Here is a 57671-nt window from a genome sequence, read left to right on the forward strand (position 1 = left end):
GGGCGGCATAGCAAAAGCACACGGAGTGACCACGGCGCAAATAGCCCTGGCATGGGTGCGGCATCAACCCGGCGTCACCAGCACCATTATTGGCGCCAAAACACCCGATCAGCTAAAGGCCAATATCGACTCTACGGAAATAGTGTTGACACCTGACGACCTGGCCAAAATAGAGGAAGTCAGTCCGCTGGCATCCCAGTATCCCGGCTGGATGGTGGAGCGGCAAGGTGAGTATAGGAAGTAGAAGGCCGGTTAGTGAGGGCGCTTTTGGTTAAAAACAGGAAGGCTATCAATATTGGCAGCCTTCTATGTTTTTAATGGGCGCTTGGGGCGGGGCAAATTGCCAGTGCAGGTGCGTTAAATTGTTATGGAAAAGCTTGTATATGTCTTTTCTGTGGGCAACGATGAGAAAGCGAAAAGTGTTTTCGTTGATCTTCTCGAATCAAATCCGATACTCACCAATTCTGATCCTGTAGTAGCTTTTAAAGCCCGTCAGCTTCTTTATGTTTGCCAAATCTTGTATCGAGTCTGACTTCTCGAGTTCGAGAATAAGCTTTTCTATTTTGGCATAGAGTGACTTGTTCTTGATTTTGTCAAGCGATTTCGCAAATGACTTATCAAATTCAATAGTCACTGAGCCCTCAATTTGGCTAAAATTGAATTACGGTCAACTGTTTCGCCTGTCTTGGCAGCGTCCATAGCTGAGCCAATAGCAAAGTCCTCAAACTGCTCGTCGGCAAGGTTTATTACATTTCCGCCTAGTTTTTTGGCAAGGTCTGACAAGAGCTTGTTGCTTTTTTTGTCTGCTTTAATAATGATCGCTCCCATTTCGATATCTTTCATTAAAGATATGGATAATTGCTTAAGGTTGGGCTTTTTGCGTTATCAGCACCAGACCAAACCATCGATTTGCCATTATTTTGCGGATGCATCAATCTTGCTGTTTCACTCAAAACCTTACACCAGCGCAACCATTTCTGCAAAATCCGTTAAACGAGGCATATAGCACATTATGCGTCGACTGGCACCCAATTTATTTGATGTTAACAACCGGGTATATGCCCATCTCCTGTTTTGGGTGGCGTACTATTTCTACCGGGTGTATATCTATATTGAGTATTATGAGTACTCCCCCATTACGCAATTTGTAGAGCTCCCGGTAAAAGTAGCCGTTGTTTACGTGCATATGTACGTCCTCATGCCTAAACTGCTCAGCCACAGAAAGTACTTTTACTATGGCATCAGCCTGATCTGCCTTGTTTTCGTGGCTACGGTACTGCAATCGGAGGTGATCAGGGGGATGATAGCTTCGGGCATTTATCGTTTCAACCCCGACTTGCTCTATGCTCCCCGCAAGTTCAGCGCTACAGCAAGTCATATCACGATGATCCTCTTCGTGACCTCGGCCATCAAAATACTGAAAGACCAATACCTGCAGCAGCAAAAGCTGCAACAGGTAGAGCAGCAGCGCCTTCGCAATGAGCTCACCTTCCTGAAGACGCAAATCAACCCGCACTTCTTTTTCAATACCCTCAACAACCTCTATTCGCTGGTATTGAACAAGTCGGACAAGGCAGCCGATGCCATTCTAAAGCTCTCCTCGCTGATGGAATATGTGATTTACGAGTCAGACAAGAAGAAGGTAAGCCTGCAATCGGAAGTGGAGCACCTGCAAGACTACGTGGAGTTGGAAAAGCTCAGGTTTGGTACCGAGTTAAAGCTGGAGATGGTGCTGCCTGACGACGTTGATGGATATGATATTCCGCCAATGTTGCTCATTCCCCTTGTAGAAAACTGCTTTAAGCACGGAAAACCTGATAAGAATGGCCTCTTTACGATCAAAATAGAGGCGACTATAAAAGGAAAGCACCTGTGTTTTAGCACTTACAACACCAAAGTGTCCCACCCTATCGAAAGGGGAAAACCCACCTCACACTATGGGGTAGGCTTGCAAAATGTGATGCGCCGCATTGAGCTGATTTATGGAAAAAGAGCCAATTTCAAGCTCAAAGAGCTTCCGGAGAGCTTTTCACTGACCGTGCAACTGCCGCTGGAAGACCAAAGAAAGGAGGTGCCCGTTGAAGCTTAACTGCCTGATAGTAGACGATGAGCCGCTGGCCATTGAGGTTATCCACAACTACGTGGAACGACTCGACAACCTGCAACTTGTGGCCAAGTGCAGGCATGTGGCTGAGGCCAATACCTGGCTGCGAAGTGCGGCAGTGGATGTAGTCTTTCTCGACATCAAAATGCCTGAAGTTACCGGACTTGAGTTTGCCAGGACGCTGGGGAAAACGCCAATGATTATTTTCACCACTGCTTCCCGGGACCTGGCCGTGCAGAGTTATGACACCCATGCCATAGACTACCTGATCAAGCCCATTAGCTTCGAAAAGTTCCTGAAGGCAGTGAACAAAGCGTTTGACAGAAAGAAGGAGCTCGACCTGATGGCCGACTCAACGCAACAAAAAACGCTGCTTGTCAAAGCCGAAAACAAAACCTTCAGGATTGACGCTGGCGAGATCCATTTTGTGGAAAGCATCCGTGACCACGTGATTTTCCATTTGGCAGATGGTGCCTCTGTTGTGTCTTACACCTCCATCAATGCCGTCGAAAATGACTTGCCTGAGCTGGACTTCGTGCGAATCCACCGCTCCTACCTGGTGGCCATCAGGCACATAAAAGCCTTTAGCAATTCTCAAATCGAACTACCCAACACTACCCTGCCCATTGGCCGCACCTACAAAGAAGAGGTGCTGCAGCGGCTAACCCTTCAAAACATTCATTTGTAGGGTGAAACCTGTCGTTCTCCGGCGAAAATCCTCTCTTTAAAGGTGTGCTTAAGCAAATAATCCCCCGTCACGTTCATTGAGTATGGTCAACTCAGAACAACATGAACTGGATTTTTTCATTTTTGGCCGCAGCCCTCATATGTAGCAGCGCAGCAGGCCGCCAACTAAGTATTTACTCAACAGGCTTCGGTGATAACGCAGAACAGATCATTGAACAAGCCAGGTTTTATGCCGATGAGCTAAACATTGCGTCCGGGCAGCCTCTCATCGTTATGGTGATGCTTTCTCACAACTTGCCGCACAATATCAGCGGCATGATGGTGCACGGCGAAAATGAGGTGCTTGAAATGCGAAACGTAATGATCAAGCTCAATGCTGCACTGCCCACTGACGACTTGAACCGGGCGCTCGCCCACGAAATGGTGCATGTGGCGCAATATGCCAGGGGAGATTTGATGCGGATAAACAACACCATGTTTCGCTGGCAGGGGCAGCTGATATTTGATTCGGCAAGCATTCCCTACCGGCAGCGAAAATGGGAAAAGGAGGCTTTTTCGAAAGAAGAAGAGCTGAAAAAGGGTTACAAAAAACTAATCTCCCACTAATAGAAGCCCATTAACCGGAGATGATGAATTTTTTTGGTTGTTAGATGTGATGTAGCATAGGTATATTCAGCTTTTAGTTGTTAATATACCATGTCACAATCACTGAAACCTATCCTGGCGCTATTACTGCTCGCACTTCCTTACATGCTCACCGCTCAAAAGGAGGCTTACCTGAAAACAAAAGACATCCTCTATTACGGCGCCATTCACGACCTGGAAAAGCCCGACCCCAACAAAGTCACATTCGAGTTTAACAACGGCAATAAGAAAGATTTTACGCCGGACGAAGCGCTTGAGTTTGGCCTGCCCGACGGTAGAAAGTGGGTATCGAAAGAATATGAGGGTAAAAAACAGTTTTTCGAAGAACTTGAAAATGGGAAGGTGGCTTTGCTGCTTCAGGAGCAGGGCAAAAGCAAGTCCTATCTGCTGGAAAAAGGCGAAGAAATAATCGCTCTGGGTGAAGACAATGGAGATGAAAATTACTTTAAAGACGTGCTTGCAGCGCAACTGGAAGACTGCTACCTGACGGAAAAGACGATTGGGCTGGCAAAATACAAATCGGCCAACCTAAAGTATTTCATTTCACAGTATAACGACTGTGTGCACAAGCCATTCCCTAAGTTCAGAATAGGCCCTGTAGTAGGCGTGAGGATTTACCAAAACATAATTGAAAGCAAGTTTTTTCCGCAAGTGCCAGAGGAAATGGTCACGATGTCTTTAGGCGCAATCGTAGAAATTCCGATTTCATATAGCCCACAAATACTGCTCGTCACACAACCCATGGTAGCATATCATTCGTTTACAGCCACCAACAACAACTATAGCCCCGAAGATGCTACTACGTCCTACAACACGCATTACTTAAAGCATACTGATCTGGATATACCGATTATGCTAAAGTACAGATTTGCGAACTACAAATTCTCTCCTTATATCCAAGCCGGACCAGCATTACAGCTAGGCATCTCAACAAAGGCCTATTCGCTGTCCGATAAGGTAAAACTCCAAAATGGTCAGTTTGAACTAATTGCTGAGGACGTTTATGTCGACTCCGGCGCCTTGGCCAACAAATATCTCGGTGTATCTGGCGGAGCAGGTGTTGAAATCCCGATCAATTCTTATATAACCTCCGTCGTTGGTGTCAACTACTCTATCTACACCGCTGACGTAGACACCGGAAGCAATAGAAAAACCTACCCTGAGTTCTTTGTAGCGGTGACTTTTTGAGTAATACCTAATTTTCTTAGGTATTTACTTGACAATACATAAGACTTCTATATATATTTGCCTTATGTATTCGAAAGAACTATTAAAAGGAACTCTTCAAACCATCGTTTTGAAGTTGCTGGCAGAGAATGGCAGGATGTACGGTTACGAAATCACTCAAAAAGTGAAAGAGCAAACTGAGGGTAAAATACAGCTCACTGAAGGAGCCCTGTATCCCTCTTTGCACAAACTCGAAGCCGAAGGGCTGCTGGTGACTGAAACCGTCAACATTGGCAAACGTATCAGGAAGTACTACTCTTTGACGCCAAAAGGCAACATACAAACTGCCAGTAAACTAGAGGAGTTTGCCAGCTTTATCAGCACGATGCAATTTTTATTGAACCCCAAAACCTCTTAAGTCATGAGAGAACTCACAGAAGCACAAATCAAAACCGTAGAACAGGCAATCGCTGCTCAGTGTGGCAACACAATCCTTGGCAATGAGCTGCTTGATCACACCTGCTGCGCCATAGAAGCATACATGGAGGGAGGGCACTCATTTGAACTTGCTCTCAATATCTCTCTGAGCACATTTGGCAAAAACGAAATGAAAAAAGTCAGCAAACAGGTGAAGAGAACCCGCCGTTACTACCAGTTGAAGAAGCAGCCTCTGGGCTGGATCACGCCTATGATGGCTATAGGTCTGCTTTTTATCGTGGTAAATGTAGGTGCCAAAGACAGGCCCGACAGAAAGCCAACAGACAAGGATTTCAGGGTCAGCTCCAAATTTGGCAAAAGAAATGATCCCTTCGACAAAGAAGTTAAAATGCACCAGGGAATTGACATTGTGACTCCGCTAGGCACTCCCATCGTGGCCACCGCTGACGGCTTGGTAGAGAAAGTAGTCGATGATCCAGATGGATACGGCATCATGGTCACACTTAAGCATGACGACGAATACCAGACAATCTACGCCCAGCTGTCTGAAGCCAAAGTAAAAGTGGGCGATAACGTAAAGAAAGGTCAGTTGATCGCTTTGTCGGGCAATTCAGGCAGGTCCACAGCCCCTCACCTCCACTACGAGGTAATACACAACGGAAAAAGAGTAGACCCATCGCAATACTTCGGCGAAGAAAAATAACAGGCACACTTCTCAATAACTAATCCGGTCTCCCATGATTGATACCATGCCTTCCAAAGCGGGTAAAAAGAAGAAGTCTGCCCTAAAAGACTGGGGAGAGTCTATCCTGTTTGCCGTCGTAGTGGCCACGCTTTTCCGCTGGCTGCTGTTCGAACAATTCATCATTCCCACGCCCTCAATGGAAGGAAGCATGCTGGTGGGTGATGTGATTGTGGTGAGCAAGCTGCACTACGGCACCCGCACCCTGGCCACGCCTATCCAGTTTCCGCTCACTCATCAAAAGTTCTGGGGCACCGAAATCCCTTCCTATGTCAACTGGATACAGCTGCCCATGTACCGGCTGCCCGGCTTTAGGGGCGTAAAACGGATGGAGCCGGTGGTCTTCAACTATCCGTACGAAGACCAGCACCCCACCGACCTGAAGTCGCACTGGGTAAAGCGGTGCGTAGGGCTGCCTGGCGACTCGCTGAAAATAGTCGACGGCCTGCTTGTGGTAAACGACTCTGTGATGCCATTGCCAGCTCACCTCCAGTCGAGCTATTTTATTGTTGGCAAGCAGCCACTGAAAGACCGTTTCTTTGAAGCCAACAACATAAGTGAGCATCAGGAAGTGAATGGTGGGTACTACGTGCAGACCGAACCTGCCACTGCCGAAAAAATCAAACAGCTGCCGTTCATTAGCAAAGTAGAGCATGTGGTAATGAACTACAGCTTCAGCGATTCGGCCAGCTTTCCTAAGGCAGCACCGCACGGCTGGACAACGGATAATTTTGGCCCGGTATGGGTGCCGGCAAAGGGAGACACTATTGAAATCAATGACCAAAGCCTGCCGGTGTACGGCGCTGTGATCGTACGCTTCGAAGGCTGGAAAAATGCAGAAATCACAGACGGAAAGCTCTATATTAACGGCTACGAAACGAGTACTTACACTTTCCAGCAAAATTACTACTTCATGATGGGCGACAACCGACACAACTCGGAGGACTCCCGCACGTGGGGCTTTGTTCCCGAAGACCACATCGTTGGTAAGCCAGTCATGGTGTTATTTTCCTCAGAGGAAGGGCCCTGGTATACATTGCCTGCCCGAATCCGCTGGGGCCGATTATTTAACCTGATCAAAGAATGAAAAACAAACTGCTTGCCCTGCTCCTGCTTGCCAGCCTTGGTGCGGTGGCACAAACTAAGACAATGGCTATCACTATCGACGACCTGCCAGCACAAATGGGAGGCCACGATTCCGTGACGTTGATAGAATTGAATGCAAGGCTGCTTGCTCACCTCACTGAGAGAAAGGTGCCAGCCATTGGGTTCGTTAACGAGCAGAAGCTGTACCGTGGCAGTAAAATAATTGACTATCGCTACGACATGCTGACTGCCTGGATCGGCAGTGGACTCGAGCTGGGCAACCACACCTACAGCCATATTGACTACAATCAGCTGACGCCAGAGCAATTTTTCGAAATCATTGAAAAAGGGGAACCCATCACTAAAAAATTGATGGCAGATGCCGGAAAGCCCTACCGATACTTCAGGCACCCCTACTTGCATAGGGGAAACACCGAGGAAAAGGTAAAAGCTTTGGAAGAGTACCTCCAAGCCCACGGGTACACCGAAGCGCCTGTCACCATCGACAACTCAGAATGGATTTTCGCAAGTGCCTTCGATAAGGCCTTCAAAGCATCGGACAAGGCGATGATGGACAAAATAGGCGCTACCTACATCAGCTACATGGCCGAAAAAGTAAACTACTATGAGCAGCAAAGCCTGAAACTTTTCGGCAGGCCCATTGCACACACTTTGCTCATTCACGAAAACCTGCTGAATTCGTATTATTTGGGAGCGCTGCTCGACGCCTATCAGGGCATTGGCTACAGTTTTGTTAGCCTTGCTGAGGCCCTGAAAGACGACGCCTACACGACGCCTGATCATTTTGTAGGAAACGCCGGCATCTCCTGGATGGACAGATGGGCCGTTACACAAGGAAAAAAGGGCGATTTCTTTAAGGGTGAGCCTCGCTGCCCCCAGTTTGTACTCGACTATTCCGGACTCTCAGAATAAAAAAATGAAAACCATATTTCTTCTCTTCTTACTCTCCTACTCGGTAGCGGCCTACGCCCAAATCGACGACGAAACGATTATCAGGAGGAATATCGCCGACTTTTCTGACGCCATAGTCCACAGGGACACAGAGGCCATTGCCAATGCCTACACTCCAGACGCATCGATCTTCCCAAATGGGTTTGACATCATCAAAGGAACCAAAGACATTAAGTCGTATTGGACACCAAGGCCAGGCACTACTACTACCTTCCACAAGATATATCCGGTGGAAATCGTCGTCAATGGCAGCACCGCCTATGATCATGGCTACTACGAAGTAAGCGGCATCAATGATGGCAACCCTTTTCAGGGCGTGAGGGGAAAGTATGTGATTGTTTGGAAAAAGCTGGATGGACAATGGAAGATCTACCTGGACATTTGGAACCGGGCTGTTTCAAAATGATTTTTCCGGCATCGCCTGCTGCCTTCTTCCTTCGCCTGCCCGGCTTATATATTTTCATCAGCCTCTCCAACTTTTTTGGACTATTGGTGAATTAGCCTACCTTTCGGCGACATTAACCACATTAGAAAAAAGTCCCCTTTTGATGAAAATTGCCATCCTGTCTCGCAATGCAAAACTCTATTCTACCCAACGACTGGTCGAAGCTGCCCTACAGCATGGGCACGAGGTAGATGTGATCGACCATCTGAAATGTATCATCATCACCGAGCAGAAAAAACCAGCCATTTATTATAATGGAAAATACCTGGAAAACTACGATGCCGTCATTCCAAGGATTGGTGCATCCGTGACCTTCTACGGGTCGGCTGTAGTCAGGCAATTCGAAATGAAAAAGGTGTTTTCCACAGTAGAATCTCAGGCCCTTATCCGTTCCAGAGACAAGCTGCGCAGCCTTCAGATACTCTCAAGAGACGGGCTTGGCTTGCCTAAAACGGTATTCACCAACTACAGCATGGATGTGGATGAAATCATTTCAGAGGTGGGCGGTGCGCCTGTCATCATCAAGCTTTTGGAGGGAACTCAGGGGCTTGGCGTGGTGCTGGCTGAAACAAAAAAGGCTGCTGCATCAGTTATCCAGGCTTTTCACAACCTGAAAGCCCGGATCATTGTGCAGGAGTTCATCAAGGAGTCAAAAGGGGCCGACATCAGGGCCTTTGTTGTTGATGGCAAGGTGGTGGGTGCCATGAAAAGGCAGGGGAAAGAAGGCGAGTTTCGTTCCAATCTACACAGGGGCGGTAGCTCCGACATCATCAAACTGAGCAAGGTAGAAACTGCTGCAGCCATCAAAGCGGCCAAAGCGCTTGGACTTCAGGTAGCTGGTGTCGACATGCTGCAGTCGTCCAGAGGGCCATTAATTATAGAGGTGAATTCATCGCCTGGCCTCAAAGGCATTGAGTCTGCCACCGGCGTTGACGTCGCCAGCAAAATCATCCAGTACATTGAAAAAAATGCCCCTTTGAGTAAAATTCAAAAGGACAAAATCAACGCCTAACGACGACGGTCAGGGTTGTCTGATTTGGCGCTCAGCTCATTCAGCATAGAATTGATGATGGAGAGGATAAGACTGAAGGCAAGTGCCCACCAGAAGTTATCTATGTAGAAACCATCAATAAAGTAGTCGGCAATCATAATGATCAGTGCGTTGATCACCAAAAGAAACAATCCCAGCGTTAAGAAAGTAATGGGAATGGTAAACAACACCAGAATTGGCTTTAGCGTTACGTTGAGCAGCGAAAGAAACACCGCCACCAGAAAGGCAACCCAAAATCCTTCGACAGTAACCCCTGGTAATAAGTAAGACGTAAGGATTACCGAAATAGCTGAGAGAAGAAGCTTGATCAGGAAATTCATAGGCTTATTAGTCCGTCTTTTATTTGTTTAATTCTTTCGTTAAAAGTAATCAAAGTATGGTCAAATCCCTCAATGGAAGCCGCTTTCAGATAATTCTCGATCACTTCCGGATGATCCGCTGACCGCCCTTTCATCACATCAATATAGCGAAGATGGGTCCATAGCACGGTCTTGAGCTGCGTCTTTTCCTTGTTGAGCATCACATATTCTACCAGCACATTCTGCTTGTCGTGCCAAATAATTCTGGAGATCAGTGTCACCCACTCCCCCATCATCGCTGCCCTTACATAGGCGATCTGGTGATTGTACACCACCCACGACTGCTTGTACTTGATGAAAATTTCAGATGGTTCGATGTCATAAAGCTTCGGCACCTGATCCTCTCTCGCATTGAAGAAATAATCGAAGTACTTGGCATTGTTCAAATGCTGCAGCGGGTCGCAGTCCTGAAAGCGAATCACTGCCTTCATTTCTGTCTCCTTTGGGTATTTCCTATTGGGGTCGTACTTAAACATAGGCTACAGGCCGTAACGTTCTTTCAATATATTCATATGGTGCTGCAAATGGCCGGCAGTAATGAATACAATCGCAGCCACACTAATTGACTTTCCATTGGAAACGCCCGTTCTCGAAATCGCCTCCCTTGTGAATGAAGCATAGAGCAGAATGTTGCTCTTCCTCAAATGGCTGAACTGCAACAGCAGGCTTTCAGCGCTGACCCCGGCAAGGTCACTTTCTTCAACATAGGCGTTCTCATCAAACCCCGGAAGCTCGTTTTTATCGCCTCTGGCAAACGTGGCCGCTCTGAAAGCAAACACCCTTTCAGCGTCGATAATATGGCCGAGCACCTCTTTTACCGACCATTTACCTTCGGCATACCGATAGTCCCACTGGTCTTTTTCGATTCTCTCAAGCATGAAAGAAAATGTGTGAAGCTGATCCTCGAGAATATGCAGCAAATTGCCTGATGGAAGTGCGTCGACATATTTGTGATAGAAAGCGGGATACTCATCGTAAGCCGGCCTCTGATCCAACACCTGCGAAACTAAATACTGACTCATAGTGAAACTATTTAAACCATTCTGAATACTTGATATAATTACCTGCCGTCCGTGTGAATACCTGACGAAGCTCCTCGCTTACAGGTTTTACTTTCCTGGCAGGAACTCCGGCGTAAATAAAGCCGCTTTCAACTCTAGTTCCCTCAAGAACAACTGCCCCTGCAGCTATCAAAGCCTCCGACTCTACCACAACTCCATCCATTACTATGGCACCCATGCCCACCAGCACATTGTCGTGTATAGTGCAACCGTGCACAATCGCATTGTGCCCAATCGAAACATTGCTGCCAATGGTGGTCGCAAACTTCTGGTAAGTACAGTGAATCACTGCGCCGTCCTGGATATTCGTATTGTCACCTATTTTAATGACATTCACATCCCCCCGAACAACCGCATTGAACCACACCGTACAATTGTTGCCCATTTCTACTTCACCGACAATGGTTGCGTTTTCTGCAAACCAACAGTTAACTCCGAAGCTGGGGTATTTGCCTTTTACGGCTTTGATTAATGCCATAGGAATGACTTTGCTGAACTTTTTCTTCTCAAAAAATATATAATACCGCAAACATAATTGCGCCCGGGTAGTTTACCAACCAAGCGCCATGCTATTATAGGCGATAAGCAATAAGAAATTGCTCTGTGGGTGTCAGCAAAGCAAGCGCAACTGAGTTTTAGGTAGGTTTAATTATTTGATGTATGAAAATAAGAAGGAGGCTTGTTGTCTCCTTTTTATTTTACTGCCATTCTGTCATTTTCATGCCCAATTGTTAACTTTGCACACTTATTGAATGAGGTGCTGCTTTTGCGCTCCCAGTTTGTGTTTAAAGCATATGGATCAAATAATTAACGACATAGACATCATCTCTCCGGAGGAAGCCGCCTGCGAGACTGTCAAAATATCAAAGGAGTCGAATAACCCCACAGCAAGAAAAATGTACATCGAGTCGTACGGCTGCCAGATGAATTTTTCAGACAGTGAAATAGTGACTTCTATTCTAAAAAAAGATGGCTTTGACACTACCTCTTCTTACGAGGATGCTGACCTTATTTTACTAAACACCTGCTCTATCAGAGAAAAAGCGGAGCAAACTGTCAGACACCGCCTTGGTCAGTTTCAAACCGTAAAAAAACGCAAGCCGGAAGTGCTCATTGGAGTGTTGGGCTGTATGGCTGAGCGACTAAAGTCAAAGTTGCTGGAGGAAGAAAAGATCGTGGACCTGGTTGTGGGCCCGGATGCTTACAGAGACCTCCCACTGCTGGTTGGGCAAGCCGAAGAAGGCGAAAAAGGCGTCAACACGTTCCTTTCAAGAGAAGAAACCTACGCCGATATCAGTCCGGTAAGGCTCAATTCCAACGGTGTAACAGCCTTTATCTCTATCATGAGGGGCTGCGACAACATGTGCTCCTTCTGTGTTGTGCCCTTCACCCGTGGCAGAGAGCGCAGCCGTGACCCCTACTCTATAGTGGCCGAAGCCACCCAACTGTTCAGCGATGGCTACAGGGAGGTGACGCTGCTGGGCCAAAACGTAGACTCCTATAAATGGTCCCACCTGGAAAATAACAAGGCAAGACTGGAGAAAGAGGGAATAGAGGACGTCGTCAACTTTGCCCACCTGCTCGAAATGGTGGCAAGGGTACATCCTGACTTGAGGATCAGGTTTTCTACCTCGCACCCAAAAGACATTACCGACGAGGTGTTGCATACAATGAAAAAGTATGACAACATCTGCAAATACATTCACTTGCCAGTTCAAAGCGGGAGCTCAGCCGTACTCGACAGGATGAACCGCACCTACGACCGTGAGTGGTATATCAACCGGGTAGGTGCCATTCGCCGGATACTCGGCGAAGATTGTGGCATTTCGTCCGACATGATTGCGGGCTTTTGCAACGAAACCGAGGAAGAGCACCAGGATACGCTGTCGCTGATGGACTACGTGACCTACGACTTTGCCTACATGTTTTACTATTCGGAGCGGCCTGGCACGTTGGCAGCAAAAAAGTATGTAGACGACATACCGCTGGAGGTGAAGAAACGCAGGCTGCAGGAGATCATCGATAAACAAAGGCTTCATGCACTGGAAAGAAATCAGCGAGAGTTGAATAAAGTACATACAGTACTGATTGAAGGAGCTTCCAAAAAGTCTGAATTACATCTTCAGGGCCGCAATTCAGCCAACAAAGTAATCGTTTTCCCGAAGGAGCATTTCAAAAAAGGACAGTATGTAGAGGTGCTGGTAAAAGAATGCACAGGCGGAACGCTCCTTGGAGAGGCCGTGAAGTAATCACACTTTTATTTTTGTTCACAGACGTTGATGGCAGTGAGAGACGAGGAAATTCAGAGTATAAAACAGAGGTTTGGTATCGTTGGCAGCAGTCCGGCGCTCAATCATGCTATTCAGGTAGCCTCGCAGGTGGCACCTACCGACATGAGTGTGCTCATCACCGGCGAAAGTGGTAGTGGTAAGGAATCCTTTTCCAAAATCATTCATTCGCTCAGTCACCGCAAGCATGGCCAGTTCATTGCCATCAACTGCGGCGCTATTCCGGAGGGCACTATTGACTCTGAGCTTTTCGGTCACGAGAAGGGCTCATTTACGGGTGCTCACGAAGCCCGAAAAGGATATTTTGAAGTAACCAACGGCGGAACAATATTTCTCGATGAGATCGGCGAAATGCCCATGAGCACGCAAGCCCGGCTCCTTCGGGTGCTGGAATATGGTGAGTTCATCAAGGTGGGCTCTTCCAAGGTGCAAAAAGGCGACGTAAGAGTAATAGCAGCCACCAACGTCAACCTGCTGGAAGCCGTAGAAAACAAAAAATTCAGGGAAGACCTGTACTACAGACTGAACACCGTCCCGATCTATGTGCCGGCGCTTAGGGAGCGGGGGGAAGACGTCGACCTGCTCTTCAGAAAGTTTGCAGCCGACTTCTCCGAAAAGTACAGGGTCACTCCTATCAAGCTAACTCCGGAGGCCAAAATCGTTCTACTCAAATTCAGATTTCCCGGCAACATCAGGCAGCTCAAAAACCTGGTAGAGCAAATGTCGGTGTTGGAAATGGAGCGGGAAGTGACTGCGGAAAGGCTGGCCACCTATCTGCCCCAAAATGAGTCAAGACTACCAGCGTTGCTGAGGTCGCAGGTAAATGGCGAGAGCTCATTCTCCGAAAGAGACATCCTTTACAAAGTCCTTTTCGACATGAAAAAGGACGTGTCTGAACTCAAAAAGCTTGTATTCAGGCTGCTGGATGATAGCGAAGGAAGCAAAAACGAAATTTTAAGAGATCATCAGAACCTCTTCGAAGACATGGATCAGGAGGTTGAGGACATAACTGACGAGCCCTCTTCTACTCCCTACCTTATTCAACCATCCCAATCCTCGTCTGGCCATTCGGGCAAGTATGACCCCAACCGGATCGAAGACATTACCCACGAGGCGGAAGATCTTGAGAAAGAATCACTTTCATTAGAAAAGAAAGAAAAGGAAATGATCATTCGGGCGTTGTTAAAAAACAACAATAAGAGAAAATATGCAGCACAGGACCTTGGCATTTCGGAAAGAACGCTCTACCGCAAGATCAAACAGTATGAGATTGAAGAATAGCCACCTGCTCTGTTTGCTGCTATTGCTTGGTGGTTTGTCAGGCTGTGGTGTCTATTCATTCACCGGTGCCAACATTTCACCTGATGTAAAAACGGCATCCATTCAAACCTTCTACAACAACTCACCGCTCGGCCCATCCAACATGAGTGTGCTCTTTACTGAAAAGCTAAAGGACTACTTCACTAAGAACACAAGCCTCACCCTGGTACAGGATGAAGGAGACTTGCAGTTTGAGGGCACCATCGAAAACTACACCCTGACACCGGTAGCACCCCAGGCCAACAACACATCCGGACTGAGCTATTCCGCCCTGACCAGGATCACTATTTCAGTGAAGGTTTCCTATACCAATACCAAAGACGAAACCTTCAACTACCAAAGCAGAAACTTCTCCTTCTACCGGGATTTTGATCAAAATAGCACCAACCTTTCATCCGAAGAGCAGTCATTCGTCGAAGAGATATTTGATCAGATCGTTCTCGATATATTTAATAGTTCTGTGGCTAATTGGTAATTTTTCATAACTTTCAATTGCCATAAACCTATTTACTGTGAACAAAAAAGAGGTACTGCAAATTATTCGCAATCCTAAAGCCATCACTATCGGTCAATTGAAGGACATTGAGGAGATGGCTGCAGACTACCCCTATTTTCAGGGAGCCCACACCCTCGTTGCCATTGGCAACAAGAGTCAATCGTCCCCCGACGCTCAAAAAAGCGTTGTGAAAGCAGCGCTGTACGCCACCGACAGGATGTACCTGAAAGAGCTTCTGGCGGGGAACATCAGCCAACCAGATACTGCCATCATCGAATCACCGCCAGTAGAGCCTGCAAATGAGGAAAAGCCCCCTGCTGAGCAACCTGAGGTGGTTAAAGAGCCGGTAGCAGAAACACCGCAGGCTCCTCCAGTGACAGTTGTAACGCCAGCACAAAAAGAAGAGGCTGAGGTACCTCCTTTTGAGCCGGATCCTGCACCATCCGACACCGACTACAGTTCGCATGAGCACCTAAGCGACTCGGAGCACGACGATCTTCTGAAGCAAGTGTTTGCCAACCTGGAGGCATTGAAAAAGACCAAGTCTCACTACCTTGAAGTGGAACGAAAGCTTGAAGATGCGGAATTTGAAGAGGCCCAGGCCAAAGCTGTAAAAAAGGCCACCAGTAACCAGGAGAAACCTAAACCCAGTCAAAAAAAAACGGTTAAAACTTCCGCCAGGGACACTTCGGCTACCAAAAAAAAAATAGCTAAAACTACCCCTTCAGGGCAGGCAAAGCAAAAATCTGCCGGAGCTACTAAGGACAAAGCAGCAGGCTCCTCAGCGTCCAAACCGGCAACGGGCAATACTGTTGCTAACCCCATAAAAAAAAACGATCAAGCAAGCATCATTGACGCCTTTATAAAGACCAACCCTTCGATCAAACCACAGACGCAGGAAAGTCAAAAAGTAGCTACAAAAGACCTTTCGGAGCCTTCACAAAAGTTGAAAGACGAACTGGTAACGGAGAATCTGGCCCTCATTCTCACCAGGCAGGGGAAAAATGAAAGAGCCGTTGAGGTTTATGAGAAATTAATTTTGAAAATTCCTGAGAAAAAGGCGTACTTTGCGGCTCGTATTGCAGATTTACAAAAATAACCCTTCATGTTAGCAGTAATAATAGGTTTAACAATACTCGCAGCTTTATTGCTTGTATTAGTAGTATTGGCACAAAATTCTAAAGGTGGTGGCCTTTCCAGCCAGTTTGGTGGAGCAGGCGCCAGCCAGGTAATGGGTGTGAAAAAAACAGGCGACATTCTTGAAAAAGCAACATGGGGCTTGGCTATCGCCATCATGGTTTTAAGTCTGTCAACCAATTTCTTTCTTGACACAGCCGCCAGAGACTCTGGAATAAATAGCCCCAACATTAACAGAGCGCAGGAGAAAACAATCATACCTGGCATGCCAACGGATGGTGGCGCTGAAGAAGAGGCTCTTCCGTTGAACCTGGACACTGACACTACTCAGCAGTAAAAAATACCGAAAAGTATAGAAGCCCAGTCGACTTGCGTTGGCTGGGCTTTCTTTTTTTAAGAGATACTGATATTTCGCACAAGTAGTCTTTTGGCTATTGGAAGTAGTGTTTCCGGCAACGGAAAAAACCGCTTGCTGACGATGGCGTAAGTGGCAGGATTGGGCAAGTCGGCAAACTTCTTCACCAGCTTGAGCTTGATCTGTTCGAAGGTGTTTGATAGCGTTCTTTCTTCTCTCTTCAGAAAATGAGTATTGATTCCCCTGAACTTCTCATTCGACTGCTCAAAGAAAGTGAGCTGATACTGATATATATTCACGTCGCTGCTCACATCCTGGCTTAAAAACAAGTAGCCTTCGTTGGTGTAAATGGGTGTAACGCCGACTGGCACAAACTCCAGGTTATTTTCCACAAACTCATAAATTTCCTTCCCTACCTCCAGGGCATTCTGAAACTTCGGCATCGCAAACTCCACAATACTCTCTATTTCAAGCATCAGATCGTCGTCCTCTACCAGCTTTTTGTAGGTAAGCTTCAGCTTGCTAAAATCGGCTTTGGAGATGGACTTAGGGAAGTTTTCATACAGCAACGACTTGTTGCTCTTTATGGTCATCAGGTTTTGGTAGTGAAAAACCATGTCTGACATAAACGGATAGAGCTTTTTGTCGTCGAAATTTGCTTTAACGTTCTTAAGGTAGGCCAAAAGCACATACTTCTTGTACTCAAAATCAATCAATCCATCGGTTAACCAATCCACTTTCAATTGTTCCATATTCGTTGATTTTTTTATCACACATCAAAATATAAAAAGCTTGAAGCAACGAGTCAAGTGGTTGCAGAAATGAAGTCAACTTTTCCGCCTCCTGGCTGACATTGCCTGTCGAGATTATGCCACGCAATGAAAATTTGTCAGGCATACTGTCATCTTTGCAAGCCAACACTGACAGTTGAGAGCCAAAATGGTTCAAATTGGCATGACTTGGCAGGCAAATCGTGAGTGGCACAAGATGTGCAAGCGGTGGTACATAGAATTTAAATAACCACTAAAATTCAAAACCAATATGTCAAAAGTAAATTTCAAACCATTAGCAGACAGAGTGCTGGTGGAGCCAGCACCTGCAGAAGAAAAAACAGCTTCTGGTATCATCATTCCCGACACTGCTAAAGAAAAGCCACAAAAAGGTCAGATCGTGGCTATTGGCACTGGCAAGAAAGATGAGCCTATCAACGTAAAAGTTGGTGATCAGGTACTATATGGCAAATACTCTGGCACTGAGATCGCCATTGATGGCAAAGACTACCTTATCATGAGAGAGTCTGACATTTTTGGCGTAATCTAATTAGACAACAAAACATTATCTGTAAAGAGTAAAAACACAGAAAACTATGGCAAAGGAAATTTTCTTTAATACCGACGCAAGAAACAAACTGAAGAAGGGCGTTGACACACTTGCAAATGCAGTGAAGGTAACGCTTGGACCTAAAGGTCGGAACGTCATTCTTGACAAGAAATTTGGTGCTCCTACCGTAACAAAAGACGGTGTGTCAGTTGCCAAAGAAATCGAATTGAAAGACCCTATCGAAAACATGGGAGCTCAGCTGGTGAAGGAAGTTGCTTCCAAAACTGCTGACGCTGCTGGTGACGGTACTACTACTGCGACTGTTCTAACACAGGCGATATTCACAGTAGGTATCAAAAACGTAGCCGCTGGTGCTAACCCAATGGACCTTAAGCGTGGCATCGACAAAGCAGTTGCTTCTGTTGTTGAGCACCTTAGAGGCCAGTCAAAAACCATCAATAACTCTAGCGAAATCGCTCAGGTAGCTGGTATCTCTGCTAATGGTGATGCTGAAATCGGTAAAATGATTGCCGATGCAATGGACAAAGTGGGTAAAGACGGTGTGATCACCGTTGAAGAAGCTAAAGGAACGGAAACTGAGGTAAGAACTGTAGAAGGTATGCAGTTTGACCGTGGTTACCTTTCTCCATACTTCGTGACTAACACGGAGAAAATGGAGGCTGACCTTGAGAACCCTTACATCCTGATCTACGACAAGAAGATCAGCAGCATGAAGGAATTGCTTCCTGTACTTGAAGCAACTGCTCAAACAGGCAAGCCACTTGTTATCATCTCTGAAGATGTAGACGGCGAAGCGCTTGCTACGCTTGTGGTAAACAAAATCCGTGGCGCACTAAAAGTAGCTGCTGTGAAGGCTCCTGGCTTCGGCGACCGCAGAAAAGCAATGTTGGAAGACATCGCTATCCTGACAGGTGGTACTGTAATCTCAGAAGAAAGAGGTTACAAGCTGGAAAACGCTACACTTGACTCACTTGGAAGAGCGGAGAAAATCAACATCGACAAAGACAATACTACTATTGTTAATGGTGCTGGTACTGCTGCTGACATCAAAGGTCGTGTGAACCAAATCAAAGCGCAGATCGAAGCAACAACTTCTGACTACGATCGTGAGAAACTTCAGGAAAGACTTGCTAAGCTTTCTGGTGGCGTAGCTATACTTTACATCGGTGCTGCCACTGAAGTGGAAATGAAAGAGAAGAAAGACAGAGTAGATGATGCCCTTCACGCTACAAGAGCCGCCGTTCAGGAAGGCGTAGTAGCTGGTGGTGGTGTTGCACTTATCCGTGCCATCGAATCTCTTGACAAACTGAAAACTGACAACGAAGACCAGGCGATTGGTGTGAACATCATCCGTGTAGCTTTGGAGTCTCCTTTGAGAACCATCGTTGAAAACGCTGGCGGTGAAGGTTCAGTGATCGTTCAGAAAATCAGAGAAGGCAAAAATGACTTCGGTTACAATGCTGCCACTGACACTTTCGAAAACATGTTCAAGGCTGGTGTGATTGACCCTACTAAGGTAACTCGCCTTGCGCTTGAAAATGCTGCCTCTATCGCTGCACTTCTGCTTACTACCGAAGCTGTAGTAGCTGAGAACCCAGAAGATGAGAAGTCTATGCCTCCAATGCCAGGTGGCGGAGGAATGGGCGGAATGATGTAATCATTCATCAACATTCATATATTTGCAAAGGCGCTGAAATTCAGCGCCTTTCTTTTTTTCCGCTGACCAAAACGTCAACGACATAGGTTTTCACAACTTATCTGGTATAATTTGTGTCATTTTTCAACGTTACCTAACGTCAACCTACTTTTTTACCATGAGATACCTGCTACTTTTTAACCTTTTATGTGTTACAACTATCACCCTTGCTCAATCGAACACCATTTCAGGTTACGTACGGGATCGTGAAACAGGTGAAAGCCTTATCGGTGCCAATGTGTTTGATAAAAGCACTTTGAAAGGCACCACTACGAATCATTTTGGTTATTACACGCTGCCCCTATCCTACTCAGAGGTTCACCTGGTTTTTTCATATGTCGGCTATTTACCCATAGATACACTCATCAATCTTAATGGCAATGTGGAGCTTTCCATCCGGCTGATACCACAAAGCATGCTCGATGAGATAGTGGTGACGGCCGAAGAAGACCTCGTCGATATGCCACAAATGAGTAGAATCGGCATTCCCGTAGACCAGATCAAATCGCTCCCTGCCCTGGCTGGCGAGGTCGACATTTTCAAAGCTTTGCAGCTTATGCCAGGCATTCAATCAGGTTCAGAAGGTAGCAGTGGTTTGTATGTGCGTGGTGGCGGGCCTGATCAAAACCTCATCCTTCTTGATGGCGTGCCGGTTTACAATGCCTCTCACCTGTTCGGCTTCTTCTCTGTTTTTAATGCGGACGCTATCAATAATGTGGAGGTTATCAAGGGCGGCTTCCCTGCCCGCTATGGAGGCAGGTTGTCTTCAGTAATTGACATCTCCATGAAAGAGGGCAACAACCAAAAATTGAAAGGCACCGGTTCTATCGGCCTTATTTCGTCAAAGCTTACACTGGAAGGCCCGCTGAAAAAGGAAAAATCGTCGTTTATCGTTTCGGCCCGCCGAACTTATATCGACATTCTGGCGAGGCCCCTGATCAAGGCGACTACGGACGGGGGAGAAACGGCTGGTTATTTTTTTTATGATCTCAACGCCAAGGTCAATTACACCTTCTCCGACCGGGACAGGATTTACCTCAGCACCTACACAGGCGACGACAAGGCCTATGCCAGAAGCAAAGATTTTTATATATCAGATAATACCAGATACGACTACAAAGATGAGTTTGGCCTCAAATGGGGCAATATCACTTCCGCCTTCAGGTGGAACCACGTTTTCACTCCCAAGATCTTCAGCAACGTAACAGCTACCTATAGCAAGTATCAGTTCGACATTTTTCAGGAATATTACAACAAAACAACCACCCCTACCGAAACAACCGAGGACAGCGGTGCCACCCGGTGTTTCTCAGGTATTCACGACCTGGCACTTAAAACAGACTTTGAGTTTACCCCCCATATCGACCATCAGCTAAGAGCAGGGGCCAGCGCCATCCATCACACCTTCAATCCCGGTATTCTGGCCTACACTGCCTCGAACGATGCGGACACCACCCTTGGCTCCAGCAAAACCAGAGGACTGGAACTTGCCACCTATTTTGAAGATGACTGGACTATTTCGAAAGCGATCAGAGTCAATGCTGGAGTTCACTTTTCAGCCTTCAATGTCAATAATATTTGGTACCAAAAAGTGCAACCCAGGATCAACGCCCGTTACCTGTTCGACAGCGGGCTGGCCATCAAAGCTTCTTATGCCACCATGGCGCAGTTCATTCACTTGCTCACCAACAGCAGCATAGGCCTCCCTACCGACTTATGGGTACCTGCCACCAAAAACATCAAGCCTCAATACTCTTCTCAGGTGGCCATTGGTGTAGCCAAGAACATCACCAAAACCTACGAAGTGAGCATTGAGGCTTATTACAAGGACATGACCAACCTGATCGAGTACAGCGAAGGCGCCAGCTACCTCGACCCTCAGAAAGACTGGCAAGACAAAGTATCAACAGGCAACGGAGTGAGTTATGGCACAGAGCTGCTCATCCAGAAAAAGACAGGGAGGTTCTCCGGGTGGATAGGTTACACGCTTTCAAGAACTGAGAGAACCTTCCCCGATTTGAATTTCGGTAAAACCTATCCTTATAAATACGACAGACGCCATGATGTGAGCCTTGTGGGCATCTATAAACTTCGGGACGATTTTGAGCTGAGCGCAACCTGGGTGTACGGCACGGGCAATGCAGTGAGCTTGCCCGAAGAAAGGTACGCCGGTCAGGGTCAATTCAACGGCGGGCCAGGTCGTCCAACCTATTATTTTTATGATGAGCTCCTTTATTACCCATCACGGAATAATTATCGAATGCGGGCTTACCACCGCCTCGATGTGAGTGTGAGCAAGACAAAGAAAAAGAAGTGGGGGCAGCAAACCTGGTCCTTTGGCGCATACAATGCATATAGTCGGTCGAACCCGTTCTTTATGGACATTGGGTACGATAGAAGTGGCAACAAAAAATTTAAGCAGTACAGCTTATTCCCAATTATCCCGTCTGTTCGTTACAACTTTGAATTCTAAACTATGAGATATTTAATCGTCCTACTTGCGGTTTGTGCAATATCGTGTGAAGTTGTGGTTGATGTAGACATTCCTCTTAAGCCACCTTCTATCACAGTTCATAGCACGATCAACCCCGACAGCACATTTCACGTGCAACTTACTGCCAGTCAAAACATCCTGAGCAACAATCAGTTTTCGATAATACCGGAAGCAACAGTCAATATCTATGACGGTGAGGTCCTTGTGGAAACCCTCGTGCAGAATAGCGAAGATGGCTACCAGGGCACATTGAAGCCTGTAAAAGGGCACACATACACTATTGAAGCATCGAAAACCAACTACAAGACTGTAACTGCCACAGACGTCGTTCCCAGCCAAAATGTGAAGCTCAACAAAGTAATATTCGCCAAAAACGCTAATGACGAGTATAACCAGCAGCAATACAGCATGACGATTGAATTCGACGACCCAAAAGGCGAGAATTACTATGAAATCGGCTTGTATGGGCCAGAATTGTATTATGAGCGAGACGAAGATACCGGAGAGTATGTTGTCGTTGATACTGTAATGGTTCAATACCCTATTGATAGCGAAGACGGAATCTTTACGGTTGAGCAATATTACTCGGATCGATTCTGGACTTTTTCCGACGATGTTGTAGACGGCAAAACAGTTAAAATCAATTTCAACACCTATATCTACCCGTTTTGGAATGAGGCAGTTGATGAAGTCGAAGTTTTGGTTGCCCTGCGGGAGATATCCTACTCTATGTTTAAGTACAAGCAAACCGCCAACCTTCAGCGATCATTGGACGGAGACCCATTTGCCGAACCAGTGCCTGTCTACAATAATGTCAAGAATGGCTACGGCATCTTTGGTGCCTATCAACAGACCACAAGCACCGTTACAGTTCGCAAAGCAGAATAGTCTGGCTCGAAACGGCACTTATTCAGTATCCACCCAGGGGAAAATCCCTGCTTGCTGCAATACCTGATTTAGAGGTGGTCTTATTTGCTCGCCTTCGCTATTCTGGCTACCTTTCTACCTGAATTCTTCTTATGAAAGCCAAGCTGATCACCCTCATCGCAATAGCATTTACCTGCTTTCAGGCAGAGGCTGCCAACGACCCCAAAAAAGACACCACCAAAGTGCTAACTGAAATAGAAATTCAGATGCTGAAAGCAGATTCGCTGAAGCAGATGAATCAGTTTGAACTGGCGCTGGAATATTGGGAGTTTGTGTTGACAGATTTTAGCAGCAGCCACACGAACCGGCTAAGAGCACTTAATGAAAGTGCAGACTTGTATAGGGAACTCGATTTAAAGACTAAAAGCAGAGACAGGTTAAGAGAAGCCAGGGCGCAACTTCCCTCCAATACGGAATATAAAAACCTTAGAAGCGAAAATTTACTCTTTTGGGGAAGGTATTACAGCGACTCCAACCAAAAAGACTCTGCGCTACACAGCTTTAGAAATGCGGCATTTTTGGCAGAAGAGATAAACGACAACAAGCTCAAATTCCTCAGCTGGGTTGAGCTTGGCAATTTTTACAGAAACACAGTCAACAACGATTTAGCAGCTGTCTACTACTACAACAAAGCCGTCTCCCTATCGGAAGAAGGTAAAGTTAACATGCCTATCATCGAGGCTCGTACGAGCTTTGCCATGGCGCAAACAGCGAATGAATTGAATGAAAAAGAAAAAGCTATTGACTACAGTCAGGAGGCACTTCACATCATGGACTCTCTGGAAGAGTCGGTTCACTATGATTTTATTGCCAACCTGAACTTCCTGATGGCAACGCTCTATATTGAATTGAACGAGCCGGAAGATGCCATCAAACATCTAACCAGGGCCATTTACCTCCGCAACACCTACAATCCCAAAGACCAGACCTTCAACAAGACTTACTACTACCCTGCGTTGTCGATGGCTTATGAAGCTACACACTCATTCGACTCGGCAATTTTGGTAGAAGAGCGCCTAAGCTCGCTAACGTCATCAGACGACATCAACGCCAATCCGGACACCCAATACAGGCTCGCCACTCTCTACCTCAAACAAGGCAATCTGGTACAGGCCAACAAGCTTAGTTCGGCCTACCTCAAATACCAAAAAGCAAATTCGGCTCCTGCAAGCCCTGAAATTTTCAAGGCCCTTATAGCGAGGGCCGACTACTTTTTCGCAGCAAACTTGCCAGACTCAGCTTTCCGATTCTACACTCAAAGTTTGAAAACAATTGATACGGGCCTGACCATTGACAACCTGCTTAACAAAGTGAGGGAAAAGCAAATCGTTGCCCATTTACTGCCACGAGCAATGGCTGCTATGGAAAAAATTGCCATTGCCATCGTTAGTGCGGGGGATGTTTCAACAGAAAGACTAGCAACTGGTTTGAGCATGCTGGAAGCTACATTGGAATACACCAGATATAACACTTCCTATGGTCTTCCGGAGGAACAGGTAATACCAGACAGAATAACCAATTTTCATCTACTTACCGAATATGCGCTTGGCGCCTCGCATCACCTCTATCAGCAAACGAGCGACAAAGCTTATTGGGTAAAAGCGCTACAGCTTATAGAAAATGACAAGCTGATGCGCATTAGAAAAGAAGCTGCAGAGGCCATGTTTCTTAACAAAGTAGGGCTTCCCGATTCATTGGAGTCAACTTTCGACGTTTTGAACAAAGAAATATTGCACCGTATCGATGAGCTGGAGCTGGCCATCAACGACGATGAAAGGTTAGCCAGAGAGAACCTGTTGATTGAGAGCTTTGACAAAATGGTGACCTGGAGAGTGAAGGCGCAGAATTATATGAAAACCAGCAGCACAGAGTATTCGCTCTTTGACGACGTCACCTTCATGGATTTCCATAATCATTCCAATATTCACCTGATCGAATATTTCTATGGAAATCGTCATGTATATGGTCTCAGCGTGAGTGACTCATCGAGGATGTTCATCGAAAACGAAGTAAACGCTGAGTTTGAAGGTAAAATACACCGGTTCTTATCTCATTTCTGGGCAACACCGGCTGAATTTTCCCAGGATGAAATGATTGATTTCATAGAAAGCTCAAGCATTCTTTACAACGATGTTCTGGAGCCGCTACTGCCGAACCTACCAAGTGAAAAAACCATCGTTATAGCACCCGACGGGCTTATCAAATTGATTCCGTTTGAGACACTTATAACAGAAGTACCGTCCAATCCTACCGGCTACAATAGCTTGCCTTATCTCATCAAATCTGCCACCATCTCCTACATCACCTCCGCTGAGATGCTTCTTGATCACCCTCCTGTATTGCCAAAGCACAATTCACAGTTGACTTCTTTTGCATTAAAAAGCCGGTTTAGCAGCAGTGATACCGCTTCTGCCTATATCATGCAGGAGATCAAGAACTCAAGGCTGTATTTTGAAGGCTTGACCTTCAGAGGAGAGCAGGCAACAAAAGATGCCTTTATCAGAATGGCACCCCGGTTCGAAATTCTCTACCTTTTGATTCATGGTGATGCCATCGACTACCCAAAGCTGATATTCAACCCGGGCAAAACTACCAACATCGAGCGAAATTTGTATAGCCATGAGATCTACAATCTTGATCTGCCAGGCAATGTCATCGTACTAACTTCCACTGAAACAGGCATGGGGTTGATCCCACACGGTGAGGCTGTGATCAGCATGGTGAGGGCCTTTCTTTCTGCTGGCAGTGGAGCAGTGGTTCTGGGGCTCTGGGAAGCGCATGACGAGCATAGTAAAAATATCGTAGGCAGCTTTTTCAGAAAGCTGTCTTTGGGAAACAATACGCTTAAAGCGCTTCGTGATGCTAAACTCGAATACCTGTCTACCTCAGATAAGCTTTCTGCCCATCCCCACAACTGGGCTGAGCTCATTTCGTACGGAGAGCCAGTGCAGGTAACTACCGAAAAGGACAATGCTTACCTTATATGGGTACTTCTTTTTTTCTTGATCATTCCTCTTCTCGTGGTTATTTCTTCAGAGAGGGAAAAATACATTGATAAACTAGAAGCTGAAGACAATGCTAAGCGACAAGTTAATCATTAGTGAACTTCCTTCATCCATTTCTTCAGCCACGGACTCAGCACTACCACCAGCAGGGCGAAGCCAAATGACACATAGGCGATCTTTTCGAAGCCGTTGAGGTACACATCAAGCGTGTCCCAGCCTCCGACCTGGTCGGCCGCCTGGTTCGATTCGATGGCAAGGTACTCTCCCACCATTCCGCCGATCTGGAAGGCAAAAGCGGATGACATAAACCAAACACCCATCATAAACGACTTGATCTTTAGAGGTGAGAGGCTCGTAATTTTTGAAAGCCCCACGGGCGACATAAAGAGTTCGCCAGTGGAAATGAACAGGTACATGACAACAAGGAAGATAAAGGGAACGAAGCCATTATCATCCGCAAAGCTCTTGCTCAAGCTGATAATGAAAAAACCGACACCCAACTGGGCAAGCCCCATGGCAAATTTATAGGGTGTTCTTGGATTCTTTCCTTTTTTCGAAAGCCACATCCATACAACCGGCATCACCATAGAAAACACTACGATAAAGAAAGGGTTCAGGGAGTTGGTGCCGGCTGCATCCATCCCCACCAGGTTCACATTTCTGGCAGCAAACAACGTAATAATACTACCCGACAATTCGTGAAAACCCCAAAAGAAAGACATAAACATCGTAAGAAAAACGGCCACGACCAGCTTCTGCCATTCCTCCCTGGGGAGCTTAACGCTTACCCAAACCAGGTACCCGATGATCACTATCAATAAAACATAAAAGAAGAGCCTTACTATTGAACCTTCAAAGATGCTCCCGATTGTATAAACAGTGTAATCGGAGATCATGAGTGTGATCACGGGAACAGCCGCAAATGACAAGAGCGGCACCCAAACACCAACTTTCAACCCCGCCCACTTTTTTTCCAACTTTTCTGGCTGCAAGGGATAGCCTTTATCTCCAAACACACCACTTCGGGAGCCATAAACAAACGTAACAAGGCCTAGCACCATTCCCACGCCTGCCGCACCAAAACCATAGTGCCAGCCATAAGAACTCGCAAGCCACGCACAAAGCAGGGGCGCTGTGAAGGCTCCGATATTAATCCCCATGTAGAAGATGGTAAAACCGCCGTCCTGTCTGGGGTCATTCTTTTCGTAAAGTGTGCCCACAAAAGTGGAGATATTTGACTTGAAATATCCCGTGCCGATGATGATCAGAGCGAGACCAGCAAAGAAAGTTGCCTGGTTGTCGATAGCCAAAACGAAATGACCGATTGACATCATCACACCGCCAAGAATGATCGACTTTCGGTTACCTAAAAGAGCGTCCGACACCCTACCGCCAAGCACAGTACTTGCATAAACCAGGCTTCCGTAGGATGCATAAATAATAATCGAACGGGTGTCTCTATCTGCAAACGCCTCGAATAGTTTATTAACCATGTAAAGCGTCAGCAACGCCCGCATACCATAGAAGCTGAAACGCTCCCATAGCTCGGCAAAAAACAGATAGAACAAGCCTTTGGGGTGGCCAAACATTTGTGGTGTGGCGGTACTCGCAGAATCATTATTTGACATATGCTTCTTCTTTTTCTCGAGGTAAAAAACCTAAATTGCAATCGTTTTCGGTGGGTAAAATTAACGCAAGTAATGAAAATATTGCCGACATACAAAACCTGCAAATAATCTGCTGCAGAGATGACAATCGTCAACACTTTTGACTGAATAGCTAGTTACATTGAATACAACATATAACCCAAAAATTCCTTATGCAAGATGTAATCTCAAAAGCCCCTGAAGTTTTTACATGGGAGCCACATTCCGGGTCTCCGATGGAAACACTCCAACGAAAGGCGAAAGAAGTAAAATGGAACCTCGGCCCGGCGGAGCTGATTGAAGAAGCACTATCGAATCAGGAAGGCCACCTCACAAGCACCGGGGCGTTTATGTGTGACACAGGCCAATTCACGGGAAGGTCGCCGAAGGATAGGTTTATTGTGAAAGACGAAAAAACGGAGAACACCGTCTGGTGGGGAGACATTAACATCCCTATCTCAGAAGCCTATTTCGAGAAGCTATTTTTTAAGATGGTCGCCTTTCTTGAGGGAAAGAAAGTTTACATAAGAGACGCCTATGCGGGGGCCGATAAAAACTACCAACTGAACCTGCGAGTTATCAATACGCTGGCCTGGCAGAACCTGTTCTGCCACAACATGTTCCTTCGGCCAACAAAGGATGAGCTCAAAGACTTTGCTCCCAATTTTACTATCATTTGTATCCCGGAATTCAAAGCTGACCCCAAGACTGATGGTGTCAGGCAGGAAAACTTCGCCATCCTCAATATGAGCAAAAAAGTGATCCTTATAGGAGGTACAGGCTACGCAGGGGAAATGAAAAAAGGGGTTTTCTCAGTTTTGAATTACCTGCTTCCACACGACCACCAAGTGCTGTCGATGCACTGTAGTGCCAACATAGGTAAGGAAGGTGACACAGCCATTTTCTTCGGCTTGTCCGGAACAGGCAAAACCACGCTGTCAGCTGATCCGGAAAGGATGCTGATTGGTGATGACGAACACGGCTGGACAGGCAAGACGGTCTTTAATTTTGAAGGCGGATGCTATGCAAAAGTCATTAATTTAACCAGAGACGAAGAGCCGGAGATATGGGATGCGATCTCCTTTGGTGCCATTGTGGAGAATACCAGGTTTTTTCCCGGAACGCACGAAGTTGACTACACAGACAAAACAGTCACACAAAACACCCGGACAGCCTATCCTATTAGTCACATAAAAAGTGCTGTCTCGCCTTCTATTGGAGGCATTCCTAAAAACATATTTTTCTTAACAGCGGATGCTTTCGGTGTGTTGCCTCCTATTTCGAAGCTAACAAAGGGTCAGGCCATGTATCATTTCATCTCAGGCTATACGGCAAAAGTTGCCGGCACTGAGGCGGACGTCACCGAACCGCAAATGGTATTTTCGGCATGTTTTGGTGCCCCTTTCATGCCATTGCACCCAACAACCTACGCAGAAATGCTCGGAGAGAAAATGGATAAGCACCAGGTCAATATTTGGCTGGTAAACACAGGATGGACAGGTGGCCCCTACGGCGTTGGCGAACGCATGAAGCTAAAGTACACGAGGGCAATGATCTCGGCGGCACTTGAAGGTAATCTCGAACACGTGGCTTACAAGCCACACAGTATTTTTGGCACCCTCATTCCTTTGGAATGCGCTGGTGTGCCCTATCACGTGCTTAGCCCAAGGCAAACATGGAACAACGACGAAGCTTATTACAAAAAAGCCAATGAACTGGCCCGGGCATTTGTTAAAAATTTTGAAAAATATGAACGCTTTGCCAACAAGGAAATCCTTGAAGGTGCTCCCAAACCTAACGATGGTTAAAGTTAAAAAATGTAATTTAAGGCCCTTTTGAAATCAAAAGGGCTTTTTTATGCAACTCAACGAAACTCTCTCAAAACATCAGTCCAGCTTTCATGAAGTAATGAAAGGCCTGCACGACACCTCCAACCTGAAAAAGGTGGACATGTCGAAGTACAACGAGGAACTGATGGCTGTCAATGTTAATGACACTGCCGCCTTCACGGCGTGGATGGAACTGCAGTTGGAAGGAAAAATCGGTTGGGGTGGATATATGGAGCACCGGGAAATCTACAGGAGAAGTAAACATTTCGACGGGCAAGGTGAGCCCAGAAGTCTTCATTTGGGCATTGACCTTTGGGCACCGGCTGGCACTGCTCTTTATTGCCCGCTGCATGGTGTTGTGGAGAGCTTTGCTGACAATGCTGGCTTCGCCAATTACGGGCCTACCATCATTGTGAAGCACCTTCTGGATGGCCATACATTCTTTACACTCTATGGCCATTTGAGCCGGTCTTCGTTGGTCGGCTTGTCAATCGGGGATCAAATCCAGCGGGGATCGGCGTTCGCCACGCTTGGCGACAACGAGGAAAATGGCAACTGGCCACCGCACCTCCACTTTCAACTGATCACTGACTTGATGGGGAAGGTTGGAGACTTTCCAGGGGTTGCCGCTGTATCGGACAGAGCTCTCTTTGAGAAAATTTGTCCCGACCCGAACCTCGTGTTAAACTGCCAATGAAAGCAAGGCGGGCTTGCCTTCCAACACCTCTCTTAGCAGAAGATAATTTGTTTCATATTCTGGCATCACATGGTAGCCATCGCCGCAGATACACTCATCCAGGCGAGACAGAACCGCTGGCGGTATGTTAAGAAGAAAACTTCTTAGTTCACCCAGGTTTTGGTAAGACAGCACATATTTGCAAACCCGGGCATTGACGTGAAAGAGGCCCTTTTCAATAATTCTAAGAATATCATTCACTGAAGTAATTGCGGTGTTGTTAATATCAAACTCCACCGATGGCAGGAAGTCGCCTTGCAGGAAACCCACATATGCAAAAACTACTTCGTCTACCACTCCGGATATTGTATCTGTCAACTTTCTTTCATGGGCGCCTGTTACCCGAAGGTCGTCCACCAAAATCAACTTTTTATGTCTGAATAGGCGATCATCTATGGTAAGAATATTTCTATCCATGAGTGAAAACCTGTCAGCCGTCGGCATCGACCCATAGTCATTAGCAAACACAGTTTCTCTTCGCACCTTGGCTTTTTGAAGCAAAGGAAAATAGCCTTGAAGCGACTCATAAACCAACTGAGCAATTGCTTCTGCCGCCGTTGGCGCAACTTTGTAAGCCGAGGCACACACAATCACCTGCTCATTTTGCCAATGCCCATAATCACGCAGAAGCCTTTCAGCGATTTGGTCAGCATAAATCCGGGCACTCACATGGCAGCCATATTTAAATTGGCTATACCTGCAGGCATCGAACAAACATCCATCCTGGTCAAAATAACCGAGAGATGTTGGTGAAAGCTGATAAAGCGAAAAACTGTTCACGGTCATTTCGACGAACGGTGATTGTTGAATTTTCCGTGAAGTACAGGAAAATTTCGATCAGCCGACAGCCCTTAATATGAAATAAGTTTTACGAATTAATAAACCACCAGGGCGCCTGCTATAGTGCCGGTCATCATGCAAGCCAGTGTGGCCGCAAGAAGTGCTCTCATCCCTAATTTTGATAGATTCCCTTGCTGGTTGGGTGCCATGCCGCCAATGCCCCCCACCTGGATAGCAATACTTGAAAAGTTAGAAAAGCCGCAGAGCGCATAGGTGGAAATGACAATTGCTTTTGAGGAAAGCAAACCGGCAGTTTTCATTTCCGATAAACCAAGGTAGGCTACGAATTCGTTGATGACTGTTTTTTGCCCAAGTAAACTCCCTACTGCCAGCGTCTCGCTCCAGTCTACTCCCATTACAAAGGCAAAAATCCTAAAGACCTGCCCAAGGATATATTCCAGCGAAAACCCGGTAAAGCGACCGTCGGTGCTGGAAGAAATCACGGCATTCAGCCCGGTAATATCACCCACCACATTAGATAGAAAATAATTGATGGCTGCTATCACAGCAATGAATGCCAGCAGCATTCCGCCAACATTCAAAGCGAGCTTTAGCCCTTCTGAAGCTCCATTCGACAGTGCATCAATCAGGTTGACTCCCAGAGACTCCTGGTTCACCTTCAGCTTTCTGTCAATTTTCTCTGGTTCAACCTCGGGAATTATGATTTTAGAAATAACAATGGCGGCTGGGGCGTTCATAATAGAAGCGCTAAGCAAATACGCCGCAAATTTGGTTTGCATCACCGGGTCATTCCCGCCTAGAAAGGCTACGTAACCTGCCAGCACTCCTCCTGCTATGGTGGCCATGCCTCCCGTCATCAGGCACATCAGCTCCGACTTTGTCATTTTTGGCACAAATGGACGCACTAGCAGCGGGGCTTCGGTTTGCCCGAGGAAAATGTTGCCAGCCGCTGAAAGTGCCTCAGAACCAGACAGTCTCATCGTTCGTGACATGATCCAGGCGATCCCAAATACAATCTTTTGCAAGATACCAAGGTAATAAAGACCAGCTGAAACAGTGGAAAAGAAGATAATGGTGGGCAGCACTTTAAAGGCAAATATGACACCGAAGGTGTCGCCAGCCAGGTCGCCAAAAAGAAAGCGAGCGCCGTCGTCGGAGAAGCTTAAGAAGGTAACGAAAGCACCACTAACGCCATTGAACAAGTGAGCTACCCAGGCCACTTTGGTGATCAGTAAGCCAAACACAATCTGGAGGGAGATGCCAATCCCCACAAGTTTCCAGTCGATGGCTTTTCGATTATTAGAAAAAAGGAAAGCAAATGCGGCAATTAGTAGAATTCCAATCAGGCCTCTCAGATAATCCATTCAGTAGTTGTTATGGCAAACCTGCCAAAAATAAAAAAGTCACCCATTTATTGGGTGACCGCTATGCCAATATTTTGAATAATAATCAATTTCTCTTGTTCATCTCATCCCTGATCTTCGCAGCCTTTTCATAGTCTTCCTTACCAAGCATTTCTGTCAGTAATTCCTGAAGCTTGTCCATGGAGAAGTCTTTCAGTTTATCCATGAACCCCTTAGGGTTAGCCTTGGAAGCCGATGCCTTAGCCTTGGGTGCCTCATCACTTTCGTCCTCATCTTCTTCGCCCAGCACTATACCAGCCTCTGCCAGTATCGCTTCATAAGTGAAAATCTCCACGCCAAAACGCAGGCCAATAGCAATCGCATCCGACGGCCTGGCATCGATTTCCACTTCTCTGAAGCCATCGGAGCAAACTATTTTCCCGAAGAAAACGCCTTCCTTGAGGTCAGAAATGATTATTTCTTTGATGGTGAAATTGAAATTGTGCGCAAAAGACTTGAACAAGTCATGCGTCATTGGCCTATTGGGTACTATTTTCTCTATTTCTATGGCAATTGCCTGAGCTTCAAACATGCCAATGATAATGGGCAGCCTTCTGTTTCCACCAACCTCACCTAAAACAAGCGCAAAAGAGCCAGATTGTGACTGGCTTGAAGAAAGACCTAAAATTTCCAGCTTTAATTTATCCACAAAAAATCAGTTGTTTAACGCTTTAATAGCTTCAGTTAGTTTTGGAACTACCTCAAATGCATCGGCAGCTACACCGTAATCAGCTGCTTTGAAAAAGGGAGCCTCTGGATCTTTATTGATCACCACAATATACTTTGACGAATTAACTCCTGCAAGATGTTGAATAGCGCCTGAAATGCCTATAGCAATATACAAAGATGGGCTTACTTTCACACCCGTTTGTCCTACGTGCTCATGATGAGGCCTCCAGTCCATGTCCGACACCGGTTTGCTACATCCTGTAGCTGCACCCAGGGCATCGGCCAGCTCTTCGACCATTCCCCAGTTTTCAGGGCCTTTCAAGCCCCGTCCGCCTGACACTACAATGTCAGCCTCTGGCAAAAGTACCTTGCCTTTGGCCTTTTCCTGTGAAGTAATTTTCGCTTTGAAGTCAGCATCACTAAGAGAAGGAGTGAATTTTTCTACTGCGGCCGCACCACCGTCGGTTTTTAACGGGACAGCATTCTTCTTGATAGCAATGATTTTTTTACCGCTCTTTAGCTCAACGTTAGCAAAGGCTTTGCCTGTATAGATGCTTCTTTTCACCTTATTGCCCTGAGGGAGTGCTACCACATTGGAAACCAGGCCAGCTCCCATCTTCACCGACAGCCTGGCGGCTACTGCATCACCCAGCGACGATTTAGCTAATACAACAGTATCGGCACCAGCTTTGCCTGCAGCCTCAGCCAGCACACTTGCGTAGGCTTGAATCACGCCTTCGTTCAATTTGGCATCGTCGGCATGAAGCACTTTGGTGCCGCCGCTTGTTCCGATTTTCTCGAGCTCGCCCCCTTCCACCTGGCCCAAAACCACAGCGACGACGTCTCCACCCATAGCGGCAGCATAGCTCACAGCCTCAAGCGAGGATTTCTTTATCTTTTTATCGGCAGTTTCTGCAAAAACTAATATTGCCATATCTAATTTCTTTTCGGGTTAATAAACAATTAAATCACTTTTGCTTCTTCTTTCAAAAGCCTGACAAGCTCCCCTATGTTGTCCTTGTCGATCATCTTCACCTGTCCTTTTGCTGGTGGCAGCTCGTAGTTTTCGGTTACTGTGAGGCCCTCAACGGCTGATGGCTCAACTACTTTGAGTGGTTTGGTGCGGGCCGACATGATTCCTCTCATGTTCGGGATCTTCCACTCAGCAATAGGCTCCTGACATCCGGCTACTAAAGGCAGCTCAGCCTCAAGCAACTCCTTTCCGCCTTCAATTTCACGGGTCATTTTCACCTTGCTCCCCTCCACATCCAGCTTCATTACCGGTGATATCGAGGGAATGCCCAGCAGCTCGCCCACCATCCCATGTACCATGCCGCCATTAAAATCAATAGACTCTCTTCCCATGAGAATCAGGTCAAAACTCTCAGCTTTAGCAACTTCAGCAATTTGGGCCGCAACAAAAAAAGAATCGGCCGGAGCCACGTTCACCCTGATGGCGTCGTCTGCACCAATTGCCAGTGCTTTGCGAAGCGTAGGTTCTGTCTCAACTGTGCCTACGTTCAAAACAGTGATAGTACCCCCTGTTTGCTCTTTCAGTTCAACCGCCCTTGCCAAAGCATAGTCATCGTAGGGGCCAATGATATACTGAACTCCGTTGCTGTCAAACTTGGTGTTGCCGTCTGTGAAAGCAATCTTTGAAGTGGTATCGGGTACGTGGGTAATGCAGACTAATATCTTCATATCTGATTTTATTATTCAGGCTTCGGCTAGTGCCTTGCCAGTGTTTTGAAATTCGCCAGCGATCTGCCATTTTCTGACATAAAATGAGAGGCTTGCCAATTCCTTAAATGAGTTGATGTTGCTTAATTGTATAAACACTAATTTCGTCGTGAAGTTAACCAATTGGGGTAAAAATAAAAACGAGCAAACATGGGTAACGAAAGGATAGAAAAACTGTTAATTTTCCTTAAAGAAACACCGCAAGACCCTTTTTTGTTATATGCCCTCGCCACAGAATATAGAACTGATTCTCCAGTGAAAGCCAAAGAATATTTTGATCAGCTTTTGGAGACTCACCCTGACTATTTAGCTACTTATTATCAGGCGGCCCACTTGTTTTGGGAAATGGGGCTCACAGAAAAGGCATCCCAAACTTTCGAAAGTGGCATCAATTTGGCCAAGACTCAAAAGGAAACCAAAGCACTGGCAGAGTTGCAAAATGCCTACATAAACTTTCAAATCGAAGAAGGCCTGTAAATCAGAACTTAACAACCAGCTTTCCAAATTGCTTCCTTTGCTTCATTTTGTCAAAGGCAGTCACTATATCGGAAAACGGGCGAACAGAATCTATCACAGGAAGCATTTGAGTTCTGTTCACATAATCCACCATTTGCTCGAACTCCTGATCATTGCCCATGGTGGAGCCTTGAATCGTTAGCTGGTTCCAGAAAATCCTGAACACATCAAGTGTCTTGGGGATTCCCGAGCTAGCGCCATAAATAACCACCCTGCCTCCGTGCTTTAGTATTCTCAGATATTGGTTGATCATTTGTCCACCAGTGCTATCCACAATCAGGTCAAATCCTCCGGACGATTTCAATGATGTTTGCGCCCATTTTTCGTTATTGTAATCAAAGCCCTCCACTGCACCCAAGGCTACTGCCTGCGTAATTTTGCTCTTGCTGCCGGAAGTAACGTACACATTGGCACCTGCCAATTTCGCAAACATCAGGGCATAAACAGCCACTCCACCGCCTGCGCCGGTCACCAGCACATTTTGGCCTCTCTTTAGCTTACCACGGGTAAAAAGCGCCCGATAGGCCGTTAGCCCACACAAAGGCAGCGCTGCGGCCTGCTCGGGGGTTAAATGCGTTGGTTTTTCAGTCAACCGATCAACGGGCACCACCACATATTCCGCCAGCGTGCCATTGTCCGGCATTCCAAGAATCCGATACTTAGCAGATTGCACCTCAGGATTGCTTCCCCAGTTGATATTGGGGTTAATAATCACCGACTTGCCTTTCCAGGTTTCGTCAGTATCAGAGCCTAGCTGCTCAACCACCCCGCAACCATCGGAGCCCAGCACCACGTCAAATTTGATATTGGGGTATTTTCCCTCCCGGCACCACTGATCCCTATGATTCAGGGCAGCTGCTTGCATTTTTATCAAGACCTCTCCTTTTCCGGGTGTTGGCTCAGGCATATCGACCAATTTAACATGGTCGGCTGTTTCGTTGACTAGTTTAAGTGCCTTCATACAGTCAATATCTAGAATGGGGGTGAATTATCCTCAAATGTATGATCATTTTCGGAATCTCCATCAGGAGAATTAGCCCTGCTTTGCAAAGTAATAGTGCTGGATGGGTCAGGTGGCAACGGACGGAAGTTACCAGAAGGCGGTAAACCAAATCCACTATTGTCTTCTAGGTCAGCAAATTTGGTAAACTTGCCGATGAATTTGAGTTGCACAGTATCCAGCGATCCATTTCTGTGCTTGGCTATGATTACCTCACCCACGTTTTGGGTAGGCATGCCATTTTCATCTTGCGTAATGCCATAATATTCGGGGCGATAGAGGAAAATTACCATATCCGCATCTTGTTCTATCGAACCAGATTCACGCAAGTCGGAAAGCATTGGGCGCTTGTCCCCTCCCCTGGTTTCCACGGCCCGGCTAAGCTGTGACAGTGCAATAACCGGCACATTCAATTCTTTGGCAATACCTTTCAACGCCCTGGAAATAGAAGCAATCTCCTGTTCACGGTTGCCAGAGCCCCCTTTAGAGGTGTCTCCTTTCATGAGCTGAAGATAATCGATGATAATCATTTGAATATCGTGCTTGGCTTTCAGTCTCCTTGCCTTGGCACGCAACTCCATGATACTCAATGCGGGAGTGTCATCTATGAAAATTGGAGCCTTGCCCAATCCATCCGTTTTGTGAATCAGCTGTGCCCATTCAAATTCTTCAAGAGAACCCTTTTTGATCTTTTCGCTGGGAAGCTCCGCTTCAGCAGAAATGAGACGATTGACCAGCTGAATCGACGACATTTCAAGAGAAAATATGGCCACTGGTTTTTGGAAGTCGACGGCTGCATTCCGCATGGCTGAGACTACAAATGCAGTTTTACCCATACCTGGCCTAGCTGCAAGAATAACGAGGTCGGAGGGTTGCCATCCAGACGTCATCCTGTCGAGGGCCGTGAAGCCACTTGGCACGCCTGTGAGTCCGTCCTTGTGGTGCTTCTTGGCTTCCAATTCCAAAATGGCCCTGTGCATCAGGTTGTCCATCCCTTCGAAGTTCTTTCGAATATGCGACTCCGATATCTCAAAAAGGTGCTGCTCTGTCTTATCCAGCAATTCAAATACGTCTACAGTTTCGTCATAAGCATCTCTCTGCACCTCTGACGAAATCTGTATCAGGTCACGCTTGATGCTTTGCTCAGTAATGATCCTGGCGTGCGTCTCAATATTGGCTGCGGAATTGACCTTGGTTGTGAGCTCGGTGACGTAATAAGCCCCACCAGCCATTTCAAGCTTCCCGTTTTTTCGGAGCTGGGACGTAACGGTGAGCAGGTCGACCGGCTGAGAGTCGTTGAAGAGCATCAGAATGGCTCTGTATATCTCCTGGTTCCCTTCTTTATAAAAGCTTTCCGGCTTAAGAATGTCTACTACATTGGTAAGGGCGTCTCTTTCAAGCATCAAAGCTCCCAAAACTGCCTCTTCCAAATCTATAGCCTGTGGTGGTAGTTTGCCGAGTTGCGCCGACAATTCATTGACTGAAACTCTTCTTTTTCCGGCCGGTTGCGACCGGGAAATTGGTAAACTATCCATCAACTATTTTGGTTTTTCTCAGGTGAAAATTAAGGTTGACAAACCTATAAATTAACCCGCTTTTATTGAACCTGAACGAGCTCAAGTTATCCCTATCTTAATAACAACTTATTAACACTCTCAAGGGTCATATCATTGTCTGTACATCCAATTTAATTAAGGAAGTCCTTTTTGGGCAAAGTAATATTTGCTGACAGCCCTAATTGTTCTATTTTTGGTTTTGTTAAAATTGATACATGAGCGCTGAACTTCACAGGATACATTTTATTTCAATCGGTGGTGCCGTCATGCACAACCTCGCTATAGAACTTAAAGATAGAGGACTCGCAGTAAGCGGTTCGGACGATGAAATTTACAACCCCTCAAGAGCTAATTTAGAAAAACATGGTTTGCTGCCAGCGACTTTTGGGTGGGATGCCAGCAGGATAACAAAAGAGCTGGATGCAGTGGTAGTGGGCATGCATGCCAAAAAAGACAACCCGGAGCTAGCCAGGGCTCAGGAGCTGGGAATAAAGATCTACTCCTACCCTGATTTCATACTGGAGCAAAGCCGGGCAAAACAACGAATAGTGGTAGCGGGCAGTCATGGAAAAACCACCGTTACAGCGATGATCATGCACGTGCTTCAGCATGCCAAAAAGCCTTTCGACTACGTGGTGGGTGCTCATGTGCCGGGTTTTGAACGCACCATCAGACTAAGTAACGCTCCCATCATCATTATAGAAGGCGACGAATACCTCGCCAGCCCTCTTGATCCAACTCCAAAGTTTTTAAGATACGACCATCACATTGGTATCATTACAGGTTTGGCATGGGATCACATGAACGTATTCCCCACTTTCGACGACTACGTTAAGCAGTTTGATAAATTCGCCGACGCCACCCCAAAAGCCGGCACACTTATATATAATGAAATGGATGACCTGGCCGTAGTCATTGCAGGCAAGGAACGAACCGATGTAAAGCGAGTAGCCTATGGCACGCATCCTCATTCTGTCGTCAATGGCAAAACAGTGGTTAACTACGGGGGCAAAGAGCTGGAACTCAAAATATTTGGTGACCACAACATGAGCAACATGCAGGCTGCTTTGTCTTTGGTCAAACTGCTCAGCATTCCGAAGGACACCTTTTATGAAGCGATGGTCACGTTCACTGGCGCCGAAAAAAGGCTTAATAAAGTCGCTGAGAGCAATTCTACGGTAGTTTTTTACGACTTCGCACATGCTCCGTCCAAAGTAGATGCTACCGTTAAAGCGGTAAAAAAGATATACCCCAACCGGAAACTGGTGGCCACCGTTGAGTTGCATACGTTCAGCAGTCTCAACAAGGGCTTTATCCCTACCTATAAAAACACGCTTAATGCAGCCGACAAAGCTGTGGTGTTCATCAATCCGCACGTCCTTGAAGCCCGGGGCATTTCCGAAATTGATGAGACTTTTTTGCGCAAATCGTTCAACAGAAATGACCTCACATTCGTAACTAACATCAATCAACTGAAGACACTTCTCGAAGAGTCGAAAGGTGCTAATACAAATTTTCTTTTTATGAGTTCAGGCAATTTTGAAGGAACCGATGTGAAAGCCTTCGCCAATGAACTTACTCAACCCTAGTAAATGACACTCAAACTTAAGAACCCCCTGGCGTTTTTTGACCTGGAAACAACCGGGATCAATATTTCAAACGACAGGATTGTAGAAATTTCCATTGTGAAACTACTTCCTTCCGGGGAAAGAGTTACGAAAACACAGAGGATCAATCCGCAGATGCCCATTCCGCTTGAAAGCAGCCTTATCCATGGCATTTATGATGACGACGTAAAAGACGCCCCCACATTTAAGGAAGTCGCCAAGTCGTACGCTGCCTTTCTTGAAGGATGCGACCTTGCCGGTTTTAACATTTTGCAGTTCGACGTACCGTTGCTTGTGGAAGAGTTCCTTAGAGTAGATGTCGACTTTGACCCAAGTAAAAAGAAGCTCGTCGATGCTCAGAAAATTTTTCACCTGATGGAAAAGAGGACATTGGCAGCAGCTTATAAGTTCTACTGCGGAAAGGAACTACTTGGCGCACACAGCGCTGAAGCCGACACCATGGCCACTCTGGAAGTACTTTTGGCACAGGTAGAAAGGTACGAGGGGCAGGAAGTAGTCAGCACTCGTGGAGAGCATCTGGGAAAAGTAGCCAACGACGTGGCAGCCCTGCACGAAATCACAGCGAGCAACATGGTCGACCTGGCAGGCAGAATTGTCAGGAACGATGCGGGCACTGAGGTGTTTAACTTTGGAAAGCACAAAGGCAAAGGCGTTGAAGACATTTTCAGTCAGGAGCCCTCCTACTACGACTGGATGATGAGAGGAGATTTCCCAATGGACACAAAGAAAAGACTTACCGAAATAAAACTTCGTGGATTCAACAAAAAGTAGCTTCGATTAGTTATTTCTTAACGAAGAGAGCAATAATTGCTATTTTGCTAATAATACAGTCAAAAATTGAGTTTTAGAAAGCTTTACTCTTTTGGCGTTGCCTTTCTTTGTATATTAGTGATCTACAAAATAAGCAGCCTCTAAGTATGCCAAAAACCATCATTGTTTCTAACCGCCTTCCGGTCAAAATCAAAGTTGAAAAGAACGAATTTAAAACAAGACCAAGCGAAGGAGGCCTGGCAACTGGTCTGGGCTCTATCTATAAGAAGGGAAACAATATTTGGCTGGGGTGGCCTGGGCAACCAATAAAGAAAGAGTCAGATAAGGCCAAAATCACAGCCCAGCTCAAGAAAGACAACATGGCACCCGTGTTTCTCACTCAAACCGAGATTGAGGAATTTTATGAGGGCTTTAGCAATGAAACCCTGTGGCCCAATTTTCACTATTTCAATCAGTTCGCCGTCTATAATACTGGTCTGTGGAAGGCCTACCAAAAGGTTAATAGAAAGTTTGCCAAGGAAATAGCCAAAATTGCGTCACCCAACGACACCATCTGGATCCACGACTATCAGCTGCTGCTGGTGCCTCAAATGGTTCGTGAAATGTTCCCACGCATAAGTATTGGCTTCTTTCTCCATATCCCCTTCCCGTCTTTCGAGTCGTTCAGGCTATTGCCGTGGCGTCGGGAGTTACTGCTTGGCATGCTGGGCTCGGATTTTCTCGGTTTTCATACCTATGACGACATGCGGCATTTCCTGTCGTCGGTAAACAGGCTGGCGGGCTTTGGTAATTCAAATGGCAAGATGACTGTTAACAACAGAATAGTGATGGCCGATGCACTGCCCATGGGTATTGACTACGACAAATACGCCAGCGAGGCCTCCCATCCCGACACACTGACGAAAGAAGTGAAGTTCAGGGCCTCCCTCGGAGATGTAAAACTTGTACTTTCCATCGATAGACTCGATTACTCTAAAGGAATCCCACAAAGGCTTCGGGCCTTTGAAATGTTTCTCGAGCGATACCCCGAATGGCGTGACAAAGTATCTGTGGTCATGATCGTGGTGCCTTCCAGAGACCAGGTGGAAATGTATAAGCAACTAAAAGAGGAAATTGACCTTTTGGTTGGCCGAATCAATGGAAAATTCAGCAGACTTGCCTGGACACCTATTCATTACTTTTATAGATCTTTCGAGCTCTCCTCTTTGTCGGCTTTCTACAGAATGGCTCACGTTGCTTTAGTAACCCCGATGAGAGATGGCATGAACCTGGTTTGCAAAGAGTTCATCGCCAGCAAGCTCGACAAAAAAGGCGTCCTTATCCTGAGCGAAATGGCTGGCGCATCAAAAGAGCTCTCCGATTCCATCCTCATCAACCCCAACGACATGGAGGAGCAAGTGGAAGCTATCCACCAGGCACTAACCATGCCTGAGGCCGAGCAAATCACCCGGATGACCAGCATGCAAGAGTCGCTTAAGCGGTACAACATTCATCATTGGGTGAATCTGTTTTTCGACCGGCTTGGGCTGGTGAAAGCAGAGCAGCAAAGCCTCGAAACGAAACTTGTCGATAAGGAAACCTCTCAGAAATTACTAAAAGACTACAAAAAAGCCACCACCAGGCTTATCTTCCTGGACTACGATGGCACGCTGACCGGTTTTTCCGACAACCCTCAGCACGCTGTCCCTGACGCCGAACTTCACACTATTGTCAAGTCGCTAACGGCTAACAAAAAGAATCGGGTAGTCATCATCAGTGGCCGTGACAGGCAAACATTAGAAGGTTGGTTGGGCCGATATCCCGTCGACTTCATTACAGAGCATGGCGCATGGCTGAGAGAAATCGGCTCCGAATGGGAAACTATCGCTACCATGGATGCTTCCTGGAAAAGAAACATCATGGAAGTGATGGAGGGATATGTAAACAGGACACCGGGGTCGTTTGTTGAAGAGAAGGAATTTTCGCTGGTTTGGCACTACAGAAAGGTAGAGACAGGCCTGGGTGAGTTAAGAACACGTGAGCTGACAAGCCACCTGAAGTACATCACTGCCAACATGCCCTTGAATGTACTCGAAGGCAACAAGGTAGTAGAAGTAAAAAACTCAGAAATCAACAAAGGCCGGGCTGCAACCCTTTGGCTGGAAAAATTCCCAAGTGATTTTGTGCTGGCCGTGGGCGACGACTGGACCGACGAGGACACCTTCAAGAGCATGCCCGACAAGGCATACTCCATAAAAGTAGGCAGCACCTATTCAGCTGCCAAATTCAATATTCCGTCTGTTGAAGACGTACGCAAGCTTTTAAAACAGCTCGGCGACATTACCTAGAGAAAGCTGGGGCGATCCAGCTTTCTGCCTATCCTGTTAGCGGCGTTCAGAAGCCCCACATGGCTATAGGCCTGTGGGAAATTACCCCACATGCTTCCATCGGTTTCTGACACATCTTCGCTCAGCAAACCAACGTGGTTCGCATAGCCTATCGTGTTTTCAAATGTTTTGATAGCCTCATCCAGTCGGCCTACGCAGGCCAAAGCTTCCACATACCAGAAAGCACAGATGAGGAAGGTGGTCTCAGGAGTGCCAAAGTCGTCGACATGCTTGTATCGGTAAAATAAGCCCCCCTTGCCTTTTAATTCTTTCTCCAGGGCTACCAAATGGTCGTTAGCCCGCTTCATATCTCCCTGAAAATAATTCATCATGATTAGCTGCAGGGTGCTGGCATCCATTCTCTCAACACCAATCGCCTGGGCGTATCCTTTCTTTGCCGGCACGTAACATTCTTCAATTTTCCTTGCCGATTTTTCCATAAGCTTTTGGGCCTTTGCCCCCATTACCGGATCGCCATTGTGCTCGGCAATTTTTACTGCAGCGGCGCTTCCGGCCCAGTGAAACAGGTAAGTGTAGCAATGCTTCTGAGCCAGGTTACGAAACTCCCAAAGACCCGCATCTGGCTCTTCCATAGTGTTTTCGATCATTTCAAGGGCTTGGTAAACAAGCTTCAATGAATCAGATCGTTCCTTTCCGATAAACCGGCGGTCTGTGTACAGCGGCAGCAATGAGACCAATACTTGCCCGTAAACATCGTTTTGAATATGCGTATAAGCGTCGTTGCCTGTTCTCACCGGCCCATTCCCCATATAACCCTTAAGCGGCAAAATTTCCTCAATCACATTTGAGCTCTCACTAATACCATAAAGCGGTTGAAGCCTGCCTTTATGCGTAGCACTGGTGTTGAGAATATACTGGAAGTATTTCTCCAGCTCCTCAAAGTGACCAATGCTATTGAAGGCAGTCAGGGTATAATAGGTATCACGCATCCAGCAAAATCTGTAGTCCCAGTTTCTGCCAGTACCGGGTGCTTCGGGAAGGCTTGTGGTAGTAGCCGCCACAATAGCGCCCGTATCTTCATACTGATGTATCTTCAAGGCGAGCATCGACCTGATTACCTGAGACTGGTGAAATTCATAAATGGAAGTGGACTTCACCCAAGTCCTCCAATAGTTGACAGTTCGGCTCAAAAACGCCTCAACCGTAGCTACCAATGGTGCCTCAAGTGGTGGCCCTGATGTAAATACCAAATATTTAGTTTCGTTCAGCACAAAAGCCTCATCTTCCATCACATAAGTGAGGGGGATGTTTGTCGTAAGCCGAACATGCCCATCCAAACCCAGAAACCTGATGTGGTTACTCCCCTGGCTCTGTTCCGGCACTATTTTTCCGTAGTCGCCTCTGGGCTCACACTCCACCTTTACTCTCGGGTTACCCTGAATCGGCTCGATTTTTCTGACCATCATCAGCGGCTTGTAATACCTGTCGTTCTGGTAAAACCGGGGCGCAAAGTCAGTCACCAAAAACTTACCATCAGCGGCTTCCACTTCCGTGCAAAGGACATTGGTATTCTCAATATAATACTGATTAAACGACGCATTTGGCTCACATGGAATGACCGAAAACTCCCCGCCCTTTTCTTCGTCAATCAGACTGCCAAAAATGAAGCTGGAGTCAAATCTTGGCCAGCACATCCAAACTATGTTAGTGTTTTTGTGGATGTGAGCTGTGAATGCGCAATTTCCAATCACTCCAAAATCATACGTATGTCTGTTCATTTCAATTAACGGTCTTTTAAATGAATTCTTAAAAAGGGGCTTTTTGACTAAAGATACAAGCCTTGATTGCAAAGAGTAGGTGAATGACCTAATTTCACTTTTATCGAAAGTAAAATAATGGTCGAACTGGTCAATATTACTAAACTCTACCACAAAAAACCTGTAGTCAACGATGTTTCTCTTTTTGTTCCAAGAGGGCAAACGTTGGTGCTACTCGGCAAGAGCGGATCCGGAAAAACCACCCTCCTGAAAATGATCAACAGGCTAATTGAACCCGATAAAGGAAGTATTCTTATTGATGGAGAAAACATCACCAATCGGCCGGTAGAGGAACTTAGAAGAAATATTGGTTTCGTGATCCAGGCCATTGGTCTGTTTCCACACTGGACTGTCGCCCAAAACATAGCCACTGTGCCGACTTTAATCGACTGGTCAAAAGACAAAATCTCATCAAGGGTGTCGGAGCTGTTGGAGCACATGGGACTACCGCTGCATTTCGCTTCGAGGTACCCGCATGAGTTGAGCGGTGGTCAGCAGCAGCGAATCGGCGTAGCCAGGGCCCTCGCCGCCAATCCATCGTTGCTTCTTATGGACGAGCCTTTCGGAGCGCTCGATCCAATCATACGAAAAGAGATACAGTCCGATTTTCAACACCTGGGTATCTTCAAAGAAGTAACAAAAATCGTGGTCACCCACGACGTAAAAGAAGCTTTCTATCTGGGAGATGAGGTAGCGCTTATTGACGAGGGCAGAGTCATCGAAAAAGCCACTCCCAGAAACTTGCTATTCAATTCTATAAGTGATCTGGTTAGGAGCTTTATTGGGGAAGATGCATGGTCACTTAAACTTTCGGAAATAGCGCTTTCGGAAGTTATCGCCTTCCTTCCATTAACCGAAAGCTATGCAGACGAGGTGTTGATTTGTCATACAGATGAAAAGCCATTTAGCCGGGTATTTTCGTTGACAAATTCCGACCATCAACAAGTAAAAATCGTCGACAATAGTGGACTTGTCGGGCATGCTTCTGTGGCCGACTTAAAAGCTTCATTTCTCAAACTAGAAAGCCAACTGGCTGCACACTGATGGTCGAGTTTCTAAAAGAGAATGTTGGCGAAATCGGTGAGCAGGCAATAGAGCACCTGTGGCTTTCTGGCATATCCATTTTTCTTTCCTGCGTAGCCGGCATAAGCCTTGGACTGGCGCTCACCAGGAATCATAAATTTGCGGGGTTCTTCATTGGTGTCACTGGAGTTATGCAAACCATCCCCAGTCTTGCCATGCTCGGTTTTTTCATCCCCTTCCTTGGCATTGGAAAGCTACCCGCTATTGTAGCGTTATTCCTGTACGCATTGCTGCCCATTGTAAGAAACACCTACACGGGCATTCAGAATATTGATGCAAATATCAGAGAGGCAGCCATGGCAATGGGGATGACCCGCTATCAGTTGCTGGCGAAAGTAGAGTTTCCCCTGGCGCTGCCTGTGATTTTTGCCGGAATCAGAACCGCCACAGTAATCAATGTTGGTGTCGCTACCTTATGTGCACTTATTGGTGCCGGGGGGCTTGGAGAGTTTATTTTTAGGGGCATCACGCTCAACTCTACGCCTATGATCCTCGCTGGAGCCATTCCAGCGTCGATATTGGCCATTTCTCTGGACTATGGACTCTCGCTTGTACAGAAAAATGTGAGAAAGCGGCTCTGGCCATTTATCGCAGGAATGGCTATAGTGATAGGCATTTACCCTGCCTGGTCCATCCTGAATCAAAGCGACAATAAAGCTGGTTTGGTCGCTGGTTTCAATTCTGAATTCATGAACAGAACTGATGGCTGGCCTGGTCTAAGCGAAGCTTATGATCTGCAATTACCAGCTGTAGAGCTGGAAATAACGCTGATGTACGAGGCCCTGAAAAACCAGGAGGTCGACGTCATCGCTGGTTTTACTACAGATGGCAGAATTCAATCCTATAACCTCCGGGTACTGGAGGACGATCTCCGTTATTTTCCTCCCTATTATGCCGCACCCATCGTGAAGCTGGAAACACTCAAAGAGTACCCGCTACTGGAAGCTTCACTTACAAAGCTGGACGGCAAAATACCAAAGGAGTTGATAGCGTACCTCAACCTCAAGGTCGACCAGCATGAGTTCTCCATTGAGCAGGCTGCCGACAGCCTGCTTTCATCAGTAACGAAGGGGGTTTTTGCTAAAAACCCAGCTTTGCCCGGCAAAGAAAAACTGGTAATTGGCTCCAAAGCTTTTACGGAAAGTTATATCCTGGCAACATTCCTCTCTGAATACGTCGAGACCACAACAGGCTATCCAACAGACCTAAAACTCGGTTTTGGTGGCACCAAGTTACTTTTCGACGCCTTTCTTAGTGGTGACATTAAGCTTTATCCTGAATACACGGGCACAGCATTGCTGGTTTTCGTTCAACCCAGCAAAACTGTTATTGACTCCTTGCTTCAATCACCGGAAAAGATTCATACTTTTACAAATAGTGAATTAAAAGAAGACTTTGGTGTTGTGATGTTACCCTCGTTTGGGTTCAACAATACTACCGCCCTGATGATGAGAGAAGAGCTGGCTGATCAGCTTGGAATTGTCACAATAAGCGACTTGAAAAATTATATCATTCGTTTTGATCAGTAGGGCAATAAGTCATATTTTAACAACCTGATACCTTAAAAATGCGGAAGACAGTTCCGACCTAATCGACCGAAAGTGGCTGCTAAAGATCAACAAAATAAACACATAACGCATGGCCTTGAAATTGCAGGAGGACTAGCAATTTATTTTATCCTGATAGCGCTGCTGGTAGAATTTGAAAATGACAGCACTCAGGCCTCAATAACTAACTTTTCAAATGCCATCTGGTTCTCAATAGTCACATTAACTACCGTTGGATACGGAGACATCTATCCCATAACTATTTACGGAAGAATTATTGGCTATATATTCCTCTTTATAAGCCTGGGCATTTATGGTCTTTTAATTGGTCAATTCACAACACTTATGACAACTATTAAAGAAAATAGCAAACTGGGCTATGGCGGCACCTCCTTCGAAGATCATGCTATTATCATTGGATGGAACGATTTTGGGAAAGCCGTTGCAGATCAACTCGTTGGGGTGGGGAAAAAAGTAGCCATCATCACTGACAAAGCCACTGACATCGATATTATTAAGGAGAAGTACCGTAACTCCAGGCAAAACATCTACACGCTTTATGCTGACTATCAAAACCTCGATATGTTATCGAAAGCGAATATTGAAGACTCTTCGATTGTGTTCATTAATTTTGAAAATGACACAGAGAAACTTGTCTATGTTCTGAATTTGAAAAAGCTGTACACCAGCTTACGCTTTGTTGTGACACTTGACAATGCTAACCTGCGCAACACGTTCCTGACGGCAGGAGTGACAAATACAATCTCTAAAAACGAAATAGCCTCTAAGCTACTTGCCAGCTACATGTTTGAACCGGACGTCGCTGAATACAGCGAAGACATCATGTCGATTGCAGAAAGTGACGGAGACTATGACATTAAGCAATTGATTGTAACCGAAAAGAATCCATACCTCAATAAGCCCTACCAGGCAGTCTTTTTTGATATCAAAAAGAGGTTCAATGTGATCCTGATCGGTTTGAGCAAGCTTGAGGCAGGGGGCAAGCGGAAGCTCCTTAAAAACCCCACCGATGAGCAGAAAATAGAAATGGGGGATTATATGATTATGATCCTCAACAAAAAATCATATGAAGCACTCCGCAATGTCTTCCAGATCGACGAAGGTTACGTTAAAAAACTGTGATCGCATGAAGACATTCAAAATAGCACTACTATCGCTGACTCTTGCTTCACTTATACTCGCAGGGTGTGAAAACAGAGATGCTAATCCAGAGACCAGCATCTCTATGGGTGAAATTCGTGAGGAGGGAGAATATCACTTCACTATCATCATGGTCGACAACTGTGAATACCTAATGTTGATGATGGACAGAAACCACCCTCATGAAGGATTCGGTTTTATGGCTCACAAAGGCAACTGCCGAAACCCAATTCACATCTACAACCCCGATGTTTTGTATGAGCCAACTGTATATGACTCTTCCATTGTTATTGGCCGACCACTAAAAATAATCAAATAGTACCTACAGTGCTGCAATGTGCTCTTTGACTTCGTCCAAAGAACTGGCAACTTCAGCAGGCAGTGCGCCTGAATGAACGGAGTCTTTAGCGAACTTGATGGCATCGATAAGTTCATCTTTATCAGTGAACACCTCATCAAGAATCTCGAGGCTACCCAGCAGTGACGCAAGAATTACAAAGGCCGGTGTTGGCTTCACTCCTTTCAATACGATTGACTTTAATGAGTCTCTGATCTCCTTCTCGTAAGCATAATTTGCATTGTCCATACGCTCAGAAATAGGTATCCAAAGCAAGCGGGTAGCTTCTCTCTTCAAAATACCTCTTCCAATCAGTAGGTCGATACACATCTCATAAAGCGATCTCATTTGAGGCGAAAGGCTCACAACGGTGTCCTTTACCGACTTGCCCCCGGAGCCAATGCCGCTCAGTATGTGGTCGAGTATTTTGTTTCCTGAAGAAGTCGTGTCTTTGATGGTAATTTTACCCCCCTCAAAACCAATTTTACGCAGCAAGTTCAGTTCAAAAACCCCTGCTGCTACCAAAGCGTCTATGATACCTTTTTCGGCATCTGCTAACAACCTGCCCTCATTGTCATCAAGGGCGATTAACAATAGTCCTTCTGCTAAACTTAATCTCATTTTATAATTAATGTTACTATGCTAAAAACACTACAAAGTAAATGAAAATCACTATGACTTTATAAGTTTTCCAATGGTTAAACCTTGTACAAGTATGGAGAATACCACCACACAATACGTACAGGAAAGAATAAGATCCTTTTCAGCGATAGAATCAGGGAGAGAAAGCGCCATTGCTACCGATAATCCGCCCCTTAGCCCGCCCCAGGTGAGGATGGCTACGGTGTTTTTCTCAAAGTGCCGGAAACGCTTCATAATACCGATCGGCAAGGCCACGCCAATAAACCTGGCGGCCAGCACGATGGAAATTGACATCAGTCCAAGTGCAAAATAGTCGAGCACAAAACTTTGACTGATAACAATCATTTCGAAACCTACCAATATGAACAGAATGGCGTTTAGTGACTCATCGAGCAAATGCCAGAATTTGTAAACATATTCACCCGTAGCGCTGGCAAACTCATCGCCCCTGCCCTCGTTACCTACAAATAGCCCCATGATTACCATGGCCAACGGGCCGGATACATGGAGCATTTCTGAAAGCCTGGCGCAAACCAGCACCATGGAAAGGGTCACCAAAACCTCAAGCTCAACATGGTCATTATCAATAAAGTCGAGCAGCTTAAGCCCCATGTACCCAAAAACTGCTCCAATACCCAACCCACCGATTACTTCTCGTGCGAAGAGTCCAGCCACCTCAACTGCATCAAACGAATCGGCTCCTCCTCTTTCGTCAATTCCCATAATGGTGAGGAACACAACAACGCCAATGCCGTCGTTGAACAGAGATTCTCCTGCTATCTTAATTTCCAGGTTTTTGGAAAGATTGGCCTTTTTTACCAGGGCCAGCACTGCAATAGGATCGGTTGGAGATATTAGCGCACCAAACAGGTAGCAGTGTACCAGCGTGATTTCAAATCCTACAAAAGTGAAGGCGTAATACATCAGCGTACCTACTATAAAAGTAGACACAAGCACACCAATGGTCGCTAAAATCAAAATGGGCCATTTTTCCTGCAATAGCATTCGCAGGTTGATAGACATGGCACCGGCAAAGAGCAGAAAGCTAAGCATCACATTCAAAAGAACCTCTTTGAAGTCGAAATCCTCCATGATTTGGATAGCCAGGTCGCTTACTGAAGGAAAAATCAAGCCAAGCAGCAATATCACGATAGACATCACAAGTGCAATAGCCATCAAACCGATGGTATGCGGCAGTTTTAGGTAGGTGATATTTACTAGGGTGAAGGCAGCTGACAGGAAAATCAGCAACGAGATTAGGTCTAATATGTCCATACTCCTGTTTTAGTCGATAGGTCTAAGCAATTAAATATTAATACCATCTAGAAAAGATTCTTTTTAAACACGGCATTTTATTATTTGAACCCATTCGTTTTCCTTTCGAAAGGAGTCCAATATAACAAAGTGCCACTTTTTGCTGGTGAATAAAAAGCTGCAGGAATATTGGTGGTAATCGCCGGGCAAATATATGGAATTAACCTCTATCTATTAAAATTTATGTAAAAAAATAGGTGCTTTAACCTATGCCGGGCTTTTGTCGAAGACAAACAGTCCAACTAAAGACAAGCACCCACTGGCGTGCCTCATCAGGAGCAAGGCACAAAAAAACTAATATGTCAGTTTGGCTACTTCCGAAATAGGCATGGAGTTGGCCGCACTTGTCACTTCACTTTCTGTAAAGGCCCCATCAAAGTCAACGGTGAACAGTGACTGATTGAAGGGAATCTGGAGCGTGTAGCCTCCCACAGCCTGCGTTGCGTCTTTTCTTTGCAAAAGCGCCTTGTATCCGCTCACCTTAATCACCTTCTGGCTGCCATCCGAACTATTCATAATCATAGGCATGGCCAAAAGACTGTTAATACCAGCCAGCATGGGCGAGTTATCCATCAGATCAATGGCGACCGATTTAGTGGTGTCTCCATAATCACGGTGAACAAACAATCCACCAAAAGACGAAGAGTTGCCCGATACATTGTCGTTCGCTTGAACAAACGAAAAACCAGCGATACTTTTGGGTAATACCCCCAGTATCTCCTTTCCAATCTCCTTATCCACTTCAGCCAGCGACTGCTGCAAGGCAAACCGAGCTTCTTCCAAATTGCCCGCTTTGTACTCATTCTTTGCTGTAGCTGTTGATGCGCTAAAATCATTTTGCGCACTGGCCTTCAGGCCAACCACTAATATGATCAATGCAAGTATATATATCTTTTTCATCTTGAGTCTTAGTTAATCTTATCGCCCAACTGTTTTTGAATGCCTGCCAAATCAAAGGCGTCCGATACTTTTAATGCAGCTGATTCGTCGGCAAAATTCACCATTTTCATGACTGCAATGCTTGTTTGCCCGAGAGGTACCGACAGTTTGTAACCATCGTATTCTGAAAACTCCATCACACCCCTAAAACCCTGTACTGTTACTGATTTGATGTTCTCTTGTCCGGAGGTATAAGCTGGGTTTGTCAGGTACATATTAGCCGACATAAGTAGGGCAGAATTGTTGGCAACAGTTATGTCTACTGCTTTGTCGTCGTTGTAATATTCCCTGAAAATAGTCAACCCGACAAAGGCCATTCCCGTGCTTGTGACCTTATCGCTCTCCTTCACAAAGTCTATACCGGCTACTTTTTTAGGAAGGGACTCCATCACCTTGTTGCCCATTTCCATTTCGATCCCGACTATAGCTTGCTGCAACGCATATCTCGCTTCGCCATACTTCTTGTCGGAAAACGACGACTCAGCAGTTGCAATGCTTTTTCCTACGTCAGGCGGAGTAGTGATAAGACCTCCCGAGGTGTTGTTCATAGGTCGCCCTGATCGTTCGTCACCTTCAGAAGCACTGGGCGTGGAAGGTGTATCATTGTCGCCAAAAATGGCGTTCGCAGCTTTGTTCTTCGCTGCTGATTTTACTTTGTTCAATATGGCTTGTGCCTCCGTTGGAGAGTTTAAAAAACAAAGCAGCGCAAGCGCAACGGCTCCTTTCAATTGAAGTTTTAGCATACTCGTTTGTATTAAAAAAAGAATCGGCAGCAAGATAATACGTTGAATCCAATTCAACGTTTCCTTACTGCCGATATAATTTTAACAGTGTAGCTTACTTTTGTGCTTTCAACAAGTCTCTGATCTCGGTTAGCAACTTTTCTTCATTAGTCGGTGCTGGCGGAGCTGCCGGCGCAGGGGCCTCCTCTCTCTTCTTCTCCATCCGCTTGTAGGCTTTTATAACCACGAAGATAGAAAAAGCGATAATGACAAAATCAACAATACTTTGAACGAACATACCATAATTAAGGGTCACTGCAGCCTTTTCACCAACCGCTTCCTGAACAACAACTTTTAGATCCTTGAAGTTGACGTTGCCGAGCAACACTCCTATTGGCGGCATAAGTATATCATTCACAAGTGATGACACAACTTTCCCGAATGCGCCACCAATGATGACAGCCGTAGCCAGGTCAATGATATTGCCTTTCATGGCAAAGTCCTTGAATTCTTTTAAAATTCCCATGTTTGCGATTTTTTGTTAGTAGTAGATTGGTATATGATGATCTAAGGCTTCCTGTTTTCCAGCAGGCTGAGAATGACAATAATAGCAAAAAAGATTACGCCGATGGATAAAAACAAACTTACCTGACCATTGAAAAGGAAATTATAGAGTGCCGCTCCGGTTACCCCTCCTGCCAATGGCCCCAAAACGGGTACCCACGAATACCCCCAGTTTGATCCTCCCTTACCATTGATAGGCAATACTGCATGCGCTATTCTAGGCCCCAGGTCTCTGGCCGGATTGATAGCGAAACCTGTGGTTCCACCGTGCGACAAACCAATCGCTGTAATCAACCCTCCTACTACCAATGGGTTCAATCCCTCTGTAAATTGGTTAGCGCCGATGAACAAAATCGCAAAGATTAAGATGAAAGTGCCCATAAACTCAGAAAGTATATTAGCACTTGTGCTCTTTATTGCCGGGCCAGTCGAAAACACACCGAGTTTGGCAGACGCATCTTCTGTAGCTTTCCAATGAGGCAAGAAATGAAAATAGGCTAAACAAGCTCCACAAAAAGCACCTGCCATTTGTGCCAGCATATACCCTGCTATCATGTCGGCTGGAAACTCACCTGCAGCATACATACCAAGTGTTACGGCCGGATTTAGATGAGCTCCGCTTATTCCGCCGACGGCATAGATGCCGAGCGTAACCGCCAGCCCCCAACCAATACAAATGGTGAGCCACCCAGCGTTTTGTGCATAACTTCCTTTAAGTGTTGTGGCGGCGTTGACTCCGTTGCCAAAATACAGCAAGACCATCGTGCCAATAAATTCTCCTAGGTATGGGTTCATGTGTTGTCTTTTTGCGAAAATATACGAAGATGATTTGGAACCGCCATTCGCTCGGCTAATTTTACGCCCAGCGCTATTTAACCAAGCAAATACATGAAGCCAGCCGCCTTATTGTTCGACATGGACGGAGTAATCGTAGACAACCACCAATTTCACCTGAAAGCGTGGATGGAGTTTTCAAAGCGACATGGCTTCCACCTTGACGAAGTCGAGTATAAAAAACACATCAACGGAAGAACAATTTCGGCTACTATGGCCCACTTCTTCCCTGATGAAAAAAACCCAAATGTCATTCAGGCCCTTGGTGCCGAAAAAGAAGAGATTTACAGAGAACTATATGCCCCTCATCAGAAACCAACACCCGGCTTGATCGACTTCTTAAGCCGGGCTATGGATGCCGGGATTGCTGTGGGCGTCGGCAGCTCTGCACCACCAGAGAATATTGCCTTCACTTTGGATGGCCTCGACCTTCGGAAATACTTCTCCGCAATTGTAAATGGCAGCGAAGTGAGCGTGGGCAAGCCAGCACCTGAGGTCTACCTGAAGCTGGCTGAGAAGCTTGGTGCAAAAGCTGAAGATTCCATTGTGCTGGAAGACGCTCTGTCGGGGATTGAGGCTGGAAAGAATGCTGGCGCAAAAGTGATTGGACTGGCTACCACCCACCCAGCCCATGAAATCATCCATTCAGACCTTGTGATAAACGATTTCAACGGACTCACCGTTGATAAGCTAACGTCTCTTTTTAAGTAATTATGAAGAAAGTTTCCTTTTTGGCACTTGTCATGTTGAGTTTCGGCGCTATCGCCCAGCAGGACAACACAATGAAAATTGCCAAGCTGAAATATCACGGGGGTGGCGACTGGTACGCCAATAAGACTGCACTGCCCAACCTGGCCAAATTTTGTAATGAAACCCTGGGCACGTCCCTGGCTCCCTCCGAAGATGCTGTTGATGTAGGCAGTCCTGAGATTTTTTTGTACCCCTATGTGTACATGACTGGGCATGGCAATGTGCTGTTTTCCGACCCGGAAGCTACCAATCTCAGAGAATACCTCATTTCGGGTGGATTTTTACATATCGATGACAATTATGGTCTCGATCAGTTTGTGCGCCTCGAAATGAAAAAGGTGTTTCCGGAACTGGAGTTTATAGAGCTTCCTTTTTCGCACCCCATTTACCACCAGAAGTATCAGTTTGCCGAGGGCCTGCCCAAAATACATGAACACGACGGCAAAGCCCCCATGGGGTACGGTCTTATTTATGAAGGAAGGCTTGTTTGCTTTTATTCTTACGAGTGCGACCTGGGAAACGGCTGGGAAGACCAAACGATCTACAATGACCCAGAAACGGTAAGGCAAAAGGCACTGCAAATGGGTGCCAACATTATCGCCTACTGTTTCACCAGCTTCTGATCAATACTTTCTGTTGAGAATTTCACCGAGGATGATGGCTTTTTTAGCACCGTCCTGATCGGAAAGCATATCCACTATCTCATCCCGAAATGCCGAATTGTCCTCTTCTTTGATCTCAAATTCCTTGAACCTGCTTTTGGCTCTTTCCAGCTGCGCTGAAAGTTCGTCCTCTTTGCTATGGTCAATATGGATCGACTCCTGATAAATCTTTTTTGTTTCTTCATCAGAAAACAGCCTGGTGTGGCTCCCCTCTTTCACCGTGGCAATGTCCTTGTCCTCCCACTCATCATGTACTTCTTCATAGTTTTTTCCGTCAGACGGAAATTCGAAAGAGCGGCTGGGTTGAGGAGCGGGCTGTGGAGCCGGCTTTGGTGCTGTCTGCCCTCCGCTGGTAAGCTCCTTAAGTAAGTCTTCAAAACTCATAGGTGGCGTGGACGTCGGCTCCTGCTGACCTTCATAGTCATCATCGCTTTGAGACCTTCTCTCCTGAACCTCAGTTGGTTTTGGCTTCTTTTTCAGGTTTCTGACCACAAAATAAATAATGGCCATTACGATATAAATGATGACGTCTCTATCCATATACCTCAAATATAAGTCATTGGATGTTATTTTTGCTGTCTGCCCCAAAAAAGAGGACAAGTATCAGCTTAATGTTGATAACTAGCCCTCTTTGAGCCCCATTTTGTTGATAACATTTAAAGGTTAATGAATATTTTTGCCGCATGCAGTTGACGAAACTTGAGATTCGGGGGTTTAAGAGCTTTGGGGATAAAGTGGTGATCAACTTCGATGAAGGCATCACCGGCATCGTTGGTCCAAATGGCTGCGGCAAGTCCAATGTGGTCGATTCCATTCGCTGGGTACTTGGCGAGCAAAGGTCACGCATGCTCCGTTCCGACAAAATGGAGAATGTGATCTTTAACGGAACAAAAAAAAGAAAGCCTACCAACCTGGCCGAAGTTTCTCTCACCTTCAACAACACCAAAAACCTCCTTCCTACCGAATATTCTCAGGTGACCATCACCCGCCGCTACTACAGGTCGGGCGAGAGCGAATATGAGTTGAATGGCGTTACGTGCCGACTGAAAGACATTTCCAATCTTTTTCTTGATACCGGGATAGCATCAAACAGCTACGCCATCATCGAGCTTAAGATGGTCGACGATATCCTCAACGACAAAGACAACTCAAGGCGTGGCCTTTTTGAAGAGGCAGCAGGTATCTCAAAATTCAAAGTTAGGAAGAAGGAAACGCTGCGGAAGCTGAGCGACACCGATGCCGACCTGGCCAGGGTGGAAGATTTGCTTTTTGAGATAGAAAAGAACCTGAAAAGCCTTGAAAAGCAGGCCCGCCAGGCGCAGCAATACTATAAAATAAAAGAAGAGTACAAGGAGGCCAGCATTGCCCTCGCCAGGAAAACGGTTGAAAAGCATCAGCAATCGTTTCGGGATGGCAAGAGCAAAATCGAAACTGAAAATGACCTCAAGCTAAGCCTGAACCGGCAGCTTGCCGAGAAAGAAGCGGCTATTGAGAAGTCGAAAGCCGATTTGATCGCCAAAGAAAAGCAGCTCAGCTCACGACAAAAAGCGCTGAATGAGCACGTAGGCAAGATACGATCGTACGAGAGTGAGAAGAAGATCAAGAACGAAAGGCTCCGCTTCCTCAATGACAAGAATGAAAATCTCAGAGAGCAGATAGAGCAGGATCGGAAAAGCAACGAGCGGGCTTCCTTTTCTATTGAAAGCCTTACCAAGGAAAAGCAGGTTGCGGACAAAATACTTTCAGAGGTAGCGGCTAAACTCGACCGGCTCAAAGGTGAGTATGATCACCAGAAGACTGAAACAGCAGCACTTCAGGAGGAGGTGAATGTCCTCAACCGCAACTTCCGCCAGAAAAGGGAAGAAGTGTACCAGCTGACAAAAGACTTAGAAATAAAGCAAATTCAGCTATCCACACTCAAGCAAGAGCTGGACAAAGCAGCATCCGACACGACCGAGCAGTCGGCTAATCTGGAGGAATTTGAAATCAAGCTACAGGAAGTAGGTGAATTAAGAGCTGAGAGACAAAAAGAGATCGACAAGCTTAAGGCAGAAGAAGAAGCAGTTCAAAGCAGAATTGAGAGCATTGGCAAAACACTGGAGGTGATCAAAGAAGAAGGCACCCAGGTTAGTCGTAAGCTTGATGCCCGGCAAAATGAGTATGCGCTAACCAAGTCGCTTGTAGAGAACCTGGAGGGTTTCCCCGAAGCAATAAAATTCCTGAAAAAGAATGCTTCCTGGGGCAAAGATGCCCCCCTTCTCTCCGACGTCATCACTTGCCCCGAAGAATACAGGGTAACCATCGAGAATTTTCTTGAGCCCTACATGAACTACTATATAGTAGAAAGTGAGGCTAATGCCTACCAGGCCATCAATCTGCTGAGCGACGCAGCCAAGGGCAAGGCCCATTTCTTCATTCTGGAAAAGTTTGACAAGTTCAAACCCACCAGCACCAAGATCATTCAGAATGCCATTCCCGCCACTGAGGTGGTGGAGTTTGACGGCAAGTACAAGAAGCTGGTCAGCTTTATTCTCGACAACGTTTACATTTCCACCAACCACCACACCGACCTTCCTGATGTAGATGACGCCATTTTCATTACAAAAAATGGAAAGGTTACCCGTCGTCACTATTCGATTTCGGGCGGGGCAGTTGGGCTTTTCGAAGGAAAGAGGATAGGTCGTGCCAAAAACCTGGAAAAACTGGCTGTAGAAATCAAGGCGCTCAACAAAAAGCTCGACGAAATTCAGCAGAGCATCGAAAGCAATCAGGCTGACCTGAATGCGTTGAAAGCATCGAGCAAGAAAGACAAAATTGAGGCCCTCCTCCCCGACCTGAATCAGATCAACGAGGAGTATGTT

The 57671-nt window shown here is 46.2% G+C and carries 57 protein-coding genes (2 of these 57 cut by a window edge); 34 read left to right on the forward strand and 23 right to left on the reverse strand.

Annotated elements, in window-relative coordinates; all coding sequences use genetic code 11:
- Positions 1-244, forward strand: the 3' end of a protein-coding gene (locus AAC052_RS21185) for an aldo/keto reductase (protein ID WP_339815408.1). It extends 779 nt beyond the left edge of the window; only the last 244 of its 1023 coding nucleotides appear in the window; the start codon falls outside the window, past its left edge; it ends in the stop codon at positions 242-244.
- Positions 245-442: 198 nt separating this feature from the next.
- On the opposite strand, the gene AAC052_RS21190 is transcribed toward AAC052_RS21185, so the two are convergent.
- Together AAC052_RS21190 and AAC052_RS21195 are read right to left on the reverse strand one after the other, a co-directional pair.
- Entirely contained in the window at positions 443-634 is a 192-nt protein-coding gene (locus tag AAC052_RS21190) for a hypothetical protein (RefSeq protein WP_317491408.1), read from the reverse strand.
- The gene (locus AAC052_RS21195) at positions 631-843 is read right to left on the reverse strand and encodes a hypothetical protein (RefSeq protein WP_339815409.1); all 213 of its coding nucleotides are present in this window, start codon (positions 841-843) and stop codon (positions 631-633) included. Before AAC052_RS21195 ends, AAC052_RS21190 begins: the two co-directional genes overlap by 4 nt.
- 169 nt (positions 844-1012) lie before the next feature.
- Here AAC052_RS21195 and AAC052_RS21200 point away from each other — a divergent pair, with 169 nt between their 5' ends.
- The 10 genes from AAC052_RS21200 (at position 1013) to rimK (ending at position 9298) form a co-directional block, all read left to right on the forward strand.
- Complete coding sequence (locus tag AAC052_RS21200; protein WP_339815410.1) at positions 1013-2089, forward strand: histidine kinase; 1077 nt, start codon at positions 1013-1015, stop codon at positions 2087-2089.
- A complete protein-coding gene (locus tag AAC052_RS21205) occupies positions 2079-2792 on the forward strand; it encodes a LytTR family DNA-binding domain-containing protein (RefSeq protein WP_339815411.1) in 714 nt (237 codons plus the stop codon). Before AAC052_RS21200 ends, AAC052_RS21205 begins: the two co-directional genes overlap by 11 nt.
- A 101-nt stretch (positions 2793-2893) precedes the next feature.
- Positions 2894-3397, forward strand: a complete 504-nt coding sequence (locus tag AAC052_RS21210) for a hypothetical protein (RefSeq protein WP_339815412.1) — start codon at positions 2894-2896, stop codon at positions 3395-3397.
- 90 nt (positions 3398-3487) lie between these two features.
- Positions 3488-4624: an outer membrane beta-barrel protein gene (locus AAC052_RS21215; protein WP_339815413.1), complete on the forward strand. Its 1137-nt coding sequence runs from the start codon at positions 3488-3490 to the stop codon at positions 4622-4624.
- A gap of 64 nt (positions 4625-4688) precedes the next feature.
- Positions 4689-5021 (forward strand): PadR family transcriptional regulator, encoded by a 333-nt coding sequence (locus AAC052_RS21220; protein WP_317491402.1) that lies wholly within the window; start codon positions 4689-4691, stop codon positions 5019-5021.
- Positions 5022-5024: 3 nt separating this feature from the next.
- The gene (locus tag AAC052_RS21225; RefSeq protein WP_339815414.1) at positions 5025-5744 is read left to right on the forward strand and encodes a M23 family metallopeptidase; all 720 of its coding nucleotides are present in this window, start codon (positions 5025-5027) and stop codon (positions 5742-5744) included.
- A gap of 34 nt (positions 5745-5778) precedes the next feature.
- The gene (lepB, locus tag AAC052_RS21230) at positions 5779-6870 is read left to right on the forward strand and encodes a signal peptidase I (protein WP_339815415.1); all 1092 of its coding nucleotides are present in this window, start codon (positions 5779-5781) and stop codon (positions 6868-6870) included.
- Complete coding sequence (locus AAC052_RS21235; RefSeq protein WP_339815417.1) at positions 6867-7802, forward strand: polysaccharide deacetylase family protein; 936 nt, start codon at positions 6867-6869, stop codon at positions 7800-7802. The genes lepB and AAC052_RS21235 overlap by 4 nt, the downstream gene beginning before the upstream one ends.
- Before the next feature lie 4 nt (positions 7803-7806).
- The gene (locus AAC052_RS21240; RefSeq protein WP_317491398.1) at positions 7807-8247 is read left to right on the forward strand and encodes a DUF4440 domain-containing protein; all 441 of its coding nucleotides are present in this window, start codon (positions 7807-7809) and stop codon (positions 8245-8247) included.
- A gap of 142 nt (positions 8248-8389) precedes the next feature.
- Positions 8390-9298, forward strand: coding sequence for a 30S ribosomal protein S6--L-glutamate ligase (gene rimK / locus AAC052_RS21245; protein WP_317491397.1), 909 nt, complete (start codon positions 8390-8392; stop codon positions 9296-9298).
- Here rimK and AAC052_RS21250 read toward each other — a convergent pair.
- From AAC052_RS21250 to AAC052_RS21265, 4 genes are read right to left on the reverse strand one after another with little or no spacing between them, the layout of a single operon-like run.
- Complete coding sequence (locus AAC052_RS21250; protein WP_317491396.1) at positions 9295-9657, reverse strand: phage holin family protein; 363 nt, start codon at positions 9655-9657, stop codon at positions 9295-9297. The genes rimK and AAC052_RS21250 overlap by 4 nt on opposite strands.
- Positions 9654-10172 (reverse strand): acyl-CoA thioesterase, encoded by a 519-nt coding sequence (locus AAC052_RS21255; RefSeq protein WP_317491395.1) that lies wholly within the window; start codon positions 10170-10172, stop codon positions 9654-9656. Before AAC052_RS21255 ends, AAC052_RS21250 begins: the two co-directional genes overlap by 4 nt.
- A gap of 3 nt (positions 10173-10175) precedes the next feature.
- Positions 10176-10718 carry a DinB family protein gene (locus AAC052_RS21260; protein WP_339815419.1) on the reverse strand — a complete coding sequence of 181 codons (543 nt, stop codon included), beginning with the start codon at positions 10716-10718 and terminating at the stop codon, positions 10176-10178.
- Positions 10719-10725: 7 nt separating this feature from the next.
- Positions 10726-11235: a gamma carbonic anhydrase family protein gene (locus AAC052_RS21265; protein ID WP_317491393.1), complete on the reverse strand. Its 510-nt coding sequence runs from the start codon at positions 11233-11235 to the stop codon at positions 10726-10728.
- A gap of 316 nt (positions 11236-11551) precedes the next feature.
- Between AAC052_RS21265 and miaB the strand changes: the two genes are divergently transcribed.
- Genes miaB through secG form a run of 5 tightly spaced genes read left to right on the forward strand, consistent with a single transcriptional unit; the run spans position 11552 to position 16335 of the window.
- Positions 11552-13006 (forward strand): tRNA (N6-isopentenyl adenosine(37)-C2)-methylthiotransferase MiaB, encoded by a 1455-nt coding sequence (gene miaB / locus AAC052_RS21270; protein WP_339815420.1) that lies wholly within the window; start codon positions 11552-11554, stop codon positions 13004-13006.
- Positions 13007-13036: 30 nt separating this feature from the next.
- On the forward strand, positions 13037-14326 hold the full coding sequence (locus tag AAC052_RS21275) for a sigma-54 dependent transcriptional regulator (RefSeq protein ID WP_339815421.1): 1290 nt from the start codon (positions 13037-13039) through the stop codon (positions 14324-14326).
- Positions 14310-14840 (forward strand): LptE family protein, encoded by a 531-nt coding sequence (locus AAC052_RS21280; protein WP_151999949.1) that lies wholly within the window; start codon positions 14310-14312, stop codon positions 14838-14840. Before AAC052_RS21275 ends, AAC052_RS21280 begins: the two co-directional genes overlap by 17 nt.
- Before the next feature lie 37 nt (positions 14841-14877).
- On the forward strand, positions 14878-15960 hold the full coding sequence (locus AAC052_RS21285) for a hypothetical protein (RefSeq protein WP_339815422.1): 1083 nt from the start codon (positions 14878-14880) through the stop codon (positions 15958-15960).
- Between the two features lie 6 nt (positions 15961-15966).
- Positions 15967-16335 carry a preprotein translocase subunit SecG gene (gene secG, locus AAC052_RS21290; RefSeq protein ID WP_317491390.1) on the forward strand — a complete coding sequence of 123 codons (369 nt, stop codon included), beginning with the start codon at positions 15967-15969 and terminating at the stop codon, positions 16333-16335.
- Between the two features lie 56 nt (positions 16336-16391).
- Here the strand turns inward: secG and AAC052_RS21295 are convergent, their stop codons facing one another.
- Positions 16392-17105, reverse strand: coding sequence for a hypothetical protein (locus tag AAC052_RS21295; protein WP_317491389.1), 714 nt, complete (start codon positions 17103-17105; stop codon positions 16392-16394).
- A gap of 289 nt (positions 17106-17394) precedes the next feature.
- Between AAC052_RS21295 and AAC052_RS21300 the strand changes: the two genes are divergently transcribed.
- The 5 genes from AAC052_RS21300 to AAC052_RS21320 all read left to right on the forward strand — a co-directional run bounded on the left by AAC052_RS21300 (position 17395) and on the right by AAC052_RS21320 (position 25912).
- Positions 17395-17673 (forward strand): co-chaperone GroES, encoded by a 279-nt coding sequence (locus tag AAC052_RS21300; protein ID WP_317491388.1) that lies wholly within the window; start codon positions 17395-17397, stop codon positions 17671-17673.
- 46 nt (positions 17674-17719) lie between these two features.
- On the forward strand, positions 17720-19351 hold the full coding sequence (groL, locus tag AAC052_RS21305) for a chaperonin GroEL (protein WP_317491387.1): 1632 nt from the start codon (positions 17720-17722) through the stop codon (positions 19349-19351).
- A gap of 157 nt (positions 19352-19508) precedes the next feature.
- On the forward strand, positions 19509-21863 hold the full coding sequence (locus tag AAC052_RS21310; protein ID WP_339815423.1) for a TonB-dependent receptor: 2355 nt from the start codon (positions 19509-19511) through the stop codon (positions 21861-21863).
- A 3-nt stretch (positions 21864-21866) separates the two neighbouring features.
- Entirely contained in the window at positions 21867-22772 is a 906-nt protein-coding gene (locus AAC052_RS21315) for a DUF4249 domain-containing protein (protein ID WP_339815424.1), read from the forward strand.
- Between the two features lie 131 nt (positions 22773-22903).
- A complete protein-coding gene (locus tag AAC052_RS21320; RefSeq protein WP_339815425.1) occupies positions 22904-25912 on the forward strand; it encodes a CHAT domain-containing protein in 3009 nt (1002 codons plus the stop codon).
- On the opposite strand, the gene AAC052_RS21325 is transcribed toward AAC052_RS21320, so the two are convergent.
- Positions 25909-27444, reverse strand: a complete 1536-nt coding sequence (locus AAC052_RS21325) for a peptide MFS transporter (protein WP_339815426.1) — start codon at positions 27442-27444, stop codon at positions 25909-25911. The genes AAC052_RS21320 and AAC052_RS21325 overlap by 4 nt on opposite strands.
- Positions 27445-27698: 254 nt before the next feature.
- Between AAC052_RS21325 and pckA the strand changes: the two genes are divergently transcribed.
- Complete coding sequence (gene pckA, locus AAC052_RS21330) at positions 27699-29270, forward strand: phosphoenolpyruvate carboxykinase (ATP) (RefSeq protein ID WP_339815466.1); 1572 nt, start codon at positions 27699-27701, stop codon at positions 29268-29270.
- A gap of 49 nt (positions 29271-29319) precedes the next feature.
- Positions 29320-29988: a peptidoglycan DD-metalloendopeptidase family protein gene (locus AAC052_RS21335; RefSeq protein ID WP_339815427.1), complete on the forward strand. Its 669-nt coding sequence runs from the start codon at positions 29320-29322 to the stop codon at positions 29986-29988.
- On the opposite strand, the gene AAC052_RS21340 is transcribed toward AAC052_RS21335, so the two are convergent.
- The 5 genes from AAC052_RS21340 to AAC052_RS21360 form a co-directional block, all read right to left on the reverse strand.
- A complete protein-coding gene (locus AAC052_RS21340) occupies positions 29974-30813 on the reverse strand; it encodes a phosphoribosyltransferase family protein (protein WP_339815429.1) in 840 nt (279 codons plus the stop codon). The two genes, AAC052_RS21335 and AAC052_RS21340, sit on opposite strands and share 15 nt — an antisense overlap.
- Positions 30814-30902: 89 nt before the next feature.
- The gene (locus tag AAC052_RS21345) at positions 30903-32192 is read right to left on the reverse strand and encodes a nucleoside transporter C-terminal domain-containing protein (protein ID WP_317491380.1); all 1290 of its coding nucleotides are present in this window, start codon (positions 32190-32192) and stop codon (positions 30903-30905) included.
- 85 nt (positions 32193-32277) lie between these two features.
- A complete protein-coding gene (locus AAC052_RS21350; RefSeq protein WP_317491379.1) occupies positions 32278-32880 on the reverse strand; it encodes a bifunctional nuclease domain-containing protein in 603 nt (200 codons plus the stop codon).
- A gap of 6 nt (positions 32881-32886) precedes the next feature.
- The gene (locus AAC052_RS21355) at positions 32887-33834 is read right to left on the reverse strand and encodes an electron transfer flavoprotein subunit alpha/FixB family protein (RefSeq protein ID WP_339815430.1); all 948 of its coding nucleotides are present in this window, start codon (positions 33832-33834) and stop codon (positions 32887-32889) included.
- 29 nt (positions 33835-33863) lie between these two features.
- Positions 33864-34601 carry an electron transfer flavoprotein subunit beta/FixA family protein gene (locus tag AAC052_RS21360; protein ID WP_339815431.1) on the reverse strand — a complete coding sequence of 246 codons (738 nt, stop codon included), beginning with the start codon at positions 34599-34601 and terminating at the stop codon, positions 33864-33866.
- A 189-nt stretch (positions 34602-34790) separates the two neighbouring features.
- Here AAC052_RS21360 and AAC052_RS21365 point away from each other — a divergent pair, with 189 nt between their 5' ends.
- Entirely contained in the window at positions 34791-35117 is a 327-nt protein-coding gene (locus AAC052_RS21365) for a tetratricopeptide repeat protein (RefSeq protein WP_317491376.1), read from the forward strand.
- Position 35118: 1 nt separating this feature from the next.
- On the opposite strand, the gene AAC052_RS21370 is transcribed toward AAC052_RS21365, so the two are convergent.
- Both AAC052_RS21370 and dnaB read right to left on the reverse strand, forming a co-directional pair.
- Positions 35119-36117 (reverse strand): zinc-binding dehydrogenase, encoded by a 999-nt coding sequence (locus tag AAC052_RS21370; protein WP_317491375.1) that lies wholly within the window; start codon positions 36115-36117, stop codon positions 35119-35121.
- 11 nt (positions 36118-36128) lie between these two features.
- Positions 36129-37691: a replicative DNA helicase gene (gene dnaB, locus AAC052_RS21375; RefSeq protein ID WP_317491374.1), complete on the reverse strand. Its 1563-nt coding sequence runs from the start codon at positions 37689-37691 to the stop codon at positions 36129-36131.
- 236 nt (positions 37692-37927) lie between these two features.
- Between dnaB and AAC052_RS21380 the strand changes: the two genes are divergently transcribed.
- The 3 genes from AAC052_RS21380 to AAC052_RS21390 all read left to right on the forward strand — a co-directional run bounded on the left by AAC052_RS21380 (position 37928) and on the right by AAC052_RS21390 (position 42438).
- Complete coding sequence (locus AAC052_RS21380; protein WP_339815433.1) at positions 37928-39301, forward strand: Mur ligase family protein; 1374 nt, start codon at positions 37928-37930, stop codon at positions 39299-39301.
- A 3-nt stretch (positions 39302-39304) separates the two neighbouring features.
- Positions 39305-40111, forward strand: a complete 807-nt coding sequence (locus AAC052_RS21385; RefSeq protein WP_317491372.1) for a 3'-5' exonuclease — start codon at positions 39305-39307, stop codon at positions 40109-40111.
- A 146-nt stretch (positions 40112-40257) separates the two neighbouring features.
- A complete protein-coding gene (locus tag AAC052_RS21390) occupies positions 40258-42438 on the forward strand; it encodes a bifunctional alpha,alpha-trehalose-phosphate synthase (UDP-forming)/trehalose-phosphatase (protein ID WP_339815434.1) in 2181 nt (726 codons plus the stop codon).
- Here AAC052_RS21390 and AAC052_RS21395 read toward each other — a convergent pair.
- On the reverse strand, positions 42435-44216 hold the full coding sequence (locus AAC052_RS21395; protein WP_317491370.1) for a glycoside hydrolase family 15 protein: 1782 nt from the start codon (positions 44214-44216) through the stop codon (positions 42435-42437). The genes AAC052_RS21390 and AAC052_RS21395 overlap by 4 nt on opposite strands.
- Positions 44217-44333: 117 nt before the next feature.
- Between AAC052_RS21395 and AAC052_RS21400 the strand changes: the two genes are divergently transcribed.
- From AAC052_RS21400 to AAC052_RS21415, 4 genes are all read left to right on the forward strand, one after another.
- A complete protein-coding gene (locus AAC052_RS21400) occupies positions 44334-45299 on the forward strand; it encodes an ABC transporter ATP-binding protein (RefSeq protein ID WP_339815435.1) in 966 nt (321 codons plus the stop codon).
- Positions 45299-46867 carry an ABC transporter permease/substrate-binding protein gene (locus AAC052_RS21405; protein ID WP_339815436.1) on the forward strand — a complete coding sequence of 523 codons (1569 nt, stop codon included), beginning with the start codon at positions 45299-45301 and terminating at the stop codon, positions 46865-46867. The genes AAC052_RS21400 and AAC052_RS21405 overlap by 1 nt, the downstream gene beginning before the upstream one ends.
- A gap of 72 nt (positions 46868-46939) precedes the next feature.
- Positions 46940-48028 (forward strand): ion channel, encoded by a 1089-nt coding sequence (locus AAC052_RS21410; RefSeq protein ID WP_339815437.1) that lies wholly within the window; start codon positions 46940-46942, stop codon positions 48026-48028.
- Between the two features lie 4 nt (positions 48029-48032).
- Positions 48033-48365, forward strand: a complete 333-nt coding sequence (locus AAC052_RS21415; protein ID WP_317491366.1) for a hypothetical protein — start codon at positions 48033-48035, stop codon at positions 48363-48365.
- Between the two features lie 3 nt (positions 48366-48368).
- Here AAC052_RS21415 and AAC052_RS21420 read toward each other — a convergent pair whose 3' ends face one another.
- From AAC052_RS21420 to AAC052_RS21445, 6 genes are all read right to left on the reverse strand, one after another.
- Positions 48369-49004, reverse strand: a complete 636-nt coding sequence (locus tag AAC052_RS21420; RefSeq protein WP_339815438.1) for a GPP34 family phosphoprotein — start codon at positions 49002-49004, stop codon at positions 48369-48371.
- A gap of 51 nt (positions 49005-49055) precedes the next feature.
- Positions 49056-50300, reverse strand: coding sequence for a sodium:proton antiporter (locus tag AAC052_RS21425; protein WP_339815439.1), 1245 nt, complete (start codon positions 50298-50300; stop codon positions 49056-49058).
- A gap of 333 nt (positions 50301-50633) precedes the next feature.
- Positions 50634-51239, reverse strand: a complete 606-nt coding sequence (locus tag AAC052_RS21430) for a hypothetical protein (protein ID WP_317491363.1) — start codon at positions 51237-51239, stop codon at positions 50634-50636.
- Between the two features lie 8 nt (positions 51240-51247).
- The gene (locus tag AAC052_RS21435; protein WP_339815440.1) at positions 51248-52021 is read right to left on the reverse strand and encodes a hypothetical protein; all 774 of its coding nucleotides are present in this window, start codon (positions 52019-52021) and stop codon (positions 51248-51250) included.
- Between the two features lie 94 nt (positions 52022-52115).
- Positions 52116-52526: a large-conductance mechanosensitive channel protein MscL gene (mscL, locus tag AAC052_RS21440; protein WP_317491361.1), complete on the reverse strand. Its 411-nt coding sequence runs from the start codon at positions 52524-52526 to the stop codon at positions 52116-52118.
- Between the two features lie 41 nt (positions 52527-52567).
- Positions 52568-53359, reverse strand: a complete 792-nt coding sequence (locus tag AAC052_RS21445; protein ID WP_339815441.1) for an MIP/aquaporin family protein — start codon at positions 53357-53359, stop codon at positions 52568-52570.
- A 93-nt stretch (positions 53360-53452) separates the two neighbouring features.
- Here AAC052_RS21445 and AAC052_RS21450 point away from each other — a divergent pair, with 93 nt between their 5' ends.
- Positions 53453-54109, forward strand: a complete 657-nt coding sequence (locus AAC052_RS21450) for an HAD family phosphatase (protein ID WP_339815442.1) — start codon at positions 53453-53455, stop codon at positions 54107-54109.
- 2 nt (positions 54110-54111) lie between these two features.
- Positions 54112-54771, forward strand: coding sequence for a DUF4159 domain-containing protein (locus AAC052_RS21455; protein ID WP_317491358.1), 660 nt, complete (start codon positions 54112-54114; stop codon positions 54769-54771).
- Here AAC052_RS21455 and AAC052_RS21460 read toward each other — a convergent pair whose 3' ends face one another.
- Complete coding sequence (locus tag AAC052_RS21460; protein WP_317491357.1) at positions 54772-55350, reverse strand: hypothetical protein; 579 nt, start codon at positions 55348-55350, stop codon at positions 54772-54774.
- Positions 55351-55493: 143 nt separating this feature from the next.
- Between AAC052_RS21460 and smc the strand changes: the two genes are divergently transcribed.
- Positions 55494-57671, forward strand: partial view of a chromosome segregation protein SMC gene (gene smc / locus AAC052_RS21465; RefSeq protein ID WP_339815443.1) — the 5' portion only. It continues 1380 nt past the right edge of the window; 2178 of the gene's 3558 nt are visible here — the first part of the coding sequence; it begins with the start codon at positions 55494-55496; the stop codon falls past the right edge of the window.

It is taken from the genome of uncultured Imperialibacter sp. (assembly GCF_963974565.1).
Lineage (GTDB): Bacteria > Bacteroidota > Bacteroidia > Cytophagales > Cyclobacteriaceae > Imperialibacter > Imperialibacter roseus.

What these genes read in the sequence shown, in the direction of transcription:
- AAC052_RS21195 (WP_339815409.1), bottom strand. Translation starts at nt 843, where the DNA reads ATGAAAGATATCGAAATGGGAGCGATCATTATTAAAGCAGACAAAAAA.
- AAC052_RS21200 (WP_339815410.1), top strand. Translation starts at nt 1,013, where the DNA reads ATGCGTCGACTGGCACCCAATTTATTTGATGTTAACAACCGGGTATAT.
- AAC052_RS21210 (WP_339815412.1), top strand. Translation starts at nt 2,894, where the DNA reads ATGAACTGGATTTTTTCATTTTTGGCCGCAGCCCTCATATGTAGCAGC.
- AAC052_RS21215 (WP_339815413.1), top strand. Translation starts at nt 3,488, where the DNA reads ATGTCACAATCACTGAAACCTATCCTGGCGCTATTACTGCTCGCACTT.
- AAC052_RS21220 (WP_317491402.1), top strand. Translation starts at nt 4,689, where the DNA reads ATGTATTCGAAAGAACTATTAAAAGGAACTCTTCAAACCATCGTTTTG.
- AAC052_RS21225 (WP_339815414.1), top strand. Translation starts at nt 5,025, where the DNA reads ATGAGAGAACTCACAGAAGCACAAATCAAAACCGTAGAACAGGCAATC.
- lepB (WP_339815415.1), top strand. Translation starts at nt 5,779, where the DNA reads ATGATTGATACCATGCCTTCCAAAGCGGGTAAAAAGAAGAAGTCTGCC.
- AAC052_RS21235 (WP_339815417.1), top strand. Translation starts at nt 6,867, where the DNA reads ATGAAAAACAAACTGCTTGCCCTGCTCCTGCTTGCCAGCCTTGGTGCG.
- AAC052_RS21240 (WP_317491398.1), top strand. Translation starts at nt 7,807, where the DNA reads ATGAAAACCATATTTCTTCTCTTCTTACTCTCCTACTCGGTAGCGGCC.
- rimK (WP_317491397.1), top strand. Translation starts at nt 8,390, where the DNA reads ATGAAAATTGCCATCCTGTCTCGCAATGCAAAACTCTATTCTACCCAA.
- AAC052_RS21250 (WP_317491396.1), bottom strand. Translation starts at nt 9,657, where the DNA reads ATGAATTTCCTGATCAAGCTTCTTCTCTCAGCTATTTCGGTAATCCTT.
- AAC052_RS21255 (WP_317491395.1), bottom strand. Translation starts at nt 10,172, where the DNA reads ATGTTTAAGTACGACCCCAATAGGAAATACCCAAAGGAGACAGAAATG.
- AAC052_RS21260 (WP_339815419.1), bottom strand. Translation starts at nt 10,718, where the DNA reads ATGAGTCAGTATTTAGTTTCGCAGGTGTTGGATCAGAGGCCGGCTTAC.
- AAC052_RS21265 (WP_317491393.1), bottom strand. Translation starts at nt 11,235, where the DNA reads ATGGCATTAATCAAAGCCGTAAAAGGCAAATACCCCAGCTTCGGAGTT.
- miaB (WP_339815420.1), top strand. Translation starts at nt 11,552, where the DNA reads ATGGATCAAATAATTAACGACATAGACATCATCTCTCCGGAGGAAGCC.
- AAC052_RS21275 (WP_339815421.1), top strand. Translation starts at nt 13,037, where the DNA reads ATGGCAGTGAGAGACGAGGAAATTCAGAGTATAAAACAGAGGTTTGGT.
- AAC052_RS21280 (WP_151999949.1), top strand. Translation starts at nt 14,310, where the DNA reads ATGAGATTGAAGAATAGCCACCTGCTCTGTTTGCTGCTATTGCTTGGT.
- secG (WP_317491390.1), top strand. Translation starts at nt 15,967, where the DNA reads ATGTTAGCAGTAATAATAGGTTTAACAATACTCGCAGCTTTATTGCTT.
- AAC052_RS21295 (WP_317491389.1), bottom strand. Translation starts at nt 17,105, where the DNA reads ATGGAACAATTGAAAGTGGATTGGTTAACCGATGGATTGATTGATTTT.
- AAC052_RS21300 (WP_317491388.1), top strand. Translation starts at nt 17,395, where the DNA reads ATGTCAAAAGTAAATTTCAAACCATTAGCAGACAGAGTGCTGGTGGAG.
- groL (WP_317491387.1), top strand. Translation starts at nt 17,720, where the DNA reads ATGGCAAAGGAAATTTTCTTTAATACCGACGCAAGAAACAAACTGAAG.
- AAC052_RS21310 (WP_339815423.1), top strand. Translation starts at nt 19,509, where the DNA reads ATGAGATACCTGCTACTTTTTAACCTTTTATGTGTTACAACTATCACC.
- AAC052_RS21315 (WP_339815424.1), top strand. Translation starts at nt 21,867, where the DNA reads ATGAGATATTTAATCGTCCTACTTGCGGTTTGTGCAATATCGTGTGAA.
- AAC052_RS21320 (WP_339815425.1), top strand. Translation starts at nt 22,904, where the DNA reads ATGAAAGCCAAGCTGATCACCCTCATCGCAATAGCATTTACCTGCTTT.
- AAC052_RS21325 (WP_339815426.1), bottom strand. Translation starts at nt 27,444, where the DNA reads ATGTCAAATAATGATTCTGCGAGTACCGCCACACCACAAATGTTTGGC.
- pckA (WP_339815466.1), top strand. Translation starts at nt 27,699, where the DNA reads ATGGAAACACTCCAACGAAAGGCGAAAGAAGTAAAATGGAACCTCGGC.
- AAC052_RS21335 (WP_339815427.1), top strand. Translation starts at nt 29,320, where the DNA reads ATGCAACTCAACGAAACTCTCTCAAAACATCAGTCCAGCTTTCATGAA.
- AAC052_RS21340 (WP_339815429.1), bottom strand. Translation starts at nt 30,813, where the DNA reads ATGACCGTGAACAGTTTTTCGCTTTATCAGCTTTCACCAACATCTCTC.
- AAC052_RS21345 (WP_317491380.1), bottom strand. Translation starts at nt 32,192, where the DNA reads ATGGATTATCTGAGAGGCCTGATTGGAATTCTACTAATTGCCGCATTT.
- AAC052_RS21355 (WP_339815430.1), bottom strand. Translation starts at nt 33,834, where the DNA reads ATGGCAATATTAGTTTTTGCAGAAACTGCCGATAAAAAGATAAAGAAA.
- AAC052_RS21360 (WP_339815431.1), bottom strand. Translation starts at nt 34,601, where the DNA reads ATGAAGATATTAGTCTGCATTACCCACGTACCCGATACCACTTCAAAG.
- AAC052_RS21365 (WP_317491376.1), top strand. Translation starts at nt 34,791, where the DNA reads ATGGGTAACGAAAGGATAGAAAAACTGTTAATTTTCCTTAAAGAAACA.
- AAC052_RS21370 (WP_317491375.1), bottom strand. Translation starts at nt 36,117, where the DNA reads ATGAAGGCACTTAAACTAGTCAACGAAACAGCCGACCATGTTAAATTG.
- dnaB (WP_317491374.1), bottom strand. Translation starts at nt 37,691, where the DNA reads ATGGATAGTTTACCAATTTCCCGGTCGCAACCGGCCGGAAAAAGAAGA.
- AAC052_RS21380 (WP_339815433.1), top strand. Translation starts at nt 37,928, where the DNA reads ATGAGCGCTGAACTTCACAGGATACATTTTATTTCAATCGGTGGTGCC.
- AAC052_RS21385 (WP_317491372.1), top strand. Translation starts at nt 39,305, where the DNA reads ATGACACTCAAACTTAAGAACCCCCTGGCGTTTTTTGACCTGGAAACA.
- AAC052_RS21390 (WP_339815434.1), top strand. Translation starts at nt 40,258, where the DNA reads ATGCCAAAAACCATCATTGTTTCTAACCGCCTTCCGGTCAAAATCAAA.
- AAC052_RS21395 (WP_317491370.1), bottom strand. Translation starts at nt 44,216, where the DNA reads ATGAACAGACATACGTATGATTTTGGAGTGATTGGAAATTGCGCATTC.
- AAC052_RS21400 (WP_339815435.1), top strand. Translation starts at nt 44,334, where the DNA reads ATGGTCGAACTGGTCAATATTACTAAACTCTACCACAAAAAACCTGTA.
- AAC052_RS21405 (WP_339815436.1), top strand. Translation starts at nt 45,299, where the DNA reads ATGGTCGAGTTTCTAAAAGAGAATGTTGGCGAAATCGGTGAGCAGGCA.
- AAC052_RS21415 (WP_317491366.1), top strand. Translation starts at nt 48,033, where the DNA reads ATGAAGACATTCAAAATAGCACTACTATCGCTGACTCTTGCTTCACTT.
- AAC052_RS21420 (WP_339815438.1), bottom strand. Translation starts at nt 49,004, where the DNA reads ATGAGATTAAGTTTAGCAGAAGGACTATTGTTAATCGCCCTTGATGAC.
- AAC052_RS21425 (WP_339815439.1), bottom strand. Translation starts at nt 50,300, where the DNA reads ATGGACATATTAGACCTAATCTCGTTGCTGATTTTCCTGTCAGCTGCC.
- AAC052_RS21430 (WP_317491363.1), bottom strand. Translation starts at nt 51,239, where the DNA reads ATGAAAAAGATATATATACTTGCATTGATCATATTAGTGGTTGGCCTG.
- AAC052_RS21435 (WP_339815440.1), bottom strand. Translation starts at nt 52,021, where the DNA reads ATGCTAAAACTTCAATTGAAAGGAGCCGTTGCGCTTGCGCTGCTTTGT.
- mscL (WP_317491361.1), bottom strand. Translation starts at nt 52,526, where the DNA reads ATGGGAATTTTAAAAGAATTCAAGGACTTTGCCATGAAAGGCAATATC.
- AAC052_RS21445 (WP_339815441.1), bottom strand. Translation starts at nt 53,359, where the DNA reads ATGAACCCATACCTAGGAGAATTTATTGGCACGATGGTCTTGCTGTAT.
- AAC052_RS21450 (WP_339815442.1), top strand. Translation starts at nt 53,453, where the DNA reads ATGAAGCCAGCCGCCTTATTGTTCGACATGGACGGAGTAATCGTAGAC.
- AAC052_RS21455 (WP_317491358.1), top strand. Translation starts at nt 54,112, where the DNA reads ATGAAGAAAGTTTCCTTTTTGGCACTTGTCATGTTGAGTTTCGGCGCT.
- AAC052_RS21460 (WP_317491357.1), bottom strand. Translation starts at nt 55,350, where the DNA reads ATGGATAGAGACGTCATCATTTATATCGTAATGGCCATTATTTATTTT.